General features: G+C 63.8%; 47 protein-coding genes. 19 read left to right on the plus strand and 28 right to left on the minus strand.

Annotated features, from left to right (window positions below; genetic code table 11):
- The 3 genes from holB to mltG form a co-directional block, all read right to left on the minus strand.
- On the minus strand, window positions 1-662 hold a 662-nt coding region (gene holB, locus D769_RS23515; RefSeq protein ID WP_008650187.1), incomplete at its 3' end, for a DNA polymerase III subunit delta'.
- Window positions 663-748: 86 nt separating this feature from the next.
- Window positions 749-1351, minus strand: coding sequence for a dTMP kinase (gene tmk, locus D769_RS23520; RefSeq protein WP_008650189.1), 603 nt, complete (start codon window positions 1349-1351; stop codon window positions 749-751).
- Between the two features lie 4 nt (window positions 1352-1355).
- Window positions 1356-2354 carry an endolytic transglycosylase MltG gene (gene mltG / locus D769_RS23525; RefSeq protein WP_008650190.1) on the minus strand — a complete coding sequence of 333 codons (999 nt, stop codon included), beginning with the start codon at window positions 2352-2354 and terminating at the stop codon, window positions 1356-1358.
- Window positions 2355-2540: 186 nt separating this feature from the next.
- On the opposite strand from mltG, the gene D769_RS23530 reads away from it, so the two are divergent.
- From D769_RS23530 to D769_RS23540, 3 genes are all read left to right on the plus strand, one after another.
- Window positions 2541-3551 (plus strand): folate-binding protein YgfZ, encoded by a 1011-nt coding sequence (locus D769_RS23530; RefSeq protein WP_008650192.1) that lies wholly within the window; start codon window positions 2541-2543, stop codon window positions 3549-3551.
- 19 nt (window positions 3552-3570) lie between these two features.
- On the plus strand, window positions 3571-3861 hold the full coding sequence (locus D769_RS23535; RefSeq protein WP_008650194.1) for a DUF4936 family protein: 291 nt from the start codon (window positions 3571-3573) through the stop codon (window positions 3859-3861).
- A 78-nt stretch (window positions 3862-3939) separates the two neighbouring features.
- Complete coding sequence (locus tag D769_RS23540; protein ID WP_008650197.1) at window positions 3940-4794, plus strand: NRDE family protein; 855 nt, start codon at window positions 3940-3942, stop codon at window positions 4792-4794.
- A gap of 15 nt (window positions 4795-4809) precedes the next feature.
- Here D769_RS23540 and D769_RS23545 read toward each other — a convergent pair whose 3' ends face one another.
- A complete protein-coding gene (locus D769_RS23545; RefSeq protein ID WP_008650199.1) occupies window positions 4810-5253 on the minus strand; it encodes a GNAT family N-acetyltransferase in 444 nt (147 codons plus the stop codon).
- A gap of 176 nt (window positions 5254-5429) precedes the next feature.
- Between D769_RS23545 and D769_RS23550 the strand changes: the two genes are divergently transcribed.
- The 7 genes from D769_RS23550 (at window position 5430) to denD (ending at window position 12419) form a co-directional block, all read left to right on the plus strand.
- Window positions 5430-6173, plus strand: coding sequence for a FadR/GntR family transcriptional regulator (locus D769_RS23550; protein WP_040011216.1), 744 nt, complete (start codon window positions 5430-5432; stop codon window positions 6171-6173).
- Between the two features lie 24 nt (window positions 6174-6197).
- Entirely contained in the window at window positions 6198-7109 is a 912-nt protein-coding gene (ltnD, locus tag D769_RS23555; RefSeq protein ID WP_277423012.1) for an L-threonate dehydrogenase, read from the plus strand.
- Between the two features lie 22 nt (window positions 7110-7131).
- On the plus strand, window positions 7132-8400 hold the full coding sequence (otnK, locus tag D769_RS23560; RefSeq protein ID WP_008650205.1) for a 3-oxo-tetronate kinase: 1269 nt from the start codon (window positions 7132-7134) through the stop codon (window positions 8398-8400).
- A complete protein-coding gene (locus tag D769_RS23565; protein ID WP_008650206.1) occupies window positions 8397-9035 on the plus strand; it encodes an aldolase in 639 nt (212 codons plus the stop codon). The genes otnK and D769_RS23565 overlap by 4 nt, the downstream gene beginning before the upstream one ends.
- 176 nt (window positions 9036-9211) lie before the next feature.
- Window positions 9212-10570 (plus strand): MFS transporter, encoded by a 1359-nt coding sequence (locus tag D769_RS23570; protein WP_008650207.1) that lies wholly within the window; start codon window positions 9212-9214, stop codon window positions 10568-10570.
- A 30-nt stretch (window positions 10571-10600) separates the two neighbouring features.
- Window positions 10601-11383, plus strand: a complete 783-nt coding sequence (gene otnI / locus D769_RS23575; RefSeq protein WP_008650208.1) for a 2-oxo-tetronate isomerase — start codon at window positions 10601-10603, stop codon at window positions 11381-11383.
- 64 nt (window positions 11384-11447) lie between these two features.
- Window positions 11448-12419: a D-erythronate dehydrogenase gene (gene denD / locus D769_RS23580; protein WP_008650209.1), complete on the plus strand. Its 972-nt coding sequence runs from the start codon at window positions 11448-11450 to the stop codon at window positions 12417-12419.
- Window positions 12420-12505: 86 nt separating this feature from the next.
- Here denD and D769_RS23585 read toward each other — a convergent pair whose 3' ends face one another.
- The 3 genes from D769_RS23585 to D769_RS23595 all read right to left on the minus strand — a co-directional run bounded on the left by D769_RS23585 (window position 12506) and on the right by D769_RS23595 (window position 15130).
- The gene (locus D769_RS23585; RefSeq protein WP_008650210.1) at window positions 12506-12943 is read right to left on the minus strand and encodes a YbgC/FadM family acyl-CoA thioesterase; all 438 of its coding nucleotides are present in this window, start codon (window positions 12941-12943) and stop codon (window positions 12506-12508) included.
- A gap of 61 nt (window positions 12944-13004) precedes the next feature.
- Window positions 13005-13988: a tripartite tricarboxylate transporter substrate binding protein gene (locus D769_RS23590; RefSeq protein ID WP_008650211.1), complete on the minus strand. Its 984-nt coding sequence runs from the start codon at window positions 13986-13988 to the stop codon at window positions 13005-13007.
- 131 nt (window positions 13989-14119) lie between these two features.
- Complete coding sequence (locus D769_RS23595; protein ID WP_187192364.1) at window positions 14120-15130, minus strand: alpha/beta hydrolase; 1011 nt, start codon at window positions 15128-15130, stop codon at window positions 14120-14122.
- Between the two features lie 163 nt (window positions 15131-15293).
- Here D769_RS23595 and D769_RS23600 point away from each other — a divergent pair, with 163 nt between their 5' ends.
- The gene (locus D769_RS23600; RefSeq protein ID WP_008650222.1) at window positions 15294-15815 is read left to right on the plus strand and encodes an O-acetyl-ADP-ribose deacetylase; all 522 of its coding nucleotides are present in this window, start codon (window positions 15294-15296) and stop codon (window positions 15813-15815) included.
- A 30-nt stretch (window positions 15816-15845) separates the two neighbouring features.
- Here D769_RS23600 and D769_RS23605 read toward each other — a convergent pair whose 3' ends face one another.
- The 11 genes from D769_RS23605 to D769_RS23655 all read right to left on the minus strand — a co-directional run bounded on the left by D769_RS23605 (window position 15846) and on the right by D769_RS23655 (window position 28239).
- Entirely contained in the window at window positions 15846-16766 is a 921-nt protein-coding gene (locus tag D769_RS23605; RefSeq protein ID WP_017512495.1) for an alpha/beta hydrolase, read from the minus strand.
- A gap of 81 nt (window positions 16767-16847) precedes the next feature.
- A complete protein-coding gene (locus D769_RS23610; RefSeq protein ID WP_008650224.1) occupies window positions 16848-17750 on the minus strand; it encodes an SDR family oxidoreductase in 903 nt (300 codons plus the stop codon).
- Window positions 17751-17805: 55 nt separating this feature from the next.
- On the minus strand, window positions 17806-18738 hold the full coding sequence (locus D769_RS23615; RefSeq protein ID WP_008650225.1) for a glutathione S-transferase family protein: 933 nt from the start codon (window positions 18736-18738) through the stop codon (window positions 17806-17808).
- 18 nt (window positions 18739-18756) lie between these two features.
- A complete protein-coding gene (locus tag D769_RS23620; protein WP_008650227.1) occupies window positions 18757-19590 on the minus strand; it encodes a class II aldolase/adducin family protein in 834 nt (277 codons plus the stop codon).
- Between the two features lie 66 nt (window positions 19591-19656).
- Window positions 19657-20670, minus strand: coding sequence for an NADP-dependent oxidoreductase (locus D769_RS23625; RefSeq protein ID WP_008650229.1), 1014 nt, complete (start codon window positions 20668-20670; stop codon window positions 19657-19659).
- Between the two features lie 55 nt (window positions 20671-20725).
- The gene (locus D769_RS23630; RefSeq protein WP_024569840.1) at window positions 20726-21157 is read right to left on the minus strand and encodes a PaaI family thioesterase; all 432 of its coding nucleotides are present in this window, start codon (window positions 21155-21157) and stop codon (window positions 20726-20728) included.
- Window positions 21158-21249: 92 nt separating this feature from the next.
- Complete coding sequence (locus D769_RS23635) at window positions 21250-22032, minus strand: SDR family oxidoreductase (RefSeq protein WP_008650231.1); 783 nt, start codon at window positions 22030-22032, stop codon at window positions 21250-21252.
- A 90-nt stretch (window positions 22033-22122) separates the two neighbouring features.
- The gene (locus tag D769_RS23640; protein ID WP_008650232.1) at window positions 22123-23982 is read right to left on the minus strand and encodes an acyl-CoA dehydrogenase; all 1860 of its coding nucleotides are present in this window, start codon (window positions 23980-23982) and stop codon (window positions 22123-22125) included.
- A gap of 214 nt (window positions 23983-24196) precedes the next feature.
- Window positions 24197-25375, minus strand: a complete 1179-nt coding sequence (locus D769_RS23645; protein WP_008650233.1) for an acetyl-CoA C-acyltransferase — start codon at window positions 25373-25375, stop codon at window positions 24197-24199.
- Between the two features lie 80 nt (window positions 25376-25455).
- Complete coding sequence (gene pncA, locus D769_RS23650; RefSeq protein ID WP_008650234.1) at window positions 25456-26121, minus strand: bifunctional nicotinamidase/pyrazinamidase; 666 nt, start codon at window positions 26119-26121, stop codon at window positions 25456-25458.
- Between the two features lie 36 nt (window positions 26122-26157).
- Window positions 26158-28239, minus strand: a complete 2082-nt coding sequence (locus tag D769_RS23655; protein WP_008650235.1) for a 3-hydroxyacyl-CoA dehydrogenase NAD-binding domain-containing protein — start codon at window positions 28237-28239, stop codon at window positions 26158-26160.
- A gap of 466 nt (window positions 28240-28705) precedes the next feature.
- Here D769_RS23655 and D769_RS23660 point away from each other — a divergent pair, with 466 nt between their 5' ends.
- Window positions 28706-30187 (plus strand): amino acid permease, encoded by a 1482-nt coding sequence (locus tag D769_RS23660; RefSeq protein WP_008650236.1) that lies wholly within the window; start codon window positions 28706-28708, stop codon window positions 30185-30187.
- Window positions 30188-30268: 81 nt separating this feature from the next.
- On the opposite strand, the gene D769_RS32445 is transcribed toward D769_RS23660, so the two are convergent.
- The 8 genes from D769_RS32445 to D769_RS23695 all read right to left on the minus strand — a co-directional run bounded on the left by D769_RS32445 (window position 30269) and on the right by D769_RS23695 (window position 38132).
- Window positions 30269-30409, minus strand: coding sequence for a hypothetical protein (locus D769_RS32445; protein WP_008650237.1), 141 nt, complete (start codon window positions 30407-30409; stop codon window positions 30269-30271).
- 23 nt (window positions 30410-30432) lie between these two features.
- Window positions 30433-30891 (minus strand): hypothetical protein, encoded by a 459-nt coding sequence (locus tag D769_RS23665; RefSeq protein WP_040011217.1) that lies wholly within the window; start codon window positions 30889-30891, stop codon window positions 30433-30435.
- A gap of 348 nt (window positions 30892-31239) precedes the next feature.
- Window positions 31240-31953: an ABC transporter ATP-binding protein gene (locus D769_RS23670; RefSeq protein ID WP_011516585.1), complete on the minus strand. Its 714-nt coding sequence runs from the start codon at window positions 31951-31953 to the stop codon at window positions 31240-31242.
- Window positions 31950-32726: an ABC transporter ATP-binding protein gene (locus tag D769_RS23675; protein WP_008650242.1), complete on the minus strand. Its 777-nt coding sequence runs from the start codon at window positions 32724-32726 to the stop codon at window positions 31950-31952. Before D769_RS23675 ends, D769_RS23670 begins: the two co-directional genes overlap by 4 nt.
- Window positions 32726-34039 carry a branched-chain amino acid ABC transporter permease gene (locus tag D769_RS23680; protein WP_008650243.1) on the minus strand — a complete coding sequence of 438 codons (1314 nt, stop codon included), beginning with the start codon at window positions 34037-34039 and terminating at the stop codon, window positions 32726-32728. The genes D769_RS23675 and D769_RS23680 overlap by 1 nt, the downstream gene beginning before the upstream one ends.
- 3 nt (window positions 34040-34042) lie before the next feature.
- Entirely contained in the window at window positions 34043-34990 is a 948-nt protein-coding gene (locus D769_RS23685; RefSeq protein WP_008650244.1) for a branched-chain amino acid ABC transporter permease, read from the minus strand.
- Between the two features lie 106 nt (window positions 34991-35096).
- Window positions 35097-36347 (minus strand): branched-chain amino acid ABC transporter substrate-binding protein, encoded by a 1251-nt coding sequence (locus tag D769_RS23690; protein WP_008650245.1) that lies wholly within the window; start codon window positions 36345-36347, stop codon window positions 35097-35099.
- A gap of 159 nt (window positions 36348-36506) precedes the next feature.
- Window positions 36507-38132: a 3-(methylthio)propionyl-CoA ligase gene (locus D769_RS23695; RefSeq protein ID WP_040011215.1), complete on the minus strand. Its 1626-nt coding sequence runs from the start codon at window positions 38130-38132 to the stop codon at window positions 36507-36509.
- A 401-nt stretch (window positions 38133-38533) separates the two neighbouring features.
- Here D769_RS23695 and D769_RS23700 point away from each other — a divergent pair, with 401 nt between their 5' ends.
- The 6 genes from D769_RS23700 to D769_RS23725 all read left to right on the plus strand — a co-directional run bounded on the left by D769_RS23700 (window position 38534) and on the right by D769_RS23725 (window position 42886).
- The gene (locus tag D769_RS23700; protein WP_008650247.1) at window positions 38534-40084 is read left to right on the plus strand and encodes a protein adenylyltransferase SelO; all 1551 of its coding nucleotides are present in this window, start codon (window positions 38534-38536) and stop codon (window positions 40082-40084) included.
- Window positions 40085-40132: 48 nt separating this feature from the next.
- Window positions 40133-40540, plus strand: a complete 408-nt coding sequence (gene msrB / locus D769_RS23705) for a peptide-methionine (R)-S-oxide reductase MsrB (RefSeq protein ID WP_008650248.1) — start codon at window positions 40133-40135, stop codon at window positions 40538-40540.
- Between the two features lie 95 nt (window positions 40541-40635).
- Window positions 40636-41175 (plus strand): septation protein A, encoded by a 540-nt coding sequence (locus tag D769_RS23710; RefSeq protein ID WP_008650249.1) that lies wholly within the window; start codon window positions 40636-40638, stop codon window positions 41173-41175.
- A gap of 61 nt (window positions 41176-41236) precedes the next feature.
- The gene (locus D769_RS23715) at window positions 41237-41551 is read left to right on the plus strand and encodes a BolA family transcriptional regulator (protein WP_008650250.1); all 315 of its coding nucleotides are present in this window, start codon (window positions 41237-41239) and stop codon (window positions 41549-41551) included.
- Between the two features lie 4 nt (window positions 41552-41555).
- Window positions 41556-42350 carry a peptidylprolyl isomerase gene (locus tag D769_RS23720; protein WP_008650253.1) on the plus strand — a complete coding sequence of 265 codons (795 nt, stop codon included), beginning with the start codon at window positions 41556-41558 and terminating at the stop codon, window positions 42348-42350.
- A 188-nt stretch (window positions 42351-42538) separates the two neighbouring features.
- Window positions 42539-42886: a hypothetical protein gene (locus D769_RS23725; protein ID WP_008650255.1), complete on the plus strand. Its 348-nt coding sequence runs from the start codon at window positions 42539-42541 to the stop codon at window positions 42884-42886.
- A 112-nt stretch (window positions 42887-42998) separates the two neighbouring features.
- On the opposite strand, the gene purL is transcribed toward D769_RS23725, so the two are convergent.
- The gene (gene purL, locus D769_RS23730; RefSeq protein WP_008650256.1) at window positions 42999-47045 is read right to left on the minus strand and encodes a phosphoribosylformylglycinamidine synthase; all 4047 of its coding nucleotides are present in this window, start codon (window positions 47043-47045) and stop codon (window positions 42999-43001) included.
- Between the two features lie 227 nt (window positions 47046-47272).
- On the minus strand, window positions 47273-47860 hold the full coding sequence (locus D769_RS23735; protein WP_008650259.1) for a winged helix DNA-binding protein: 588 nt from the start codon (window positions 47858-47860) through the stop codon (window positions 47273-47275).
- 83 nt (window positions 47861-47943) lie between these two features.
- On the opposite strand from D769_RS23735, the gene D769_RS23740 reads away from it, so the two are divergent.
- Complete coding sequence (locus tag D769_RS23740; protein ID WP_234819101.1) at window positions 47944-49899, plus strand: cellulose biosynthesis regulator YedQ; 1956 nt, start codon at window positions 47944-47946, stop codon at window positions 49897-49899.
- Window positions 49900-50208: the final 309 nt, after the last annotated feature.

The raw sequence follows: 50208 nt of genomic DNA on the forward strand, positions 1-50208 counted from the left end.
TCGGCCGCGTGCAGCGCGGTCAGCGGCGCCCCTCCAGCCAGCGCCAGTTGCGCCTCCACATCGGCCACCCCTTGCCCGCGCAGCCAATCAAGCGCATCCGCGCCGGTCGGCCGCGTCATCGAGAACTGGCGGCAACGGGACAGGATCGTCGGCAACACACGGTCGATACGATCCGTGACCAGCAGGAACACCGTGGACGGCGGCGGCTCCTCGAGCGTCTTGAGCAGCGCGTTGGCGCCTTCAGTCTGCAGCGCGTCGAGCGGATAGACCACCACCACGCGCAAACCCGCGCGGTGCGTGCCAACGCCCACCGCCTCGATCAGCGCCCGCACCTGCTCCATGCGGATGATCTTGCTCGGCGCCTTCTTCTTGCTGCTGCTCTCGCCATCGCCTTCGGCCTCTCCGGCACCGGCTTCCAATGCCTCGGGTCGAACCACCGTGAAATCGGGATGGTTGCCCTGACCAAACCAGTGGCAGGCGCTGCAGGTATTGCAGGGCTGGCCATCGGGCAGCGCGCTTTCGCAAAGCAGGCCCTGCGCGAAGTGCAGCGCCAGATCGCGCTTGCCGATGCCTTGCTGGCCGTGAAGCAGCAGCGCGTGCGGCAGCCGGTCGCGTAGCGCGGTCAGCCGATGCCAGTCATCTCGTTGCCAGGGATAAAGCATTCAGGTTCAATCAGTTAGCGCAGCTATCTCATGTATTGTCGGAGTCATCGGTATTGACATCACAATACGAATATAGCTACTAGAAATCAAAGCGTTGCGAGGATTTCCTCGAGCGTCACACGAATCTCGTCGATCGAACGCGTCGCGTCGATAACCCGAAAGCGCTGTGGCGCTTCCGCCGCGCGGCGCAGATATTCAGTGCGAGTCCGTTCGAAGAAAGCGCGGGACTCGGCCTCGAACTTGTCGGGCTCACGGGCCCCGGCCAGACGCGCGCTCGCGGTTTCCAGCGGAACGTCGAACAGCAGCGTCAGGTCGGGCTGAAGACCGCCCTGCACCCATTGCTCGAGCGCGGCAAGTCGATCGAGCGCCAGCCCACGCCCACCGCCCTGATAGGCAAACGTGGCATCGGTGAAACGATCCGAGATGACCCAGTCGCCGCGCGCCAGCGCGGGCTCGATGACTTCGGCGATGTGCTCGCGGCGCGCCGCGAACATCAGCAGCGCCTCGGTTTCGAGATGCATCTTCCGGTGCAGCAGCAACTGGCGCAGGTCTTCGCCCAGCGGCGTGCCTCCCGGCTCCCGGGTAGTGACGACATTTGCGCGCGCGCGCAGGCGCTCGGCCACCCACTCGATATGGGTGCTCTTGCCCGCGCCATCGATGCCCTCGAAGGTGATGAATTTTCCGCGCATGACCTTATGGTTTGCCGCGCTGGTACTTGTCGACCGCGCGATTGTGTTCGGGTAGTGAATTGGAGAAATGGCTGCTGCCGTCGCCGCGTGCCACGAAATACAAGGCGTCCGATGGCGCCGGCGTCGTGGCCGCGGCCAGCGACGCCAGACTCGGCAAGGCAATCGGCGTCGGCGGCAGACCGGTACGGGTGTACGTATTGTACGGGGTGTCCGTCAGCAGATCCCTCTTGCGCAGGTTGCCGTCGAATTGCTCACCCAGGCCGTAGATCACAGTCGGATCGGTCTGCAGCATCATGTTCTTGCGCAGACGGTTGACGAACACAGCCGCGATCATCGGGCGCTCCGCCGCCTGCCCCGTCTCCTTTTCGATGATGGATGCCATCACCAGCGCCTCGTACGGCGTCTTGTACGGCAGGTCGGGCGCGCGTGCGTTCCAGGCCTCGTTCAGGCGCCGCTGCATGGCGCGATAGGCGTGCTTGTAGAGTTCGATATCGCTGCTGCCGCGCGCGAACAGATAGGTATCGGGAAAGAACAGCCCTTCCGGCGCGGATTCGGTCGCGCCGATCGCGTGCATCAAATCGGTGTCGGACATGCCCTGCGTATCGTGCTTCAGCGCGGGGTTTGCATCCACGACCGCGCGCATCTTGCGGAATTCCCAACCCTCGATGACGGTCACAACGTAGTGCGTGACCTCGCCCCGGGCCAGTTTGCCGATCACGTCCAGCGGCGTGGCGCCAGTCTCGAACTGGTAGCCCCCGGCCTTGAGGTCCGGGCCGTGGCCGGTGATGCGGACCAGTATCTGGAACAGGCGCGGGTCCATGCCCACGCCACCGCGCTGGATCTGCCGACCCACGCTGAGAACGCCGGAATTCGGCTTGATGACGACTTCGATGGGGGATGTGGTCAGGCCGAGCGGCTGGTGAGCCCACCAGGCAAAGCCACCGGCGGCGGCCATGGCGAAGACCACCAGAACCCCGACCAGGCGCAGGAACAGACGTTTCATGTAGTAGCAAGCAAAGACCGGGCGCGATGTCCCCGCCGGCGGGTCGGGATCATGGCAGCGGCCGGCCGGAATGGCGACAGGCCCATATAATACCGGGAGCCTTGTGGCCGATGTGTCACCGCAAGTTACGAGAACGCGCCGCGCACGGCGCCGCCCCTAATTCATACGCCATTCAGGACCGTCTGCATGTCCTCCACCGAATTTCCGTCCCTCGACCAAAGCCTGAAATCCCTGCGCGCCGCTGGTATCGTCTCCGCGCCAGCCGGGCTTGGCCTGATCCGCGTGGCTGGCGACGATGCCGCCACTTTCCTGCACAGCCAGCTTACCAACGCTGTTGAAGACCTGACTGCGAGCACAGCCCGCCTGGCCGGCTACTGCTCGCCCAAGGGCCGGCTGATAGCCAGCTTCCTGATGTGGCGCGACGCCGATGGCATCGTGCTGCAACTCTCCGCCGACATCCAGCCGCCAATCCAGAAGCGCCTGACCATGTTCGTGCTGCGGGCCAAGGCGAAGCTGTCGGACCTGTCCGCCACGCACGGCATCCTTGGCATCGCCGGGGCTGGCGCGGAAGCCGCGCTACAACAGGCTGGCCTGCCTGCTCCCCAAGCACCGCTGGCCACGGTATCCGACGGCGACGTGACCGTCATTCGCCTGGCCGATGCCGACGGCGAGCCGCGCTGGCAGATCGTCGCTCCGGCCGCGCGCATCGAAGCCCTTCAGCAATCGCTCGGCGCTACGCTGGCCGTCGCCTCGCCCGCGTTCTGGGACTGGCTCGATGTCGCCTCGGGCATCCCCCGCATCGCCGCGGCCACGCAGGAGCAGTTCGTGCCGCAGATGATCAACTTCGAACTGATTGGCGGCGTGAATTTCCGCAAGGGCTGCTATCCGGGCCAGGAGGTCGTCGCGCGTAGCCAGTATCGCGGCACGCTCAAGCGCCGCATGTGGCGCGTGCGTGGCACGGGCGATGTCCCGGCTGCGGCGGCGGAGATTTTCCGCCCCGAGGATCCGGAGCAGCCATGCGGTATGCTGGTCAACGCCGCGCCGGCGCCCCAGGGTGGTTGGGAAGGACTGGCCGAGTTGAAGATCGACGCTGCCAGTGGCGCGCTGCATCTGGGCGCCGCAAGCGGACCGGCCGTATCCACGGGTGCGCTGCCGTACGAAGTGCCACTGCCAAACGAGGCGGAAGCGGCCGGATGACCGCCACGGGAGCATCGTCATGAGCGATCATCTCTACGTCTACTTCAAGGTGCCGGACGACCGGGCCGCAGAGGCCCTGCCGCACTGGCATCGCTGGATGGAAACGGTCGCCGAGGCGACCGGGGTTGGTGGTACGCTGATGCGCAGGCCGGAAACTCGCGCCGGTCTGCAGACATGGATGGAGAGTTACGCCGACGTCCCTCCCGCATTCGACGCCGCGCTCGATGGGCTCTGGCGGCAAAGCGGGCTGACGCAGTGGATCAGCGGCGAGCGGATGAGCGAGCGGTTCGTCGATCTCGACGTGCTCTGATTTCGCGCCCGCACCACCGCACGAATCACACGCCTTACGAGATTCGCGCGATGCCGAACGAGCTGTAAAGGAAGGAATATGTGTCTCATTCTGGTTGCCTGGCAATCTCACCCGGACTACCCCCTGGTGGTTGCCGCCAACCGCGACGAATTCTATGCCCGCCCCGCCGCGCCCGCGGACTGGTGGCGGGATGCCCCCGGAGTGCTGGGCGGCCGTGACCTCGCTGAGGTCATCGGTGACGCCGGCACATGGATGGGTATTGCCGGTGCCCAGCACGGGCAGGACACCCCGGTCGGCGCAAGGTTCGCCGCCCTGACCAACTATCGCGCGCCCTCGGAAAAGCGTACCGATGCCCGCTCACGCGGCGAGCTGGTGGCGCATTTCCTGCGCGGCGATCAGACGCCGGCCGACTATCTGCACGACCTGGCCGGAGCCCACGGCGCCTACAACGGCTTCAACCTGCTGGCCAGCGATCTGCATGACCTCTGGTGGTACAGCAACCGTTCGAAGTCCCGCGTGCCGCAGCGGCTCAAGCCGGGCCTGTATGGCTTGTCAAATGCGTTACTCGACACGCCCTGGCCCAAGGTGCGCAGCCGCGTGGGCGCGATGTGCGAAGTCCTGGCAGCCGATCGCGGCCAGATCGGATCGAACGTGGAGTCGTACCTGCAGTTGCTTGCGGAGGATCGGCAGGCGCCCGACTGGGAACTGCCGAGCACGGGCGTCACACCCGAATGGGAAAAGCTGCTGTCGTCGGCATTCATCCGTTCGCCGAACTACGGCACGCGTGCCAGCACCGTGCTGCGCGTGATGCATGACGGCCGCTTCGACTTCGTCGAGCGCAGCTTCGATGCCGATGGCCAGACCGGTGAGGTCTCCTATCGCGGACGACTCAATCTGGCACGCGACACGGGCACAGTACCCGCGCCGCGCTGACTGTCTTCAGGCGGATCAGCGGATCCGCTTGCGCATCTCGATGTGCGGGATGCCGGCTTCCTCGAACTCGTCACCCACCTGCTCGAAACCTACCCTCGCGTAGAACGGCGCTGCATGGGTCTGGGCGTTGAGGATCAGTTCGGGATAGCCCAGTTCGGTGGCCTTGGCCATCAGCGCGTCGAGCACCTTCGCGCCCACGCCGGTGCCACGCGCGGACTTGAGTACCGCCATGCGGCCAATGTGGCCATCCGGCAGCAGGCGGCCAGTGGCTACCGGCACGCCATCCACGGCGAATGCCAGCGCATGCCAGCTTGGCGCATCCATCTCATCCCACTCCAGTTCTACCGGCACCCCCTGCTCCTCGACGAAAACGGCGTAGCGGATTGCCCGGGCGCGCTCGCGGGCTTCTTCCCAGAGGCAGACCAGTACGGGGGCGGCGGTTGGCGTGGATGCGGACATGGTAAGGGCAGTTCGAAGAGCCTGAAATGAGGCGCAATGATACGCCCGGCGGCATCAAGGCGCCGCGCTGCGTTGTGCGATTACCGGTCATATGACGCAGCGCCATAGGGATTACCCTCCTGCCATCCTTCCGTGAAATTTGTATGATGACCTGACTACCAGATGACGTGATGACGATGTTCCAAAAGATTCCTGCCCGCGCGCTGACCGACAGCGTTGCCGAACAACTGCTCGAGAAGATCGAGGACGGCATGTTTCCGCGCGGCGCCAAGCTGCCCACCGAGGCTGTGCTGTCCGAGGAGTTCGGCGTGAGCCGTACCGTGATCCGCGAGGCCATCGCGCGACTCAAGTACGAAGGCCTCGTGGAATCGCGCCAGGGCAGCGGCGTGTTCGTGACCGAGCAGGCCGGCATCCGCCCTCTACGCATCGACTACACCGACGTGGACACGCTCGAATCGGTGCTGCAGATCGTCGAACTGCGACGCTCGATCGAGGCCGAAGTGGCCGCGCAGGCCGCCCGGCGCCGTACCGATGCGACCATGGCCAATATCGACGCCGCGCTGGCACGTATCGACGCCGAAGTGGCCGCTGGCGGCGATGGCGTCGATGCCGACGTCGGCTTTCATCGCGCCATCGCCGAAGCCACCGGCAATCCGTATTTCCTCAAGACACTGGCATTCCTGAGCCAGTACCTGGAAACCGCCACCCGCGTCACGCGAACCAACGAAGCGCGGCGCGAGGATTTTTCGCGCCAGGTACGGGAGGAGCACCAGGCCATCGTCGCCGCCATCCGCGCCGGCGACCCCGATGCCGCGCGCAACGCGGCCCAGAACCACATGTACAACGCGGCGCGCCGGCTCTCCCAGTTGGGCGAGGATGACTCCGCCGCTGGCCACCAGCCGGCTGGCCCGTCGCACTAACGCACCAATACGCACCAAACACGCATTCAGGAGTTATCCATGTCCAGGAATATTGGCGTCATCGGCTTGGGCGCGATGGGCTACGGCGTGGCGCAGTCGCTGCTGCGCGCCGGCTTCAACGTTCATGCCTTTGATTTGCGTGACGAGGTGCTGCGCCGCTTCGCGGAAGCCGGTGGCACACCCTGCGGGAGCCCGGCCGAACTCGGCGAGCGTTGCGACGTGGTGATCACGCTCGTCGTCAACGCCGCGCAGACGGAAACGGTGCTGTTCGGCGAACAAGGCGCCGTGTCGAAAATGGCCGCAGGCAAGCTCGTCATTGCCAGCGCCACCGTGCCGCCCGGATTTGCCGAAGCGCTCGGCAAGCGCCTGGGCGAGCGTGGCCTGCTGATGCTCGATGCCCCCGTGTCGGGTGGCGCAGCGCGCGCGGCCAGCGGCGAGATGACGATGATGACCTCCGGACCCGCCGCGGCCTACGCCGTGGCCGAGGACGTGCTGGCCGCGATGGCTGGCAAAGTCTATCGCCTGGGCGACGCGCATGGCGCGGGATCGAAGGTCAAGATCATCAACCAGTTGCTGGCGGGCGTGCATATCGCCGCGGCAGCCGAAGCGATGGCCCTGGGCCTGCGCGAAGGCGTGAACCCCGACGCGCTCTACGACGTGATCACGCATAGCGCCGGCAACTCGTGGATGTTTGAGAACCGCGTGCCACACATCCTGGCGGGCGACTACACCCCCCTGTCCGCTGTCGACATTTTCGTCAAGGACTTGGGCATGGTGCTCGATACCGCGCGCACCAGCAAATTCCCGCTGCCGCTCTCGGCCGCCGCGCACCAGATGTTCATGATGGCGTCCACCGCCGGGCATGGCGGTGAAGACGATTCGGCCGTGATCAAGATCTTCCCGGGCATCGACCTGCCCGGCCCGAAGGCCAGGTAACCCAAGGCAAAGGAGTCAGACGATGAATTGTCCTCTGCTCGGCTGTATTGCCGACGATTTCACCGGCGCCACGGATCTGGCCAACACGCTCGTCCGCAATGGCATGCGGACCGTGCAGACGATCGGCGTGCCGGCATCCGCCGTGGAAGCCGATGCCATCGTCGTGGCACTGAAATCGCGCACGATCCCGGCCAGCAACGCGGTGGCGCAATCGCTCGACGCACTGCGCTGGCTGCGCGAACAAGGCTGCCGGCAGTTCGTGTTCAAGTACTGCTCGACGTTCGACTCCACCGACGCCGGCAATATCGGCCCCGTGGCCGAAGCCCTGCTCGACGCGCTGGGCAGCGACTTCACGATTGCCTGCCCGGCCTTTCCGGAAAACGGCCGCACGATTTTCCGCGGCCATCTGTTCGTGGCGGACGCCCTGCTCAACGAATCGGGCATGGAGCACCATCCGCTTACGCCGATGACCGACGCCAACCTCGTGCGGGTGTTGCAGGGTCAGAGCCAGGCCAAGGTCGGTCTGTTGCGCTACGACACCGTCGCCCAGGGCGCGAACGCCGTGCGCGCGCGCATTGACGCGCTGCGTGGCGAGGGCGTGAAGCTGGTGATCGCCGATGCCATTTCCGATGCCGACCTGTTCGCGCTGGGCGAAGGCTGCGCCGCGCTGCCGCTGATCACGGGCGGCTCCGGCATCGCGCTGGGCCTGCCCGAGAACTTCCGTCGCGCCGGACTGCTGCCTGCGCGCACCGACGCCGCGGAAGTCCCGCCCGTGCATGGTCATGGTGTGGTGCTGGCGGGCAGCGCGTCGCGTGCCACGAACGGTCAGGTGGCGCACTGGATCGCGCAGAAGCGCCCCGCCCTGCGGATCGATCCGCTGCGTCTGGCGCGTGGAGACACGGTCGTGGATGACGCACTGGCCTTCGCGGGCAATCACGGCGAACCGGTGCTGATCTATGCCACCGCCCAACCCGATGAAGTCAAGGCCGTGCAGGCCGAACTCGGCGTCGCACGCGCGGGCGAGTTGGTCGAGCACGCGCTGGCGAGCATCGCCGCCAGCCTCAAGGCACGCGGCACGCGGCGCTTCGTGGTGGCCGGCGGCGAAACCTCCGGTGCGGTGGTGCAGGCGCTGGGCGTGCAGTCGCTGCGCATCGGTTCGCAGATCGCGCCAGGCGTGCCGGCTACGGTCACGCTGGACGATGCGCCGCTGGGACTGGCACTGAAATCCGGCAACTTCGGCGGCGAGAACTTCTTCGACGAAGCGTTGCAAGCACTGGGGGCACCGCAATGAGCAACGAAAGCGCACTGCGCGAAGAGATCTGCCGCGTCGGCGCCAGCCTGTATCAGCGTGGCTACACGGTGGGCACGGCAGGCAATATCAGCGCCCGGCTCGACGATGGCTGGCTGATCACGCCCACTGACGCCTGCCTGGGCACGCTCGATCCGGCCAGGGTCGCCAAGGTGTCGCCCGATGGCGGCTGGGTGTCGGGCGACAAGCCGTCGAAGACGTTGACGCTGCATCGTTGCGTCTACGACAACAACCCGAACGCGCACGGCGTGGTGCATACGCATTCCACGCATCTGGTGGCGCTGACGCTGGCCGGTGTCTGGCATCCGGACGACGTGCTGCCCCCGATCACGCCGTACTACGTGATGAAGGTTGGCCATATCCCCCTGATTCCGTATCACCGCCCTGGCGACCCTGTCGTAGCCGCGCGCGTGGCCCAACTGGCCAATGAGGTGCGCGGTGTCCTGCTGGCACGGCTGGGGCCGGTGGTGTGGGAAGACAGTGTGTCACGCGCGGCCTATGCGCTCGAAGAGCTCGAAGAAACGGCGAAGCTCTGGATGATGCTGGGCGAAAAACCTGCCCCGCTGGACGAGGCCGCGCTGACGGAACTGCGCGATGCGTTCAAGGTGAGGTGGTGACACACGACTAACCTGTTCCCCCCTCTCCCGCACAGTGGGAGAGGGGCCGGGGAGAGGGACAGCGCATCCCCAGGGCAACTCCGCAAAACAAAGCCCCTGCCCTCTCCCAACCCCTCTCCCGCCATACGGGAGTGGGAGCAAACCGGCTGCACTTTCCATACACGTGGAGACTTCCAATGACCGCTTCCAACCCCGCGGTGGGGACCCCTGTTGCCGACGCCCGCCTGGACGCCGACGGCACCATCGAAAAACGCGCCTACAACAAGGTGTTCTGGCGCATCATGCCGTTCCTGATGCTCTGCTACGTGATCGCGTATCTCGACCGCGTCAACGTCGGCTTTGCCAAGTTGCAGATGGCGCAGGACCTGCAGTTCTCGGAAACCGTGTTCGGCCTTGGCGCCGGCCTGTTCTTCATCGGCTACTTCCTGTTCGAGGTGCCCAGCAACCTGCTGATGCACCGCATCGGCGCGCGCATCTGGATCGCGCGGATCATGATCACCTGGGGCATCATCTCTGCCGCGTTCGTGTTCGTGCAGACGCCAACGCAGTTCTACGTCATGCGCTTCCTGCTGGGCTTGGCCGAAGCGGGCTTCTATCCGGGCGTGATCCTGTACCTGACGTACTGGTATCCCTCGCACCGCCGCGCCAAGATGATCGCGCTGTTCATGTCGGGCATTCCAGTGGCCGGCATGTTCGGCAACCCGCTGTCCGGCTGGATCATGGATGCGTTCCACAACACCCATGGCTGGACCGGCTGGCAATGGATGTTCTTCATCGAGGCCCTGCCAGCCTTCGCGATCGGCATCGCGACGATTTTCGTGCTGCGCGATGGCATCGACCGCGCCCCGTGGCTCAGCCCCGATGAAAAGCACGTGCTCAAGCGCAACATCGAGGACGACGAGCGCGCCGCGTCGGCCGCTGCCGCCACAGGCGGCCAGCGCAACTTGCATTCGCTGGGCGCCGTGTTCAGCGACAGCCGTGTGTGGTGGATGTGCCTGATCTACTTCTGCTTCGTGACCGGCCAGTACGCGCTGACGTTCTGGATGCCGACGCTGGTCAAGGCCAGCGGCGTGACAGGCAACTTCAACATCGGCCTGCTGTCGGCCATCCCGTTCCTCTGCGCCATCGTCGTCATGAACATCCTGGGCCACAGCGCCGACGCGCGCCGTGAGCGCCGCTGGCACCTGATCGTGCCGGTACTGATGGGCGCCACGGGCTTTGCGATTGCGGCGTCGTTCACCCACAATACGACCGTGGCCATTGCAGCGCTGTCGCTGGCCGCCGCCGGCGTGCTGACATGCGCCCCGCTGTTCTGGTCGCTGCCGACCGCGTTCCTGAGCGGCATCGCCGCCGCCTCGGGTATCGCCGTGGTGAACTCTGTGGGCAATCTGGCAGGCTTCGTATCGCCGTATATGGTCGGCGCGCTCAAGGACATGACGCAAAGCACGCAATTGCCGATGTACGTGCTGTCGGCGATCCTGGTCGTGGGCGCCCTGCTGGTCTGGCTGACCCCGGCGAAGCTCGTCAACCGCTGATATCGAATCTGAAGTTCAAGGAGACCTGACATGCCGCGCTTCGCCGCGAACCTTTCGATGATGTACACGGAGCACGACTTTCTGGACCGCTTTGCCGCTGCGGCAAAGGACGGGTTCCAGGCCGTGGAATACCTGTTCCCGTACGACCATCCGGCCGCCGAGATCCGCAAGCGGCTCGACGACCACGGCCTGATCCAGGCCCTGTTCAACGCGCCGCCCGGTGACTGGGGCGCCGGCGAGCGTGGCATCGCCGCCCTGCCCGCCCGCGAGACCGAGTTCCGCACGGCGTTCGCGAAGGCCCTCGAATACGCTGCCGTGCTCGGCAACGACCGCGTGCACGTGATGGCAGGCATCGTGCCGGCCGACGCCGACCACGCCCGCTGCCGCGCCGTCTATCTCGAGAACCTGGCCTATGCCGCTGCCTCGGCCGCGTCGCACGGCATCACGGTGCTGATCGAGCCGATCAACACCCGCGACATGCCGGGCTATTTCCTGAACCGTCAGGACGATGGCCAGACCATCTGCCACCAGGTGGGCGCGGCCAATCTCAAGGTCCAGTTCGACTGCTATCACTGCCAGATCGTCGAGGGCGATATCGCGAAGAAGCTCGAACGCGACTTCGCGGGGATTGGCCATATCCAGATCGCCGGCGTGCCCGAACGCCACGAACCCGATATCGGCGAACTGAACTACCCGTACCTCTTCGACGTCATCGACCGGCTCGGATACACGGGCTGGATCGGCTGCGAATACCGCCCGCGTGGCGGCACTTCGGAAGGTCTGGGCTGGATCAAGCCCTGGCTGAAGCGCTGATTCGGGCCTGTCACGGCCGTTTCCGCTCCGTACCGACCACGCCAATGACGAACACTCCGCAACCATGAACGTACTGATTACCGGCGGCGCCGGCTTCCTGGGCCTGCAACTGGCCCGTCTGCTGCTCAAACGCGGCACGCTGAACCTGGATGGCAAGGCCGTCACGATCGACCGGCTCACACTGCTCGACGTGGTGGCGCCGCAGATCGACGATGCCCGCGTGCGTGTGGTGACGGGCGACCTGTCCGATCCCGCCGTGCTGGCGCAAGCCATCGACCGTGATACCGGCGCAATCTTCCATCTGGCCGCGGTAGTCAGCGGTCAGGCCGAGGCCGATTTCGACCTGGGAATGCGCGTGAACCTTGACGCCTCGCGCGCGCTGCTGGAAACGTGCCGCCAGTTGGCGCATGTACCGCGCGTGGTGTTCACCAGCTCGGTCGCCGTCTATGGCGGCAAGTTGCCTCCGGTGGTGCAGGACGACACCGCGCTGAATCCGCAATCGTCGTACGGCATGCAGAAGGCTATCGGCGAATTGCTGCTGTCCGACTACAGCCGACGCGGCTTTGTCGATGGCCGCGTGCTGCGGCTGCCGACGATCAGCGTGCGGCCCGGCAAGCCGAATGCCGCGGCGTCGTCGTTCGCCAGCGGCATCATCCGCGAACCATTGTCAGGCGTGGCGGCAAATTGCCCTGTGGCACCGGAAACGCCGCTGTGGCTGCTCTCGCCACGCGGCGCGATCCAGGCGCTGGTCAACGGCATCGAACTCGATGGCGCGCGCTTCGGCAATCGCCGGGTGGTGAATCTGCCGGGGCTGTCGGTCACGGCGGCGCAGATGGTGGAAGCGCTGCAGCGCGTGGCCGGTGACGCGGTGGCCGATCGCGTGACGTGGGAACGCGAAGAGCGCATCGAGAAGATCGTCGGCACATGGCCGGCGGCGTGGGATGTGGCGCGCGCGCGCGAACTGGGATTCGAGAGCGACGCGAGCTTTGACGACGTGATTCGGGCTTATGCGGAGGATGCGGCGGTCAAGCTCTGATCCGGTGAGGTCGCGGTTGACAGGATTGACAGGCTTGCGCTCTGCCGCGCGCGGGAGAGCGCAAGCACATCAAACATCATCCCACCTCACGCAGCAGGCTTCACAATCTCCCACGCTTCGATCCGCTCCCGCACCGATGCCGGGATCGGCGCCGATTTCTGCGTCTGCGGATCGGCGCAGACGTAGACCACCTCCCCGGTGATCAGGTGCTCGTCGCCGCGATACATTTCCACGCGGAACACCATGCTCGACCGGCCCAGCCGCGCCATGCGGCCGCGAATATCGAGCATCTCGTCAAACCGTGCCGATGCGTGGTACTCCAGCGTGGACTTGACCACAAAGATGTCCACGCCGTGGGCGCGCAGCAAGTCCTCCGGATAGCGCACGCCAATCGCGCGCCAGTACTCGGTCGAACAGATATCGCAGTAAGTCAGATAGTGGGCATTGAAGACGATCGATTGCGGATCGACCTCGGCCCAGCGCACGCGCAGTGGCATGCTGAGATGAAAATCCTCTTTGGCCATGGGGGGCGAAGCTCCAGATGAAAAAACGGGCGCCCCGTGGGACGCCCGCGTTCTACGTACCTTACTGACCCTTGCCCAGGCCCAGTTTCTCGATGATCGCGCGTTCGCGCTTGACCGTATCGGCGGCAAACGCCTGATACTGGCTGCTGCTCATGTAGTTCGGCTCCATGTCGAACTTGGCCAGCGATTCGCGGTAGTTCGGCATCTCCATGGCCTTCTTGAACGCATCATGCAGCTTCTTCACGATCGCCGGGTCCGTGCCCTTGGGGACGACCAGACCAAACGGCGAAGCCTGGACGATGCCCATGCCCAGTTCCTTCAGCGTCGGCACGTTCGGGAAGCGCGGCGAGCGCTTCTCGCCCCAGGTGGACAGCAGGCGCAGCTTGCCGGATTCCACGTACTGGGCCCAGGCCGGGGTATCCGCCACCGACATCACGTGGCCGCCCAGCAGCGCCTGCATCGATTCCGAGTTGCCCTTGTACGGAATATGCGAGAACTGCACACCCTGGCGCATGGCCAGGTCTTCCATCGTCAGATGCAGCGTGGTCATCGTGCCCGGCGAGCCATAGGTCAGCTTCCCCGGATTGGCCTTGGCGTAGGCGATGTAGTCCTGCATCGTCTTGATCGGCGAATCGGCTGGCACGACCAGGCCGAACGAGTAGCCCGCCAGGTTGATCACATAGGTCAGGTCCTTGACCGGATCCCAGTTGATCTTGGTGGTGTACGGCAGACGGAACACCGGCATGGACACCTGGGCCAGCGTGTAGCCATCAGGCTGGGTCGACTGCATCATCTGCGCGGGCAGCACGCCACCGGCACCGGGCTTGTTCTCGACGATCACGGGCTGGCCCAGGATCTTCGATGCATTCTCGGCCAGCACACGGAACGGGATGTCCGTCGAGCCGCCAGCGGTATAGCCAACGACCAGGCGGATCGGACGTTGCGGGAACTTGTCCGCCTGGGCGTGTGCCGGCATGGCGGCAAAACTGGCCGCGACCGTGGCGGCGAGCAGGCTGGCGCGAGCGATAAATTGGCGGCGTTGCATGTGTTGAGTCTCCTTCTGCTACAAGAATGCGCGATTGCGACTTGGTTTGAATCGTGAATCGGGGCTTCCCGCCCGTTTTTCTATGAACGGGTCAGATACTCGAAAGAGCCCAATGGCGCGAGGCCGGGGCCCTATATCCCGAACGCCCTTCGCAGGGCGGCCGTGGCATCCGCATGGGCGCCTGCCACCGCGCCGATAAAACGTCCGAGCTTGAAAAAATCGTGAATCATGGTTGGGTAGTCGGTCAGGCTGGCCACCACCCCCGCTGCTTCCAGCTTCGCGGCATAGGCCACGCCCTCGTCATGGAGCGGATCGTAGCCGGCCACCGCAATCCAGGCCGGGCAGCAGTCCCTCACGTCGGCACCTTCGCCGCCCCCGTCCAGCGGAGCAAACCGCCAGTCGTCACGGCTGGCGTCGACGTCCAGATACTGCGAAAAGAACCACTGGATCATCTCTGCGGTCAGCAGATAACCCTCGGCCAGCGCTCGGTGCGATGGCGTATCCTGCCGCGCGCAGGTGCCCGGGTAGATCAGCATCTGCAGCACCGGCGCCAATCCGTGGTCCCTGGCTTCCACTGCGCAAGCCGCCGCCAGCGTTCCGCCAGCACTGTCGCCACCCAGCGCGATGCGCGTGGCGTCAGCGCCAATGCGCGCGGCTTCCTCGAACACCCAGTGCAGAACATCGAAGGCATCGTTGGCCGCCACCGGAAATTTCCACTCCGGGCCCAGCCGGTAATCGACCGACAGCACCAGGCACTCCGCACCATTGCAGAACATCCGGCACAGCGAATCATGGGAGTTGACGCTGCCCACCGTGAAGCCACCGCCATGGAAATACACCAGAAGCGGCAGCGGATCGGCCCAGCTTGCCTCGCGCGGTGCGTAAAGCCGCACCGGAATGGCATGGCCGTCGCGCGCGGTCACCTGAAGATCCTCCACGCCGTGCACTGGCGCGGGCGACAGGTCCAGAATCGGCGCGCTCTTCTCGTACGCGATCTTGGCGTCAACCGGGTCCATCGTATGGATGGCCGGCCGCTTTGCTCGCGCGATCAGGTCGAGCAACTGGGCGACCTGAGGATCCAACGGCTGCGCGGGCATGTACTGGTGTTCTATTTCTGAACGGTCGTTCGATTTCCATATCATGCCAGTGATTCCGTAGAGCAGCATTACGATTCCATGCGTTTATCCTCGCACAGACACACCTTTTGCGCGATGATCGGCCACACAGCGAAACGCCATTTCGCGGCGTATGCTTGAGAATGGGCGCCATGTCATGGCCGCCCCAACCCGGAGACCAGGAGACACCATGACAGGGGAACACTTGCAGGTCGTGCACGGCGATATTACCCGGATGGAAGTGGATGCCATCGTCAACGCGGCCAATAGCGGCCTGCTGGGCGGTGGTGGCGTCGATGGCGCGATTCATGGCGCGGGCGGCCCGGCCATCATGGACGCGTGCCGCGCGATCCGGGATGCGCAAGGCGGCTGCCCGACCGGGGAAGCCGTGATCACTACCGGAGGCCTGCTGCCTGCACCCTATGTCATCCACGCCGTGGGGCCGGTCTGGCATGGTGGCAGCAAGGAAGAGGAGACGCAGCTGGCGAGCGCCTACCGCAACAGCATCCGTCTGGCGGGCGAGCACAATCTGCGCACGGTGGCATTTCCGAACATCAGCACCGGCATTTATGGCTTCCCGCGTGAGCGGGCCGTGGACATCGCCATTGCCGCAGTGCGCGAGGCACTGCCGAAGTCCCCGTCCATCGAGCAGGTCACCTTCGTCTGCTTCGATGACGAGAACTATCGGCTCTATCGGGAGCGCTTGAGCTAAGCCCGGCGACAAGACCGGGAGGCTACGGGACTAGGGCAACGCACTGCGAATCAGCAGATTCACGCGCTCCGGCTGTTCGTGGATGATCCAGTGCGTGCCCTCCGGAATGCGCTCGAGCCGCATATCCGGCACGAATTCCTCCAGCCCGTCGACCAGCGATTTCGGCAGCGCCCGGTCGCTCTCGCCCCAGATAACCAGCGTGGGCACCCGCACGATGTACGCGGATGGATCGAGGCGCGAGATGTCGGGCGCCGGTTCTCCCGGCAAGGGCGGGTGCATCGGCGATGCCCGGTAGTAATTGACACCGCCCGTCAGCGAATGCGAGCCGCCATCGCCCGGTTGCGACCATGCCGCGTGATATTTCGCGCGAGTCTCGCCCACGAACCAGGCCGGCACAGTGGAAGCATCGCCAGTCAGCATCTTTTCCAGCAATGCGAAGTCATTGGCGGCCATGGCCTGTTCCGATCCTGGCTTGCGCAGCCAGTTCATATAGGCCGAGGCCTGCTGCTGTGCCGGGTCACTCGCCAACGCCCGCGCGAACACGTAGGGATGCGGCGAGTTGATGATCACGAGCCGCTCGACCACTTCCGGGAACTGCGCCGCCAGGTTCCAGCAGAGCGCGCCGCCCCAGTCATGCGCGACGATGACGCATCGCTCATAGCCCAGCACGCGGATGAACTGCACCAGATCCTCGACCAGATGCTTGGGCTTGTACGCTGCCACATCGGCCGGCTTGCTGGACAGATTGAACCCGCGCAGGTCCGGCGCCACCGCAAAATGCGTCTGGCCGAACTCTGCGAGCTGGTTTTCCCACTCGTACCAGAACTCCGGAAAACCGTGCACGAACAGGATCAGCGGCCTGCCCTGCTCGCCCGCACTCGCGTAATGCAAGCGCGTGCCGTTGGGCAGGTTCGCAAACTGCCGGTGGTGGATCACGGCGGGTGCAGTCATCATGGTCTCCCTGGCGGTCTCGGCCATATCGTTTGTCCGGTTCGTCCTGTTCGTGTTCGCGTTCGCAAGTTCCTGGCCAGCTCAGCCGCGCAGCGCGGCGATCAGGCCCGCCCGCACTTCGCTCTTGTCACCGAACGGATCGCCCGGATTGCGCTGGTTGACGATCTCCTCCATGCGCCGCTGGACGGAATCCAGCGATTGCGGGTGGGAGTAGATATAGAAGCCGTCCTCGCGGATCGCATCGAACGTCATCTGCGCCACGTCGGCCGCGCTGACCTTGCCCGAGCTGACCGCCTTGTCGGACAGCGCCTGCGACACCAGCTGCGAGCGCGTGGGTGGCTGATCGTTGGCCATATTGGCTGGCCGGTTACGCTGCGACTGGCTGATGCCGGTGGGCACGTAGAACGGGCACAGCACCGAGCAATGCACCTGGTCAGTGACCAGGCTCAGATCCTGGTAGAGCGTTTCGGACAACGCGACCACCGCATGCTTGGAGACGTTGTACACGCCCATGGCCGGCGGATTCAGCAGACCCGCCATCGACGCGGTATTGACGATATGCCCCTGATACCCCGGGTCCTTGCGGGCCGCCTCCAGCATCAGCGGCGTGAAGATCCGCACGCCATTGACCACACCGTAGAGGTTCACGCCGAGCACCCAGTCCCAGTCTTTCTGCGTGTTTTCCCAGATCAGGCCGCCCGCGCCCACACCGGCGTTGTTGAACAGCAGGTTGACCTCGCCGAACGCCGTCATCGCGGCATCGGCCAGCGCCTGGACTTCCTCGGCCTTCGACACGTCCGTGCGCAACCCGATCACCTGGGCGCCCTGTGACTTGAATTCGGCCACTGTGCTGTCCAGCGAGTCCTCCTGGACGTCCGCCAGTACCAGCTTCATGCCCAGCGACGCACCGATTCGCGCGAATTCCTTGCCGAATCCTGAAGCACCGCCGGTAATCACTGCCACCTTGCTCTCGAACTGCTTCATGAAACGTCTCCCTCTACTTGTCGTTCGTAGTGTTCGTAGTTCTAGTCTGGATGGGCTATGCCGCTTGTACCTGGTAATGCTGCCGCGGGAAGTGCACGTTGACAGCGCCCGCGCGCGGGTCTTGCCTACGGAGCGTGACCACATCGGCGGTAAGCGTCATGAGCACCCCGGCCACCGGGTCCTTCGCGTAGTCGGTTGGCGTGACGGTCACCGCATCACCGGCGGCGAATCCGCTGTCTGGCTGGATCGTCGTGTCATGCGCCAACGGATCATGGTGAAGTGCATCGGCCAGCGCATCCTCGGCCGGTATCACGCGCACCTTGCCGTGTCCGTGGGCCTGCATGCGCGCATACCACTCCTTGACCAGCGGATAGGCATCGAGGATCGCGGCCAGCGCCGTGGCGCGGCGGATGAACCAGATGTTGTGGTACAGCGAGAAATCTGCCACTGACAGCGTCGGGCCAGCCACATGGAGCACGCCGGCCGCGAACTGTTCCTGCAGGCGTCCGAAGGTCTCGTGCAGCATCGCGCCGGCTTCAGGCAGGGGCATCCGTAGCGCATTGGTATCGCCACGCATGGCCTTGCGATCAGCAACGAACGCCTGGATCTGGTCCTGCGTCAGATGCGCGAGCATGGCCTGCACGCCAGCAGGCTGCATGGTGTAGGTGACCGATGCCGTGAACAACGCGCTGTCGAACCAGGCAGCCATGACGCGGGACGCCGCCGCCTGGTCGGACGGATACAGCGGCGGCATCGGCGCCATCCGGTCCAGTACCTCACAGATCAGCGCCGTATCGCAATAGATGTCGGCGCCGATCTGCATGACCGGCGTGCGCCGGTACCCGCCGGTCAGCGCGACCAGATCTGGCTTTGGCAGGATCGGCGGAATCTCCACTGCGCACCAGGACAGATCCTTCGCGCCGAGCAGCAGGCGGATCTTTTCCGAGAAAGGCGACGTGGCGAACTGATGAAGAATGATGTCGGGCATCCGCGCCTCCCGTTGGAATCAGTCGAGCAGGTCCGGCTGCTCCTTCACGATGCGCGCGTAGAGCGGCTGGAACTGGAACCACCCAGCCTGCGACGTACCCACGATCGAGTACGCCTGACGGGCGGCGGCGTCGCTGATCGCCTTCGGCACGTCACCGGTACGCGCAGCCGCGGCCTCCGCCAGCAACTGCACCTGGCACGACCGCTCCATCGTGATGAACCACCACGCGGCTTCGTCGACGGTCTTGCCAACGGTCAAAAGGCCGTGGTTTTGGAGGATCGCTGCCTTGTTGTCGCCCAGCGCGTTGGCAATACGCTGACCTTCGTCGAGTTCCACCACCACACCACCGAAATCGTCATACAGCGCATGGTCGTTGTAGAAGGCGCAGACGTCCTGAGTCAGCGGATCGAGCTTGCGCCCGAGCGTCGACCACGCACGGCCAAAGGTACTGTGCGAGTGCGCGGCGGCCACGGCATCCGAGCGGGTCTGGTGCACGCGCGAGTGGATCGCGAATGCGGCGGCGTTGACCGGATAGTCGCCCTCCACCACGTTACCGTGGTGGTCGCAGCGGATCAGGTTCGACACCTTGACCTGGCTGAAATGCACGCCGAACGGATTGACCCAAAAGGTATCGCCAAACTCAGGATCGCGCGCGGTGATATGGCCGGCCACGCCTTCGTCGAAACCGAACTTGGAGAACAACCGGAATGCTGCCGCCAGCCGCTGCTTGCGATGCAGGCGCTCCTCGGCCGGCGTGGCGAACTGGGGCGGGCGCGGCAGGTTGCGATAACGGGCCTTGACCTCTTCCGAGAGACCGGCGCCGATCTCATCCTTGGCTTGCGGGGCATTCATGGTTGTCTCCTGTGCTTTCTTTGTCTATTTGTCTATTTGCGGGGGTGTACTGCGTCGAAGGCGGCCTTATGCCAGCTTCACGAGCTGCTTGCCGAAGTTCTTGCCCTTGAGCAGCCCGATGAATGCCTCGGGTGCGCTGGCCAGACCTTCCGCAATGCTCTCGCGGAACTTGATCTTGCCCTGCGCGACGTGGGTACCCAGTTCCCGCAGTGCCTGCGGCCAGAGTTCCATATGCTCGGACACGATAAAGCCCTCGATCTTCGCGCGCGCCACCAGAATCGCGCGCGGATTGCGAATCGGCATGTCCTGGCCGTCGTAGCCAGCGATCAGACCGCAAACCGCGATGCGCGCGAACGGGTTCAGGCGGGCCAGCACGACGTCGAGGATGTCTCCACCGACGTTCTCGAAGTAGCCGTCGATACCCTTCGGCGTGACCGCCTTGACCATCGCGTACAGTTCCTTCGCGTCCTTGGCAGCCTTGTAGTCCACGCAGGCATCGAAGCCAAGCTCATTGACCACGTAGTCGCACTTTTCCTTGCCGCCGGCCACGCCTACCACGTAGCAGCCGGCCAGCTTGGCAAGCTGCCCCACCACGCTACCCACCGCGCCAGACGCGGCGCTGACGACAACCGTCTCGCCGGCCTTCGGCGCGATGATCTTGTTCAGGCCATACCAGGCCGTCACGCCCGGCATCCCCACCGAACCCAGATAGGCGGACAGCGGAATGTGCGTGGTGTCGACCTTCTGCATCATGCTGCCGTCGCTCACGCCAAGCTCCTGCCAGCCGAACATGCCGATGACCTTGTCACCGACGTTCCACTTGGGATTCTTGCTGGCGATGACTTCGCCGACGGTACCGCCAATCATCACTTCATTGAGCGGCTGCGGATCGGCATACGACTTGCTATCGCTCATGCGCCCGCGCATGTACGGATCGAGCGACAGGAAATGATTGCGCACCAGCACCTGGCCGTCGGCCAGTTCGGGGACCGGCAATTCCTCGATGCGGAAATTGTCGGGGGTGACCGCTGCTTCCGGGCGCGAAGCCAGGACGATGCGCTTGTACGTTTGCTTCGACATGATCGGTTCCTTCGCTCGTTTGAGGTTAGAGAGGTATTGCGCTGGCGCGACGGGATCAGCCGTCCGCGCCCGAATCGGCCGCGCCGGATTCCCGCTTGGGTGGCACGCGCTTGATGTACTTGAACGTCCCGGATGCCTTGGCGACGATCTTGCCTTCCGCGTCGACAATCTCGCCCTCGCAGAACACCATGGTCGAGGTGCGATGCACGGCCAGGCCGCGCGCGAACACCTTGCCGCGCCCGGGGGCCATGAAGCTCGTCTTCATTTCGATCGTGACCACGCCACGGCCTTCGGCATCCAACGAACGTCCGGCGATGGCCATGGCCACGTCGAGCAGGGTCATGGTCACACCACCGTGGGCCATGTCCCAGCTGTTCTGGTGGCGCTTCTGCAGGTCGAGTTCGATCTCGCTGCGGCCGTTCTCCATGAAATTGCAGAGCACGCCGAGATCAGCGAGGAATGGGATGGTGAGTTGGCGTTGCGTCATATCCTTGGGGGCAGTGAAAAACAGATTGCGCAATTATGCTCTTTGTCTGCTTCCCTTTCCCGCGTGCTAGAAAGGGAAGCTGCCGCGCGTGATCAGACTGCGCTGACGCCCCCATCTACCGCCAGGATCTGGCCGGTGATGTGCTTGCCGGCATCCGAGGCAAACAGCAGTGCCGCGCCCTTCAGATCGTCGTCATCGCCCAGACGATGCAGCGGAACGCCTTCGCACATTTTGTCCACGCCCATGCGGTCCAGCGACCCCTGCGTCATCTTCGACGGGAAGAAGCCCGGAGCCAGCGCGTTGACGGTGATGTTGTGCTCGCCCCACTCGCCCGCCAGCGTGCGCGTGAAGTTGACCACGGCGCCCTTCGACGTGTTGTAGGCAATGGTCTCCATCGAACCCGGCGGGTTCCCGGCCAGGCCCGCGATCGACGCGACGTTGATGATCCGGCCACTGCGACGCGGAATCATTGACAGCTTGCCAATCCGCTGCGTCAGCAGGAACAGGCCACGGATGTTCAGGTTCATCACCTTGTCCCAGGCCTCGACCGGATGATCCTCGGCCGGCGCGCCCCAGGTGGCCCCCGCGTTGTTGACGAGGATATCGACGTGTCCGAGCTTCGCCAGCGCCTCGTCGGCCAGCCGGGCAATTTCGGCATCGCGCGAGCCATCTGCGGCGATCCATTCCGCCGCAATACCACGCGACTTCAGGTGTTCCTGCGCGGCCTGCAGTTCATCGGCCTTGCGGGCCGACAGCACCACGCGGGCGCCCTGTTCACCAAGTGCTTCGGCAATCTGCAGCCCCAGGCCGCGCGATCCGCCAGTAATCAGCGCTGTACGGCCCTTGAGGTCGAACAATTGCTGGATGGTCCTCATGTTGTCTCCCGTTTATCCTTCTTCGCCGCTACACAAATGAAGCGAAGCGGCACTGGCTAGACGCCAGAATCGTCTTTTAGTGGCTTGCGTTCAGAACCAGGCGTCCTGCATGTCGAGCGTCGTACGATCGAGCGATGCAAGCAGGTCGAGTTGCGGGTACACCTTCGGCAACTCGAAGTTGAAGAAGAACGCCGCCGCTGCCAGCTTGCCACGATAGAAATCGGCATCCTCGCCCTTGGCGTTCGACAGCGCGGCCTGCACTACCAGCACCTGCTCAAGCCAGATCCACGCCATGACTACATGGCCGAATGCCTCCAGATATACCGACGCGTTGGCCAGCGTGACATTCGAATCTCCGGCCGCCCACAGCGTGCGCGTGACCTCGGCCAGGCGCGCGGTGGCAGCGCCAAGCGCGCGGGCCTGCTCGCCCAGCGTCTTGTCACCCGTGGCCTGCGCCCGCTGGCAAGTGTCCTGCACGCGCTTGCCGAGCAACTGGAACGCGGCGCCGTCCTGCATCACCACCTTGCGGCCCAGCAGGTCCAGACCCTGGATACCGTGCGTGCCTTCGTGAATCGGATTGAGGCGGTTGTCGCGATAGAACTGCTCGACGTTGTACTCACGTGTGTAGCCGTAGCCACCATGCACCTGGATGGCCAGGCTATTGGCTTCCAGGCACCACTGCGACGGCCAGCTCTTGGCGATCGGCGTGAGGATATCCAGCAGCAGCGACAGCTCGCGTTGCCGCTCGGCCTCGCCGGCCGCCTTGGCCGCGTGCTCGTCGTCGACCAGCCGCGCGCAGTACAGGTTCAGCGCCAGACCGCCTTCGACGTAGCTCTTTTGCGCCAGCAACATCCGACGGACGTCGGCATGTTCGATCAGCTTGACCTGCGGGCTCGCCGGATCCTTGCCCTGCGGGCCCACCGGGCGGCCCTGCGGACGATTGCGCGCGTAGTCCAGCGCGTGGAGGTAACCGGTATAGCCAAGTGCCACCGCGCCGAGGCCGACGCCAATGCGCGCCTCGTTCATCATGTGGAACATGCAGGCCAGGCCCTTGTGCGCTTCGCCGACCAGATAACCGATCGCACCCGCCTTGCCATTCGGGCGGTACTTCATGCCCTCGCCGAAGTTCAGCAGACAGTTGGTGGTGCCACGGTAGCCCATCTTGTGGTTCAGGCCAGCCAGCACGACGTCGTTGTGCTCGCCCAGCGAGCCATCCTCGTTGACGAGGTACTTCGGCACGATGAACAGCGAGATGCCCTTCACACCGGGGATCAGCTTGCCATCCGGGCCGGGGATCTTGGCCAGCACGAGGTGGACGATATTGTCCGAGAGCTCATGCTCGCCCGCCGAGATCCACATCTTGTTGCCGCGCAGCCGATACTGCTGGCCCAACGGCGACTCGCCTTCGTAGTCGGCGCGGGTGGTGATGTCCGAGAGCGACGAGCCCGCCTGCGGTTCCGACAGGCACATCGTGCCAAAGAAGCGACCTTCCAGTTCGGGACGCACGAACGTATCGATCTGTGCCGGCGTGCCGTGCGTGAGCAGCAGGTTCGAGTTACCGATCGTCAGGAACGGGTACGAACTCGTGCCAACGTTGGCGGCCTTGAAGTAGGCGAACGCGGCTTTCTCCAGCGTGACGGGCAACTGCATGCCGCCGTACTCATAGTCCTGGCCGGCGGCCATCAGGCCCGCTTCGCAGAAGGCCTTCAGCGCGGTCTTGACTTCGGGGATGATCGTGACCGTCTCGCCATCGAAATGCGGCTCCTGGGCATCGCTTTTCTTGTTGTGCGGGGCGAACAGATCGGTGGCGATTTTCTCGCACGTATCCAGCGCGGCGTCGAACGTCTCACGCGAGTGATCGGAAAATCGGGGAATCTGTGTCAGTTCCTCGGCCTTGAGCCATTCGTACAGAACGAAGTTGAGGTCACGACGGGAAAGAATCAGCGACATGGAATAGGAAGCTCCGGGCTGAAACGAAAGGCGGCTTGGCCTTCAGTATGCGGTGAGGGAAAAGCGCCCCTCTCCCGCCAAGCGGCAGAGGGGTTGGGGGAGCAGGCGCTGCGGCGCGGCTTGCGACAGATTGCCGCCTGAACCGGAAAGCTCGCTCCCCCGCCCCTCTCCCATTGCATGAGAGAGGGGGAACACAGTGTGTGCCCGAGATGCCTTACAGCACTTCGAACAGGCCGGCGGCACCCTGACCGCCGCCGATGCACATCGTCACCACGACGTACTTGACGCCACGGCGCTTGCCTTCGATCAGCGCATGGCCGACCAGACGCGCGCCCGACACACCGTACGGGTGACCCACGGCGATCGCGCCGCCGTTGACGTTCAGGCGATCCATCGGGATGCCCAGCTTGTCGGCGCAGTACAGCACCTGCACGGCGAACGCTTCGTTCAGTTCCCACAGACCGATGTCGTCAACCTTCAGGCCAGCCTTCTTCAGCAGCTTCGGCACCGCGAACACCGGGCCGATACCCATCTCGTCAGGCTCGCAACCCGCCACGGCAAAACCGCGGAAGACGCCCAGCGGCTGCAGACCCTTGGCGGCGGCCACGCGTGCGTTCATCACGACGGCTGCCGAGGCGCCATCCGAGAACTGCGAGGCATTGCCGGCGGTGATCACGCCACCCGGCATGGCCGTGCGGATCTTCGACACGGCTTCCAGCGTGGTGTCGGCACGGATACCTTCGTCGGCGTCGATCGTGACTTCCTTCGTCATCAGCTGGCCGGTGGCCTTGTCGGCCACGCCTGCCAGCACCGTCATCGGCACGATTTCGTCCTTGAACTTGCCGGCTTCCAGGGCAGCGGCGGCACGCAGTTGGCTCTGCACGCCGTACTCGTCCTGGCGATCCTTGCCGATGTTGTAGCGCTTGGCCACGTTCTCGGCGGTCTGCAGCATGCTCCAGTAGATTTCCGGCTTGTTCTTGTTCAGCCAGCTTTCCTGAATCATGTGGCGGTTCATGTCCTGCTGAACGCACGAGATCGACTCCACGCCGCCAGCGACGAAGATGTCGCCCTCATCGGCGATCACACGCTGCGCGGCCATGGCGATGGTCTGCAGGCCGGACGAGCAGAAACGGTTCACGGTGGCACCCGGCACGGTCACCGGGCAACCAGCGCGCAGGGCGATCTGGCGCGCGATGTTGGCGCCGGTGGCGCCTTCGGGGTTGGCACAACCCATCAGCACGTCTTCCACTTCACCGGCTTCGATCTTCGCGCGGGCGATGGCGTGCTGAACGGCATGACCGCCCAGGGTCGCGCCGTGGGTCATGTTGAAAGCGCCCTTCCAGCTCTTGGCCAGCCCGGTGCGGGCGGTGGATACGATGACTGCCTCGTTCATGTGTTGCTCCTCGGTATCTTGGTGTCTCTTGCAAACTTGCGAGAAATATTCGGTGTATTCGGCTTTCGTTGCGTGACGCTTCAGGACTCAGGGAGCCAGGGATTGTGCATACCGGCACCAGACCGCAGTGCGTCGGTAGTCGTGCGACGAACACCGGCCGCAGCCAGTTCTCGCCATGCCTGGTCGAGCGATCCGTTCAGATCGATCGCGCGGCAGGCATCTTCCACGACCACCGCCTCGAAGCCCGCTGCACGCGCGTCGAGCGCGGTCCAGGCCACGCAGTAATCCGTTGCCAACCCGACGCAGACCACCCGGCGAACGCCCTGCTCGCGCAGATAGCCAGCCAGTCCGGTCTTCGTCGTGCGGTCCGCCTCCATGAGCGCGCTGTAGCTGTCCACGTTGGCGTGGTGACCCTTGCGGATCACCATCCGCGCGTGCGGGATGCGCAGGTCCGCATGTAGCGCGGCGCCAGGCGTGCCCTGCACGCAGTGATCGGGCCACAGCACTTGCTCGCCATACGGCAACATCATGGTCTGGAACGGCGCGGTACCGACATGGCTCGTGGCGAAGGACACATGACCGGCGGGATGCCAGTCCTGCGTCAGCACCACGTGCTCGAATGCCGGCGCCAACCCGGTGATGACCGGCACGACTTCATCGCCGCGCGGCACGGCCAGCGCGCCCCCCGGCATGAAGTCGTTCTGCACGTCGATCACCAGCAGGCAATCCTGCGCGCCGTAGGCCATGATTCGCGTTATCCCTTTGCGTTCACGCGGTCGCGATCAGCCGTTGAAGCCCTTGCCCTCGTCTGCCAGCTTCTGCAGCAGCGGTGCCACCACCCACGCTTCGCCGTGGTAACCCTTGGCATAGCGCTTCATGGACTGGGCCACGTTGTACAGGCCGACCTGGTCCGCGTACAGCATCGGGCCACCACGGAACAGCGGGAAGCCGTAGCCGGTCAGGTAGACCATGTCGATGTCCGACGCCTTCGAGGCAATGCCTTCCTCCAGGATCTTGGCGCCTTCGTTCACCAGTGCAAACACCAGACGTTCAACGATTTCCTCGTCCGAGATCTTGCGGCGCGTGATGCCGAGCTCCTTCGAGTGCTCGACGATCATGTCGTTGACCTGCTTGTTCGGGTACGGCTTGCGATCACCAGCCTTGTAGTCGTACCAGCCTGCGCCGGTCTTCTGACCGAAGCGGCCCATCTCGCAGAGCTTGTCGGCGGTCTTCGAGTACTGGATGTCCGGCTTGTCCACGGCGCGGCGCTTGCGGATCGCCCAGCCGATGTCGTTGCCAGCCAGATCGCCCATGCGGAACGGGCCCATCGCGAAACCGAACTTCTCGATGGCCTTGTCCACTTGCTCGGGCAGCGCGCCTTCGTCCAGCAGGTAGCCGGCCTGGCGGCTGTACTGCTCGATCATGCGATTGCCGATGAAGCCGTCGCAGACGCCCGATACCACGGCCGTCTTCTTGATCTTCTTGCCGATCTGCATGACGGTGGCCAGCACGTCCTTGCCGGTCTTCTCGCCGCGCACCACTTCCAGCAGCTTCATCACGTTGGCCGGGCTGAAGAAGTGCATGCCGACCACGTCCTGCGGACGACGCGTGAACGAGGCAATCTTGTTGACGTCCAGCGTGGAGGTATTGGAGGCCAGGATCGCGCCGTCCTTCATCACTTCGTCCAGCTTCTTGAAGACGGTTTCCTTGACGCCCATTTCTTCGAACACGGCCTCGATCACGAGGTCGGCGTTCTTGATGTCGTCATAGGACATCGTGGTGGTCAGCAGGCCCATGCGCTGCTCAACCTTCTCCTGCGTCAGCTTGCCCTTCTTGGCGCTGTTCTCGTAGTTGCGGCGGATCGTGGCCACGCCGCGCTCCAGCGCTTCCTGCTTCATTTCCAGCATCGTCACGGGGATGCCGGCGTTCAGGAAGTTCATCGTGATGCCGCCACCCATCGTGCCGGCGCCGATCACGGCAACGCGCTCGATCTTGCGTACCGGGGTACCTTCGGGCACATCGGGGATCTTGCTGGCGGCGCGCTCGCCAAAGAACGCGTGACGCAGCGCGCGCGATTCCGGCGTGCCGACGAGGTACATGAAGCCATCACGCTCGTCCTTCAGGCCAGCCTCGAACGGCTTCAGCGAAGCCGCCACGGCATCCACGCACTTCAGCGGGGCCGGGAAATTCTTGGCCACGGCAGCCACGGTATTGCGGGCGAAGGCCAGGAAGCCTTCGGCGTTCTCGTGGCGCACCTTCAGGTCGCGCACCTTCGGGTACGGTCCCGGCGCGGCAGCCACGCTCTGGGCGAACTTGACCGCGGCAGGCAGCACGTCGCCATCGACGATCTCGTCGAACAGCTTCGAACCGGCGAACTTCTCCGACGGAATCGCGGTGCCGGACACGATCATGTTCAGCGCGTGCTCCAGGCCGATCAGGCGCGGCAGGCGTTGCGTGCCACCAGCGCCCGGCAGCAGGCCGAGCTTGACTTCCGGCAGCGCGATCTGGGCGCCCTTGGCGGCCACGCGATAGTTGCAGCCCAGCGCCAGTTCCAGGCCGCCACCCATGGCGACCGAGTGAATTGCCGCCACGATCGGCTTGGTCGAGGCTTCCAGCGCGCGGATCACCGAGTGCAGCGTCGGCTCCTGCGTGGCCTTGGGCGTGTTGAACTCGCGGATGTCGGCGCCGCCCGAGAAAGCCTTGCCGGCGCCGGTAATGACCACTGCCTTGACGGCCGCGTCATCCAGCGCACGGGTCAAGCCTTCGACGATGCCAAGGCGGGTGCTATGACCGAGGCCGTTGACGGGGGGATTGTCGAGTGTGATGACGGCTACGCCGTCCTGAACCTGATACTGCGCTGTCATACGCGTTCCTTTGGTGTCTGGATATTGTCTCGGGATTCGAATTCTCGAATGAAGGGGTACTGCCAGGACCGCGGGTTGATCGTGTTATGCCCCGCAATCCCTTGCCACACAAGCCATCTGGCTCGAAAGCGGATCAAGCATACACAAAATAGCACGGTCGTTCAATTTCATTTTTCGACCGCGCAAACCGCGTTATGCGCGGCCTTCATGCCGGCTTTATCCGGCGTTCATGGTGATCCTGCGCGCGGCCCAAATCCCTCAGGGGGAACCCGTAGAGACGCCCCATTCCTATGCCTGCCACGCCACTTCCGAGACGATTTCGACACCCTGCACTACTTTATTTGATACACGCCTCGAATCCATCGAAAAAGGCACGGTAGACTCGCGCCTTTCGTTTTTCCGGGGTGATGCGGCCGGTCCACAAGACCTAGTCCAACCAGGCCCCTCCGACGATCCAGCGACCCTGATGTCCCATCCACACCCTCATCAACACCCGGTCGTCGAGCACGACGACCTGCACCGCAAGCTCAAGGCGCGCCACCTGACGATGATCGCCCTGGGTGGCGCCATCGGCACCGGATTGTTTGTCGCCTCGGGCGCGTCCATCGCACAGTCCGGCCCCGGCGGCGCACTGCTGGCGTACTGCCTGATCGGCCTGATGGTGTACTGCCTGATGACCAGCCTTGGCGAGCTCGCGGTGCACATGCCCGTGGCAGGATCATTCGTGACCTACAGCGCCCTCTACGTCGACGAGGGCTTTGGCTTCGCTCTTGGCTGGAACTACTGGTTCAGCCTGGCCGTGACAATTGCCGTCGAACTGACCGCCGCCCAGTTGGTCATGCAGTATTGGTTCCCGGAGGTACCGGGCATCTACTGGAGCGCGGGCTTTCTGGCGCTGATGTTCGCCCTCAATGCGTTCTCGGTGAAGGGCTTCGGTGAGGCCGAGTACTGGTTCGCCATGATCAAGGTTGTAACCGTCGTGGTTTTCCTATGCGTGGGCGTGCTGATGATCCTCGGCATCCTCAAGGGTGGACCACAATCGGGCTGGCACAACTTCACGACCGGCGAAGCGCCATTCGTCGGTGGCCTCCCCGGGCTCTTCGCGGTGGCGATGATCGCCGGCTTCTCATTTCAGGGAACCGAGACGGTCGGCGTGGCGGCCGGCGAAGCCGCTGACCCCGGACGCACGATTCCGCGCGCGATCCGACAGACGTTCTGGCGCATCCTGCTGTTCTACGTCGTCGCCATCCTGATCATTGGCGTGCTGATTCCGTACACCGACCCGAACTTGCTCCGCAATGACGTGACCGACGTTGGCGTCAGCCCGTTTGCACTTGTCTTCCAGCACGCCGGCCTGGCTTTCGCCGCGGCGCTGATGAACGCCGTGGTGCTGACCGCACTGCTCTCGGCGGGGACATCGAGCATGTATGTTTCGACTCGGATTCTCTATGGCCTGGCGGTCAGCCAGCGCGCCCCGAGGGCACTGGCCAAGCTCACCCGGAACGGCGTGCCATTCAACGCGCTACTGGTGACCACGGGCATCGGCGCGCTGTGCTTCTTCAGTTCGCTGTTCGGCGACAAGGCCGTGTACCTGTGGCTGCTCAACACCTCGGCAATGACCGGCTTCTTCGCGTGGCTCGGTATCGCCGTCAGCCACTATCGTTTCCGCAAGGGTCTGCTGTATCAGGGCTACAAGGTCAGCGATCTCGCCTACCGCTCTCCGCTCTATCCGTTCGGCCCGATCTTCGCTGGCGTCCTGTGTCTCGTCATCGTGGGCGGCCAGAACTATCAGGCATTCACTGACATCCCCGGCCGTTGGCAAGAGATCGTCTCGACCTACATTGGTGTGCCAGTCTTCCTGGCGCTCTGGCTCGGCTACCGAATCGTACGCGGCACGCGCATGATCGACTACGAAGACATGCCGTTTGAACTGGTAAAGAAGGACTGATCGCCGACGCTTGCTGGCGTCACGGCACCGAAAGCGCTAGCGCCCGCATTGCGGGCGCTTTTGCCTGGGGAACGAGATCACTCACTGGCTTCGCTTCAGCAGCTCATACATCGCTCCACCCATGGTTCCTACGGATACCAGTGTCAGGACGGTGAGAAAGCGATCCATGACCTTCGTGAAGAACACCTTGTCTTCATGCATCCTGCTGAGAAATCTAATCATAGTTACTCCTGTCGAGTTGGAAACTACAAGGGCAAGTGCGGCCTGACTAGGGCCACGTAGCCCACAAAATGGACACCCCCGCTCATGCATGTGAGCCAGATCCAGGAACGTGGGATCCTTTGTGCTTGCGAATGCGCGAGAACGTCACGCTGATGCGCATCCATGGTGGCAAACAGCACAAGCACGGATGCCGCGACGATCACCACCACGTGGATCACCATAACGAACCAGATGTACGGCCGAAGAGCATCCGATACACCGGGTACCTCGAGCGCGGTGGCCAGCAGGTGACAGGCGCTGGCGCTCATCGGAATCACGGCCCAAAGCAATTGACCCCCTTTGATGGCGTGCCAGACGATGCCCCGGCGGTGCGCGCGAAAGAAACTCGGGACGCGAGCCAAAGGCAGCAGTGCTAACGGTGCGCCCAACGGCAGCGCGACGTTGAACACAAACCAGCCAAATAGCTCGATGACCCCGTCCATATGAACCTTGAAGTGTGAGAATGGCGTGCCAGGCACGCAACCCGTACGCCGACGCGCGTCGACGACACGGGCAATCCTAGGCATCGTGGCAACGAGGGCCAAGTGCCAGAGTCTCAAAATGATGGCGGGGTGGATTGCGGTTGCGCAGGGTCAATCGCGCGGCGTCAGATCAGCTCGGGGGGACGAGAACGCCAGCGCAGTCTGACGCGCATGGCAAAGCGCCTTGCTCACCCGTGTGAGAAAGGCGCTTTGAATCTACAGCAGAGGATTGAACAACAGCCGGGGGCCGGCCATCGAGATGCGGCGCCGATATGTCTCTGGCCTGGGATCTGAATCCCGGCCCAGCACCTACACCTCCAGCCACTCCTTCCGTATCTGCGCATTCGCCTTCAGTTCAACGGGGGTCCCCTCGAAGACGATATGGCCGTGGCCCATCACATAGACGCGCTGTGAAATGTCGAGCGCGATCGCCAGCTTCTGCTCGATCAGCAGCACCGAGATACCGCGCTCCTTGAGCGTCTTCAGGAAATCTCCCACCAGCGTGACGATCATTGGCGCCAGACCCTCGGTGGGCTCGTCGATCAGGACCAGGTCCGGGTCGCCCATCAGCGTGCGGCATAGCGTCAGCATCTGCTGTTCGCCGCCCGACAGCACGCCGGCCGGCGTATTCTCCCGCTCCTTGAGCCTTGGGAACATCTGATACATGTCCGCGACGGACCAGCGTGGCTTGGCCTGGCGGGGATTACGCTTCTCGCCGAGGGTCAGGTTCTGCCGCACGGTCAGCGTCGGGAAGATGTCGCGATTCTCCGGCACGTAGCCGATCCCCGCATGCGCGATCTCGAACGTGCGGCGCCCGAGCATTTCCTCGCCCCGGAACTTGACCGAGCCCTCCGCCTTCACCATGCCGAGTATCGCCTTGGCCATGGTCGATCGCCCCACACCGTTGCGGCCGAGCAGTGCGACGATTTCGCCCTGGTCCACATGCGCATCCACGCCGTGGAGGATATGGCTCTTGCCGTAGTAGGCGTGCAACCCGGTGACTTCCAGCATCCGCGTGCTCATCCGTGCGCTCCCTCGGTGGCCGGTTCATCCAGCGTGGTACCCAGATAAGCCTCCTTGACCTTGCGATTGCTCCGAATCGCCTCGGGTGTATCGGTGGCGATGACCTCGCCATAGACCAGCACGGAGATCCTGTCGGCCAGGCCAAACACGACGCTCATGTCGTGCTCCACCATCACCAGCGTCTTGCCGACGGTAACCTTCCGGATCAGTTCCACGGCATGGTCAGACTCGGAGCGGCTCATGCCAGCCGTCGGCTCGTCGAGCAGGATGACCTCGGCCCCGCCGGCGATCGTGATGCCGATTTCCAGCGCGCGCTGCTCCGCATAGGTCAACAAGCCGGCCTGCGTATTGCGCCGATGCTCCATGCCGATCAGTTCGAGCACTTCCTCGGCCCGCTCGCGCGCGTCGCGCAGTTCGGACAGGCGGTGCCAGAACGAATACTTATAGCCGAGCGACCAGAGCACCGCGCAACGCAGGTTCTCGAACACGGACAGCCGATGAAAGATGTTCGTGATCTGGAAGCTGCGCGAGAGCCCCATCCGGTTGATCTCGAACGGCCGCAGTCCGGCGATGCTTTGCCCGTTCAGCTTCACGCTGCCCGACGTCGGCGCGAATCGACCGGAGATCAGGTTGAACGTGGTGGACTTGCCCGCCCCGTTCGGCCCGATCAGCGCGTGGCGCTCACCTTTGCCAATGGAAAGGGTGACGCCCCGGATAATCTCGGTCTGGCCGAATCGCTTGCGGACGTCGGAAAGCTCAAGTGCGGGCGTCATCATGCGTGTCCCCCGGTTTGCGTCTGAATCGCATCGAGCTGCGCGCGAACCTGCCCCGCCGCCCAGCGCCACGCCGCATACCCCAGCGCCCACAGCGCCGCAGCAACAATCCATGGCGCGAACGTGCCGGCATCGAAGTTGATGCCCACCAGCGACATTTCCGTGCCATTGGCGCTATCGACCTGCACCTTGTACACCATCTCGACCGTCAGGATCAGCGCTGCCAGCAGCACCGCACCGGCCACTGCAGCCCGCCCGTAGTACGGCAGCATCCGGCCGAACTGCTTCTTTGCCACCAGCGGCATCTGCATCATTAGCAGGCTGGCGATGCCGCCTGGCACGAACATCACCATCATCACGAAGAACAGGCCAAGGTAGAGCAGCCATGCCTTGGTCAGATCGGACAGAGCCACGGCGAACAGCGTGAACACGATGGCGCCAATCACCGGGCCAAAGAACACTCCCGCCCCGCCGATAAACGCCGCAAGCAGCACGCCGCCCGAGCGCACGGCGCTGACGTTCTCCGCCGAGACAATCTCGAAGTTGATCGCTGACAGCGCGCCTGCGATGCCGGCGAAGAACGCGGACAGGATCAGCACCAGATAGCGCACCCGTTGCGTGTTGTAGCCGATGAACTCCACACGCTCGGGGTTATCGCGCACGGCGTTGGCGATACGTCCCAGCGGCGTATGGGTCCACGCATACATCGCCACCATCGACAGCAGGCACCATGCGGCGATCAGGTAATAGACCTGACGGCCGTGGCCATACGTGATGCCGAGGAACGGCTCGCCGACCACCCGGTTGGTCGAGATGCCGCCCTCGCCACCGAAGAAGTCCGGGAACATCAGCGAACTGGCAAAGACCATCTCGCCAATCCCCATCGTGATCATGGCAAACGTGGTACCCGACTTCTTCGTCGTCACGTAGCCGAAGATCACGCCGAAGAACGCCCCGGCCAGCCCACCCACCAGCGGCAGCATCGACACCGGCAGCCAGACCTTGCCCGCGCCGATCATGTTCAGCACGTGCACCGCGATAAACGCGCCAAGCCCGGAATACACGGCGTGCCCGAACGACAACATGCCCGTCTGCCCAAGCAGCATGTTGTACGAGAGCGCGAAGATGATCATGATGCCCATCTGCGACAGCAGTGTCACCGCGAAGCCGCCGCTGAAGATCAATGGCATCACCAGCATCAGCACCACGGTCACGCCCCAGATCAGCCAGCGCAACAGGTTCATCGGGCGGTAGCGCATGGTCCGCCCCGTGACCACCGGATCGGAGGATTGTTGCATCGTCGTCGACTCCATCGCTCAGCTCTCCCGGGTACCCATTAGCCCGCGCGGGCGGAAGATCAGCATCACCACCATCAGCACGTAAGGCAGCACCGGCGCCACCTGGGCGACCGTGAGTCTCCAGAGCGAACTGAGCGGCGTGGCATCGGTGACTGTCATGCCAAGGCTGCCGAGCAGCCCCGCCATCGAGGCGTCGATCGTCACGGCGAAGGTCTGCAGCACCCCGATCAGGAGCGAAGCGATGAAAGCCCCCACGAGTGACCCCATGCCGCCAACCACGGCCACGACAAACACGATCGACCCGACCGCGGCTGCCATCGACGGCTCGGTCACGAACGCATTGCCGCCGATGACCCCAGCCAGGCCGGCCAGCGCGGCACCGCCGCCGAAGACCATCATGAAGACACGCGGCACGTTGTGACCAAGGGCCTCGACCATCTCGGGATGGGTCAGCGCCGCCTGGATCACCAGGCCGATGCGGGTACGTGTGAGCACCAGGTAGATCGCCACCAGCATCCCCAGTGACACGAGCATCATGAACGCACGGTACTTCGGGAACGACGAAGTGAAGACGGTGAAGAGCGGGCCATCCAGTACCTCGGGAATCCGGTACGGCACGGCGGCCAGGCCCCAGACAAGCTTGACCCCTTCCTCAATCAGATAGGCCAGCCCGAAGGTGAACAGCAGTTCGGCGACGTGGCCGAACTTATGAACGGTACGCAGGCCGAAGCGCTCCACCAGTGCCCCAGCACCAGCCACCAGCAACGGCGCAAAGATCAGCGCGGGCCAGAAGCCAACCTTGGTGGCAATGGTGTAGGCAAAGTACGCGCCCAGCATGTAGAAACTTGCATGCGCGAAGTTCAGCACACCCATCATGCTGAAGATCAGCGTCAGCCCCGATGACAGCATGAACAGCAACAGCCCATAGCTGACACCGTTCAACAGCGAGATGACAAAAAATTCCACGGCAACTCCTCGGCACCGGAGCATGGCCCGACAAAATCCGCATTGTCCAGGGTTCCCGCGCGAACGGGAACCCTGATCTGCCCTTCCTTCTCTTTGTCTTCCCGACTTAGTTCGGCCGCTTCATCTGGCAGGAAGTCGGCTGCGCGGCCACGAACTGGTCAAGCTGCGCGTTGGTCTTCCAGCCATAGCCGGTGTTTTCCTGGTCAAACTTGATGTCCTTGCCGTTGACCTTGGTCCAGGTGGCCACCACCAGCGGCTGCTGGGCCTGATGGTCGGTGTTACGCATTTCCACCGTCCCATTCATGCTCTCGACCTTCGCGCCCTCCATCGCCTTGGCCACCTTGACCGGGTCCGTGGAACCAGTGTCCTTCATGGCCTTGGCAAGGAAGGCAATGCCCGAGTAAGCCGCCATCACATAGAAGTCGTCGTTGTACTTCTTCTTGAAGCCTTCGACGATGTCGCCACCCTTGAAGGTGGGATTGTTCGGGTTGTAGTAGCCGACGTACTTGACGTGCTCGGCGCCGGAGGCACCCATCGCCGTCGGCACCCCGGTGGTGGCCGCGTAGTACGTGTAGTAATTGACCGGCAGGCCGGCATCCTTGCCCGCCTTGATCAGCAGCGCGAGGTCGCTACCCCAGTTGCCGGTGATCACTGTATCGGCACCAGACGCCTTGATCTTGGCCGCATACGGCGCGAAGTCCTTGACCTGCGCCAGCGGGTGCAGATCCTCGCCGACGATCTGGATGTCAGGACGCTTGCGCTTCAGGTATTCCTTTGCCGCGCGCGCCACCTGGTGGCCGAACGAGTAGTTCTGGTTGATCAGGTAGACCTTCTTGACGTTCGGGTCCTTGGCCAGGTACGTCGTCAGCGCCTCCATCTTCATGTCGGAGTTCGCGTCGAGCCGGAAATGCCAGTAATTGCACTTGCTGTTGGTCATGTCCGGGTCCACCGCGGCGTAGTTCAGGTAGACGATTTCCTTGCCCGGATTGCGCTCGTTGTGCTTGGCCACCGCATCTTCCAGCGCCAGACCCACGGCCGAGCCGTTGCCCTGGACGATATAGCGGATGTTCTGGTCCACGGCCTGCTTGAGGATGGTCAGGCTTTCCTGCGGCGACAGCTTGTTGTCAAACCCCACCACCTCGAACTTGTGCGCGCCCGCCCAGTTCTTCTGGTTGGCCACGTCGGCCACGTACTGCCAGCTCTTGAGCTGGTTCTGGCCCACGGGGGCCATCAAACCCGAAAGCGGATCGATAAACGCGATCTTCACCGTATCGGCTGCAGCCACTCCCGATACCAGCGCGGAACCCAGTGCCACAACTGCCGCCACCCCGGTTACCAGCGGACGCAACTTGGTCATACCTGTCTCCTTCACTTGTTGTCATTGGCGATGAGTGGCCGGCCACACCCTCCTCGCGTGGCCGGTCACCGGCGCGCGGACCCCTTTCCCTGAGCCCGCGCAAATGCCTGCTGCTACCTGATCAGATGAATATCCCGCTGCGGTCGACCTCGATCGGCCTCAGGCGGTGGGCAGCTTGTAGTCTTTGAGCTGCTCCCGCAGCTTGAGCTTCTGCATCTTGCCGGTAGCCGTGAGCGGAATCTCGCTGACGAACAGCACATCGTCGGGAATCCACCATTTGGCGACCTTGCCCTCGAAGAACCCGAGCAGTTCCTCGCGCGTGATCTCCATGTTCGGGCGCTTGACCACCACCAGCAGCGGTCGCTCGTCCCATTTCGGGTGATACGCGGAGATGCAGGCGGCCATGTGCACGGCCGGGTGCGCGGCAGCGACGTTCTCGACATCGATCGACGAGATCCATTCGCCGCCAGACTTGATCACGTCCTTGCTGCGGTCCGTGATCTGCATGTAGCCCTCTTCGTCGATCGTGGCCACGTCCCCGGTGGGGAACCAGCCATCCACGAGCGGGCTGTTGTCGTTGCGGAAGTAATGGTCGATGACCCACGGGCCGCGCACGTAGAGGTCGCCGAAGGCCTTGCCGTCCCACGGCAGTTCCTTGCCGTCACCGTCGACGATCTTCATGTCGACGCCATAGATCACGCGGCCCTGCTTCTCCACGATCTTGTGACGCGCCTCCTCAGGCAGGTCCAAATGGCGCGCCAGCAGCTTGCAAGACGTGCCCAGCGGCGACATCTCGGTCATGCCCCATGCGTGGATGACTTCCACGTCCAGCGCCTCGAGCGCGCGGATCATTGCGGGCGGCGCAGCCGATCCGCCAATCACGGTGCGGCGGAACGTCGAGAACTGCAGCTTGTTCGCCTGGACGTATTGCAGCAGGCCCAGCCAGACCGTCGGCACGCCGGCGGAGAAGGTCACGCCCTCCTGCTCGAACAGTTCGAACAGCGAAGCACCGTCAAGCTTCGGCCCGGGCAACACCAGCTTCGCGCCGACCAGCGGCACCGAGTACGGCAGGCCCCAGGCGTTGACGTGGAACATCGGCACGACCGGCAAAATCACGTCGCGCGCCGAGCATCCGAGCGCATCGGGCAGTGCCGAGGCGTACGAGTGCAACACCGTCGAGCGATGCGAGTACAGCGCGCCCTTCGGGTTGCCCGTGGTACCGGACGTGTAGCAAAGGCTGGACGCCTGGTTCTCGTCGAACTGCGGCCACTCGTAGTTGCCGTCCTGGGCGTCGATCAGGTCTTCGTAGCAGATCAGGTCGACCTTCGACTCGGCCGGCATGTGGGCGCGGTCGGACATCATCACCCAGCCCTTCACGTTCGGGCAATGCGGCGCCACGCCCTCTACCAGCGGCAGGAACGTGCTGTCGAAGAACACGTACTGGTCGTCGGCATGATTGACGATGTAGGCGATCTGTTCCGGGAACAGGCGCGGGTTGATCGTATGACAGACAGCGCCCATGCCGGACACGCCGTAGTAAATCTCGAGGTGGCGATAGCCGTTCCAGGCCAGCGTGCCAACGCGTTCGCCCTGCTGCACGCCCAGCGCGCCGAGCGCCTGTGCCAGCTTGCGCGCGCGCAGTTCGCAATCGCGGTAGGTGTAGCGATGCAGGTCGCCTTCGGTTCGTCGCGAGACGATTTCGGTGCTGCCGTAGTAGCGCGCAGCGTGCCGGATGATGGAGGAAATGAGCAACGGTGCGCTCATCATTTGTCCCATCAAAGCCATGAAACTGTCTCCAGTCTTGAATGATCTGTCTGAAAAACGAACAATCGTGCTAATTTTTGGCCGATTGCTCCCATACTCCGCGAAAACAGAAACCGGTGACACTTATGTGTGAAGGATCGCGCGAGCGCCGCGCTCGATGGCAGCGCTCCGGCCCCTGTCATGCATAGGATTGATGTCCGCTATTTGCATCGCTATTTGCGTGGTCTGCGATACAGCGGAGACCCTTGGGCTACAGGGGGAAACCGGTGCAAGTACAATACTGCGAGGCCAGATGTGTCTCAATATGTCGTTTTCCCCTAGCACCATGCATTCGATGCATGTGCACTCATACTGGGCATTCGGCAGCGCCATCATTGAGCGGTCTGACCGATGCGGAGCCATGCCATTTTTGGCTGCCCCTGATGCCCAACGAACCCACTGACGTCTTGCCCCCGACCTCCTTCAACGTACCCTTTGGCACGCGCCCCGGCATTGCCGCGCTCGGCGAGCGCTTCTTCACGCGACTCACCCCGACGCCACTGCCTTCGCCCTACCTTGTCAGTGTCGCGCCAGCCGCTGCGGCGCTGCTGGGCTGGAACGAGACGGACCTGCAGGATGCGGTCAAGGACCCGGCCTTCATCGACAGCTTTGTCGGCAACGCGGTACCGGACTGGGCGGACCCGCTGGCCACCGTTTACTCCGGCCACCAGTTCGGCGTCTGGGCCGGGCAGCTTGGCGATGGCCGCGCGATCCGGCTGGCCGAAGCGCAAACGCCGGGCGGCCCGTGGGAGATCCAACTGAAGGGGGGGGGACTCACCCCCTACTCTCGTATGGCAGACGGCCGCGCGGTCCTGCGTTCCTCGATTCGCGAATACCTGTGCTCCGAGGCCATGTATGCGCTGGGCGTGCCGACCACTCGGGCGTTGTCGATCATCGGCTCCGACGCGCCGGTACGTCGCGAAACCATCGAGACCTCTGCTGTGGTGACGCGGCTGGCACCAAGCTTTATCCGTTTCGGGCATTTCGAGCACTTTGCCGCGCGTGAAGACCATGCATCGCTCCGTCAACTGGCCGATTTCGTCATCGACAACTTCTACCCAGCCTGCCGGGACGCCGCGAATCCGTACCAGGCCCTGCTGCGCGAAGTGTCCCTGCTAACGGCCGACATGGTCGCCCACTGGCAAGCAGTGGGCTTCTGCCACGGGGTGATGAACACCGACAACATGTCGATCCTGGGCCTGACGATCGACTACGGCCCATTTGGATTCCTCGACGCATTCGACGCCAATCACATCTGCAACCACTCAGACCAGCAGGGCCGCTACGCCTACAGCCAGCAACCACAGATCGCCTTCTGGAACCTGCACTGCCTGGCACAGGCGCTGCTGCCGCTCTGGCGCGACACCAACGCGGCAGACCCCGAGGTCGAGAAGGCAGCCGCGGTGGAAGCCGCGCGTGAGGCGCTCGACCCGTTCCGTGACCGCTACGCGGAGGCATTCTTCCGTCACTATCGCGCCAAGCTTGGCCTGCGCAGCGAACAGGAGCAAGACGAGACGCTGATGACCAATCTGTTCCGTGTACTTCACGAAAATCGCGTGGACTACACATTGTTCTGGCGCAATCTTTCGCGCGTTTCTTCGCTGGATAACTCGCACGACGCACCGGTACGCGACCTGTTCCTCGATCGCGCGGCCTGGGATGCGTGGGCAGCTGAGTACCGCGCGAGGCTCCAGAGCGAGCAGTCGGACGATGCGGCACGCACGACCGGCATGCTGGCCACGAATCCGAAGTACGTCCTGCGCAACCATATGGCCGAGACGGCAATCCGCGCCGCGCGCGACAAGGATTTCTCCGAAGTGGATCGCCTGCTGGCCGTCTTGTCGAAGCCATTTGACGAACAGCCCGAAGCCGAGCCCTATGCAAAGCTGCCGCCCGACTGGGCCTCCGGCCTTGAAGTCAGTTGCTCGTCGTAACCCAGACCAAACGCCCCCAAGAATGCCGCACTACCAGGAAGCACGATCATGACCACGACCAAGACCGACGCCGAATGGCGCTCCCAGCTGTCGGACATCGAGTACCGCGTCACGCGCGAGGCCGCCACCGAACGCCCGTTCACCGGCCAGTACTGGGACCACTGGAATCAGGGCATCTACCATTGTGTGGGCTGCGGCACGCCGCTGTTCGAGTCGGCCACCAAATTCGACGCCGGCTGCGGCTGGCCGAGCTATTTCCGTCCGATCAACGGCGAAGTGATCGCCGAGCACACCGACCACAGCCACGGCATGACGCGGGTGGAAGTCCGCTGCAAGGAATGCGGCAGCCATCTGGGCCACGTCTTCGAAGACGGCCCCGCTCCCACCGGACTTCGGTATTGCATCAACTCGGCTGCGCTAAAATTCGATGATCGCGATCCGGAAGATCGTGGGTGACGACACCCGCACTCCGGTCGCATGACCGATCTGCCCGGCGGCGGATCGCCCGCGGGCCAGCCTGATCGCCGACCCGCCAACCTTATCGCATCCGCATGAAATTTCTTTTCGACCTGTTCCCGGTCATCCTTTTCTTCGTCGCCTTCAAGCTGTTCGGCATCTATCCCGCGACGGCCGTGGCGATCGGCGCGACGGTGGTCCAGATTGCCTGGGTTCACTTCCGTCACGGCAAGGCCGAGCCCATGCAATGGGTCAGCCTGGCGATCATCGCCGTATTCGGTGGCGCCACGATCCTGCTGCACAACGAAACCTTCATCAAGTGGAAGCCGACGGTGCTCTATTGGCTGTTCGCGGTCACCCTGATCGGCTCGGTCATCGGATGGCGCAAGAACCTGATCCGCGCCATGATGGAAAAGCAGGTGACGCTGCCCGAACCGATGTGGGGCCGCCTCAACGTCGCCTGGGCGGGCTTTTTCGCGGTAATGGGCGTGCTCAACCTGTATGTGGCGTACCAGTTTTCGACCGACACCTGGGTCAACTTCAAGCTGTTCGGCAGCATGGGCCTGATGCTGGTGTTCATCGTGGCGCAGAGCATCTGGCTGTCGCGCCATATCCAGGAAACCCCGTCCGAATAAGCCACCGCGCCGCGGACTCATCGATACAGAACAGAACAGAACAGAACAGAAGGAAATCCGCATGGCAGCTGATCCCGCCACCATCGAAGCACTGCTCCAGGCAGCGCTTGATCCCACCCGCCTGACCGTGCGCGACGACAGCGCCGCCCATGCCGGCCATGCAGGCGCTGCCTCTGGCGGCGGGCACTATGACGTGCTCATCGTCAGCGAGCGGTTCGGGGGTCACTCTCGCGTAGCCCGGCACCGTATGGTGTATGATGCGCTGCGCGAACTGTTCCCCTCGCAAATCCACGCGTTGGCTGTCAACGCGTACACCGACCAAGAATATCAATCACGCGAAGCAACCCGCGACGCTACTCGCAACTCTCAGACCTGACCCCATGAAGACCTCCGTCCTCTCGTTCAGCCTGGCGGCTGTGCTTGCTGCTGGCAGCCTGCCCGCATTCGCCCAGAACGCTGCCGTTGTGAATGGCAAGCCGATTTCGTCGGCCAAGGTGGACAAGCTGATCGCCAGCACTGGCCAGCCGGAAACTCCCGAGCTGCGCGACCGTGCGCGCAACATGCTGATCGACCGCGAACTGCTGCTCCAGGAAGCCAACAAGCGCGGCATCACCCAGCGTGACGACGTGCAGGAGCAACTGGAACAAGCCCGCCTGAACGTGCTGGCCGGCGCGGTGTTCGAGGACTACGTGCGCACCCACGGCGCCAGCGATGAAGAGCTGCGCAAGCAATACGAGAAGATCAAGGCCCAGTTCGGCAACGGCAAGGAATACCACGTCCGTCACATCCTCGTGGAGAAGGAAGCCGACGCCAAAGCACTGATCGCCAAGATCAAGGCCGGCGCCAAGTTCGAAGATGTAGCCAAGGCCCAATCGAAGGACACCGGTTCCGCCGCGAACGGTGGCGACCTGGATTGGGCCAACAGCAGCAGCTACGTGCCCGAGTTCTCGGCCGCGATGACCAACCTGAAGAAGGGCCAGATGACCGATACGCCGGTCAAGACCCAGTTTGGCTGGCACATCATCGAACTGGTGGACACGCGCGACGCCAAGATCCCGTCGTTCGAAGAAGTGAAGCCGCAGCTTCAGCAGATGATGATGGGCGATCAGGGCTGGCAGCGCGAGCAGTTCCAGGCGATGATGAAGTCCCTCAAGGACAAGGCGAAGATTCAGTAATCTGTTGCCAATCCGCTAAAAAACCGGCGCTAATGCGCCGGTTTTTTCATTTGGAGCACTCTGGGCAGCCTTGCACGGCACGTGTTTGATCTTGATACAGGTGGCGGGTTTCCACTTGGCACCGGCCCCGGTAAGATCAGAGCCACGCGTTTCGGCGCAGGCTTCATGACTTCCATGGATATCAAGCAATGGGCGTGACCAGCGGCTATTGGCAAATGTGGCACATCTTCTCCAGTGGCATGGTCTATTGCGCGCTGGGAATGCCCAATATCGAATGCACCGGCGGTCGATGGCGCAGCCTGCTTGCTCACCTCCCCGTGCGTGATCGCTATGCGCAAGCGAAACTGCTTCAGGCCACGGTCGCCTTCATGGAAATCCGTGGAGAAGTCAAAATCCCCCCCGGGTCCGATCGCTTGCGCCTCCTCTATTCCCGGTATCTGCCCTGGAGCGCCCGCCTGCAGACGCGGGAGTCCGCGCCTACGCCATCCGCCTCACCGCCATCGCCTGCGGACCAGCCCAATACGGCTGTAGCTTGAACTCGAATTTCACCACCTGAGCGTCTGAGCGTCTGCCCGTAATGCAGACGGCGGCACCAAAAGAAAAAGGCGCCCGACAATCGGGCGCCTTTGGCATGAGTGGGATAACGCCTTAGCCCACCCACTTCCGTGCGTTACGGAACATGCGCATCCACGGGCTGCCACCATCGGCGATCTGCTTCCAAGCGTCCGGCGCCCAGCTCATCGTCGCGGTACGGAACACCCGCTCCGGGTGCGGCATCAGCACGGTAAAGCGGCCATCGACCGTCGTAACCGACGTGATGCCCTCCGGCGAACCATTCGGGTTCAGCGGATACGTCTGCGTCGCTGCGCCACGGTTATCGACGAAACGCAGGGCCACGTTTGCCTTGGCGATGTCGCCTTGCTGCGAGAAGTCGGCAAAACCTTCACCGTGCGCCACGACGATCGGAATGCGGCTGCCTTCCATGCCGGCGAAGAAGATCGACGACGACTGCTGCACTTCGACGGTCACGAAGCGAGCTTCGTACTGTTCCGACTGGTTACGCGTGAACTTCGGCCAGGCGCCCGCACCCGGAATGATCGGGGCCAGGTTGCTCATCATCTGGCAGCCGTTGCACACGCCCAGCGCGAAGGTGTCCTGGCGATTGAAGAACGCCGCGAACTGTTCGGCCATCTGGCCATTGAACAGGATTGTCTTGGCCCAGCCTTCGCCCGCACCCAGCACGTCACCGTAGCTGAAGCCACCGCAGGCCACGAAGCCCTTGAAATCAGCCAGGCTGGCGCGGCCGGCAATCAGGTCGCTCATATGGACATCGTGCGTGTCGAAGCCCGCCAGATCCATGCTGTACGCCATCTCGATCTGCGAATTCACACCCTGCTCGCGCAGGATGGCCACGCGCGGACGCGCGCCCGAAGCGATGAACGGCGCGGCGATATTCTCGGCCGGGTCGAACGTCAGCACGGGGCTGATGCCGGGGTCGCCGGCATCGAGCACGCGCTCGTACTCGCTATCGGCACAGGCGGGGTTGTCGCGCAGACGCGCGATACGCCAGCTCACCTCGGTCCACGTACGCTGCAGATCGGCACGCGCGGCGCCGAACACCTTCTTGGCATCGCGATAGATCTCGACCTGGTCGTTCGTGTTCGGCTTGCCGATCACATGGCTGCATGCCGACAGGCCCGCCTCGCGCAGCACCGCGAACACGGCGTCGCGCTCTTCCAGGCGCACCTGGACCACGGCACCGAGTTCCTCGGAGAACAGTGCGCGCAGCGTCTGGTCATTGCGACGTTCCGCGACCTGCTGCGCCCAGTTCTTGGCGTCGCCGTAATCCTGCTCGCCATTCGGATCGAGCGTCAGCATGTCGACGTTCAGCGACACACCGCAGTGGCCCGCGAACGCCATCTCCGCCACGGCAGCCATGAAACCGCCGTCCGAACGATCGTGATAGGCCAGCAGCTTGCCTTCACGGTTCAGGCGCTGGATCACGTTGAAGAAGTTCTTGAGGTCTTCCGCGTTGTCGACATCAGGGGCGCTATCGCCCACCTGCTGCGTCACCTGGGCCAGAATGCTGCCGCCCATGCGGTTCCTGGCGCGCCCGAGATCGATCGCGATCAGCACGCTCTCCCCCAGGTCCGTGCGAAGCTGCGGCGTCAGCGTGCGGTTCACGTCGTCCACCGCCGCGAATGCGGAGATGATCAGCGATACCGGCGCTACGACTTCCTTGTCGCCATCGGCATCGGACCATTTGGTGCGCATCGACAGCGAATCCTTGCCGACCGGGATGCTGATGCCCAGTGCCGGGCACAGTTCCATGCCGACGGCGTGCACCGTGTCGTAAAGCTTGGCGTCTTCGCCAGCCACGCCACAGGCAGCCATCCAGTTGGCCGAGAGCTTCACCTTGCCCAGGTCCTTGACCGGTGCCGCTGCCAGGTTGGTCAGCGCTTCGCCGATCGCCATGCGGCCCGAGGCCGGCGCGTCGATCACGGCCAGCGGCGTGCGCTCGCCCATCGTCATCGCCTCGCCAGCCGTGCCCTTGTAGTCGAGCGTGGTCACGGCCACGTCGGCCACCGGCACCTGCCACGGGCCCACCATCTGGTCGCGGGCGTTCATCCCGCCCACGGTACGGTCACCGATCGAGATCAGGAACGACTTGTTGGCCACGGTCGGGTGGCGCAGCACGTCACGCACGGCTTGTTCCAGCGAGATGCCGGTCACGTCGACGGGCGGGAACTCACGCTCCACGCGCGTCACGTCGCGATGCATGCGCGGCGGCTTGCCCAGCAGCACGTCCATCGGCATATTGACCGGGAAGTGTTCCTTCAGCGCGGCGTCCACATGCGAGTCGACAAGCTGGAGCTGTTTCTCCTCAGTCGCGACCCCCACCACGGCAAACGGCGAACGCTCACGCTCGCACATCGCCTGGAACAGCGGCAGGCTGTTCGGCGCGATCGCCAGCACATAGCGCTCTTGGGACTCATTGCACCAGATCTCGGCAGGCGACAGGCCCGACTCTTCCAGATGCACCTGACGCAGGTCGAAACGCGCGCCACGGTCAGCGCCGTCGACGAGCTCGGGGAACGCGTTCGAAATGCCACCCGCGCCAACGTCGTGGATCGACAGGATCGGGTTCTCATCGCCAAGCTGCCAGCAGGCGTTGATGACTTCCTGCGCGCGGCGTTCCATTTCCGGGTTGCCACGCTGCACCGAATCGAAATCGAGATCGGCGGTGTTCGTGCCGGTCGCCATCGAACTGGCCGCGCCGCCACCCATGCCGATACGCATACCCGGGCCGCCCAGCTGGATCAGCAACGTGCCGGCCGGCAGCGGGTCCTTGTGCGTGTGCGAGCCGTCGATGTTGCCAATGCCGCCGGCGATCATGATCGGCTTGTGATAGCCGCGCACGGTGCCGCCAACGTTCTGCTCGTAGACGCGGAAGTAGCCACCCAGGTTGGCGCGGCCAAATTCGTTGTTGAACGCCGCGCCGCCGAGCGGCCCGTCGATCATGATCTGCAGCGGGGATGCGATGCGGTCCGGCTTGCCGGTCACAACCGGCTTGTCGTCCGGATTGCGGTGGGACACCGGCTGGGCCGCGTCGCGCGCGTTTTCCCATGACTCGACGGCATCGGGCAGCATCAGGTTCGACACCGTGAAGCCGGTCAGGCCGGCCTTGGGCTTGGCGCCACGTCCAGTTGCGCCTTCGTCGCGGATTTCACCGCCCGCACCGGTCGACGCGCCAGGGAACGGCGAGATCGCGGTCGGGTGGTTGTGCGTTTCCACCTTCATCAGCGTGTGGGTCAGCGCCTCGTGGCGGCCGTACTTCTGATTCGCGCCACGCGGGAACCAGCGCTCGGCCACGTCGCCTTCCATGACCGCCGAGTTGTCCGAGTACGCCACGATCGACCCCTGCGGGTTCAACTGGTGCGTATTGCGGATCATCGCGAACAGCGACTTGTCCTGGGACACGCCATCGATGGTCCACGTGGCGTTGAAGATCTTGTGGCGGCAGTGCTCGCTGTTGGCCTGCGCGAACATCATCAACTCGACGTCGGTCGGATTGCGTTCGAGCTTGCCGTAGGCGTCCAGCAGGTAATCGATCTCGTCCTCGGACAGCGCCAGGCCCATTGCCGTGTTGGCGTCCACCAGCGCGCTGCGACCCGCCGAGATGTCGATGAACTGCAGCGGCTTGGCCGGCAGTTCCTGGAACAGCGCGGCGGCCTCTTCACGGCTGCCGATCACCGTTTCGGTCATGCGGTCGAACAGATGTGCGGCGACAGCGGCGCGCGTGCCGGCATCCAGCGTCTTGCGGCCGCGCAGCAGCCCCTTCTTGCAGATGACCGTGATTTCGATGCCGCGCTCGATACGGTGAACGTGGGTCAGGCCGCAGTTGTGGGCGATATCGGTGGCCTTGCTGGCCCACGGCGAGATCGTGCCGAAGCGCGGGATCACCACGAAGCGGTCGCCCTCGGTCTGAGCGGTGAACGGCGCGCCGTAGGTCAGCATCGCGCCGATGCGGGTCTGATCCTCGGCGGACAGCGGCGTGTCCGAATCGACGAAGTGCACGAACTGGCCGTGCACCGATTCAATATCGGCGTCGATCTGTTGGAGAGCGGCAAGCAGGCGTTGCTGACGGAAGGCGGAAAGCGCCAAAGCGCCGGGGAAGCACGAGAAATGCGCCATGATCGTTGCGGTCGGGAGGCGTAGGAGGGTCGGGGCAGGCGGCCGCCGACACTGCTGAATGGAATGCCGGCTGGCGGGAAACCGCTATTGTACCTTGTCGGCGACCGCTTTTTGCATTGCGCAATCGGGGGCCGACAGACATTCCGCGAGAAAGCTGGCAAGGACAGCCTGACCGACGTCATTATCGGCAGGCCAAGCTGTGCTATAGAGCATAATACGTCACATTATCAAAGGGAAGTGGCGGAGCGCGCCGCCTGCTCGTAGAGACCGGTCAACACACGCAGCAGGCGTGCCAGTTCGCCGATCTCCAGGTTTTCCTCGCTACCCTCCGTGAAATTGCTCGTCAGGCACTGCTCGCGGATCTCGCGGTACCGGGCGCAGGCGTCGGTACCAGCCTGCGTGGTGGCGTAAGTGGCCTCCTTGCCAACCCGCTCCCCGGCCACCAGTCCCAGCCCCACGAGCTTCTTGAGCGCGTATGTGACCAGATGGGTATCTTCGACGTTCAGCACAAAGCAGATGTCCGCCAGCCGCTTGGCGCGTCCGCGATGATTGACGTGGTGCAGTACCAGCACGTCCAGGAACGTCAGGTCGCGCACGCCAGCGGCACCCATGCAGCGCACCACCCATCGGCTATAGGCGTTGTAAGCGGTATTCAGCCCGAACTCGAACTCCGACAATTCCGGGCTACGCACCGAAACCAGATGCGACGACGACACAATGTTGACGCCGGCAGCGCGCGCCAGTGGCGCGGCCGGTGAGGGGCTCGCCACTGGCGCAGCGGTGGCGGGGCTGTCCGAAACGGGCTTGCGTGCCATGAAAAGCAGTCTCCTGGGATGCGATTTTGAATCATTGGGCGCCCGGATTTAGGCGATTTACGCGACAGTTTATCGGCAAATCGATGAGAAATCCGCCGCCATCGTGTGCTGCCGGGCTGTCACCCCCTCGACGCGAAGATTTGCAGAACCGATCTAAAATTTTTCGACGGACAGTCTCTGACGGATCTGAATCCGGCACGATACGACTTCCCGTCGCGCAAGAGCCATCACGTTCCAGATCGGGTACTGGCCATGGTCACGTATTGAAGAACAATCACATGCACTCCGCCTCCGATACCGGACGACTGCTCCCGTCCGACAGGTTCCTGAGCCGGTTATGGCTCGCGCTCATCAAGCGCCCTCGCCGCTTCATTCTGATTGCGTTCAGCGCCGCCATTCTCCTGATATTGCTGCTCATCCTCCGGGGCATGATGTTGTCGCGCGACACGGAGATCGAGTCGGTCAGACAGATGCAGGCGGTTCGTGCCGTGAGCATCAACGCGCTGCTTCAACTGGAGGCGGAGCGCCTGGCGAACATCCGGAACTACGCCGAGCACCTGATGCAGATCCAGGATGAACTGCCAGCCCTCTTCGCCCACGACATCCAGACTGCCTTTGAGCACCGCAATGACGATGTCTGGGCGCTGCGGACACGTGAGGCGGCGCCCGTCTATGGCGTCAGCGCGGCGCGGCTCACTGGGCTGGATGGCTTCTCGCGCGACGATGCCAAGCTGATCCCGGGCATGGCGGTTGCAATCGCGCTCAGCCATATGTTCAGTGCGGGACACAACGAACCCGGGCTCCGGGAACGCATTGCCTATGTGTCCGCCAGCGGCATCATCGTGGCTTACCCGGCCATTAGCGAGCAGGACGTTGATCCGACCCTGCGGACCTTCGCCTCCGCCGGGTACTTTCGTAATAGCCTCCCCTTGGCCAATCCGACGCGAAAGCAGCAATGGAGCATCGCGCGGTCCATGGACGACGCTGGCGAATCGTCGCTATTCCTGAGTGCTCCTGTCTACGCCGGCAACGCATTCAAGGCCGTTCTGATTCTGGAGATTCCGCGGCCCAGTCTTGACGAGTCTCTCAACCTTGCCCCCCATCACGACGTCAACAACTACCTGGTGGACCACAACGGCATACTCGTGGGCGCCGGTATGCGAAACGTGCATCGGGGCGAAACGCTCGCGTCCGTGCTCATCGACAAATGGCCGGCGGACAAGCTCGCGGTGGCGTTCAGGGGCGATGCCGGCATTCTGAACAACGAGCATGGCAGCCGCCTCATCTATCGCAAGCTCGGAAACAGCGGCCTGATAATGGTCGACGAGGTCTCCACGCGGGAACTGCTACAGGCGAGCGTCGCCCGCCTGAGCGGCACCATTGGCGCCGGCGCTGTCGCCCTGGGCCTTCTGCTTTGCTTCACGCTGGCAGTTGTCCATACATTGTTCGGGCACTACATTGACCGGGGCGAAGCCCTCCGGACCCTCGCCGAGACCGATGCCCTGACCGGGTTGGCGAACCGTCGCGTGTTCGCATCCCGATTCGCAGACGCCTACGCATGGTGCAAGCGGGACGCCGTTCCGGTCTCGCTGATCATGCTCGACATCGATCGATTCAAGAAGATCAACGACCGCTGGGGACATGCCAGCGGAGACGTGGTGCTGCGCACCCTGGCGGACGCGCTGCGCGCGAATGTCCGGAATGTCGATCTGCCGGCGCGACTGGGCGGCGAGGAGTTTGCCGTCCTGTTGCCACGCACGGGTATCGCGGATGCAGCCAACCTGGCCGAAAAGCTTCGCCTGGCCCTGCAAGCATTGGTCTGCGAACCGGTCGACAGCGCTGACACGGCATCCATCCGTTTCACCGCGTCCTTCGGCGTGGCGCAGATCGCGCCAGGCGAACCGGGCAACCTCGACTCGCTGCTGATGGCGGCGGACCAACGCCTCTATGCCGCGAAGGCCAGCGGCCGAAACAAGGTCGTCTGGGATGATCCGCAGCCGGAGGAGATGGAGAACGAGAAGCCCGTCAAGGGGGCCTGATCTCGTCTGCCTGATCGCCCGGGCGATGCGATCCTGGCATCGAACGGTATTTCTTGCCGCGCCTCGGGATATAGCGTCCTTCCCTATGTCCCGCCGATGCGCTTCTTGCTACCCTTGTCGGATTCTTGAGCCTCTTGATTCACACAGGCAATGCGTGAATGTGATTTTGCTCCGCGGCGCCTGTCACCTTCGTCTCGCCCACGCAAACCGTCATGCTGCCTGACATCGCCTCCCTGAACGCCGCCGTCCGCGCCGGCACCACCAGCCGCGCCGACCTGCTTGCCGAAGCCGCCACCAGGGCCGCCAGCG

It is taken from the genome of Cupriavidus sp. HMR-1 (genome assembly GCF_000319775.1).
Classification (GTDB): Bacteria; Pseudomonadota; Gammaproteobacteria; order Burkholderiales; family Burkholderiaceae; genus Cupriavidus; species Cupriavidus metallidurans.

Excerpts from the sequence above, each read along its gene's own strand:
- tmk (WP_008650189.1), bottom strand. The coding sequence starts at position 1,351 with ATGCGCGGAAAATTCATCACCTTCGAGGGCATCGATGGCGCGGGCAAG.
- mltG (WP_008650190.1), bottom strand. The coding sequence starts at position 2,354 with ATGAAACGTCTGTTCCTGCGCCTGGTCGGGGTTCTGGTGGTCTTCGCC.
- D769_RS23530 (WP_008650192.1), top strand. The coding sequence starts at position 2,541 with ATGTCCTCCACCGAATTTCCGTCCCTCGACCAAAGCCTGAAATCCCTG.
- D769_RS23535 (WP_008650194.1), top strand. The coding sequence starts at position 3,571 with ATGAGCGATCATCTCTACGTCTACTTCAAGGTGCCGGACGACCGGGCC.
- D769_RS23540 (WP_008650197.1), top strand. The coding sequence starts at position 3,940 with ATGTGTCTCATTCTGGTTGCCTGGCAATCTCACCCGGACTACCCCCTG.
- D769_RS23545 (WP_008650199.1), bottom strand. The coding sequence starts at position 5,253 with ATGTCCGCATCCACGCCAACCGCCGCCCCCGTACTGGTCTGCCTCTGG.
- D769_RS23550 (WP_040011216.1), top strand. The coding sequence starts at position 5,430 with ATGTTCCAAAAGATTCCTGCCCGCGCGCTGACCGACAGCGTTGCCGAA.
- otnK (WP_008650205.1), top strand. The coding sequence starts at position 7,132 with ATGAATTGTCCTCTGCTCGGCTGTATTGCCGACGATTTCACCGGCGCC.
- D769_RS23565 (WP_008650206.1), top strand. The coding sequence starts at position 8,397 with ATGAGCAACGAAAGCGCACTGCGCGAAGAGATCTGCCGCGTCGGCGCC.
- D769_RS23570 (WP_008650207.1), top strand. The coding sequence starts at position 9,212 with ATGACCGCTTCCAACCCCGCGGTGGGGACCCCTGTTGCCGACGCCCGC.
- otnI (WP_008650208.1), top strand. The coding sequence starts at position 10,601 with ATGCCGCGCTTCGCCGCGAACCTTTCGATGATGTACACGGAGCACGAC.
- denD (WP_008650209.1), top strand. The coding sequence starts at position 11,448 with ATGAACGTACTGATTACCGGCGGCGCCGGCTTCCTGGGCCTGCAACTG.
- D769_RS23585 (WP_008650210.1), bottom strand. The coding sequence starts at position 12,943 with ATGGCCAAAGAGGATTTTCATCTCAGCATGCCACTGCGCGTGCGCTGG.
- D769_RS23590 (WP_008650211.1), bottom strand. The coding sequence starts at position 13,988 with ATGCAACGCCGCCAATTTATCGCTCGCGCCAGCCTGCTCGCCGCCACG.
- D769_RS23595 (WP_187192364.1), bottom strand. The coding sequence starts at position 15,130 with ATGATATGGAAATCGAACGACCGTTCAGAAATAGAACACCAGTACATG.
- D769_RS23600 (WP_008650222.1), top strand. The coding sequence starts at position 15,294 with ATGACAGGGGAACACTTGCAGGTCGTGCACGGCGATATTACCCGGATG.
- D769_RS23605 (WP_017512495.1), bottom strand. The coding sequence starts at position 16,766 with ATGACTGCACCCGCCGTGATCCACCACCGGCAGTTTGCGAACCTGCCC.
- D769_RS23610 (WP_008650224.1), bottom strand. The coding sequence starts at position 17,750 with ATGAAGCAGTTCGAGAGCAAGGTGGCAGTGATTACCGGCGGTGCTTCA.
- D769_RS23615 (WP_008650225.1), bottom strand. The coding sequence starts at position 18,738 with ATGCCCGACATCATTCTTCATCAGTTCGCCACGTCGCCTTTCTCGGAA.
- D769_RS23620 (WP_008650227.1), bottom strand. The coding sequence starts at position 19,590 with ATGAATGCCCCGCAAGCCAAGGATGAGATCGGCGCCGGTCTCTCGGAA.
- D769_RS23625 (WP_008650229.1), bottom strand. The coding sequence starts at position 20,670 with ATGTCGAAGCAAACGTACAAGCGCATCGTCCTGGCTTCGCGCCCGGAA.
- D769_RS23630 (WP_024569840.1), bottom strand. The coding sequence starts at position 21,157 with ATGACGCAACGCCAACTCACCATCCCATTCCTCGCTGATCTCGGCGTG.
- D769_RS23635 (WP_008650231.1), bottom strand. The coding sequence starts at position 22,032 with ATGAGGACCATCCAGCAATTGTTCGACCTCAAGGGCCGTACAGCGCTG.
- D769_RS23640 (WP_008650232.1), bottom strand. The coding sequence starts at position 23,982 with ATGTCGCTGATTCTTTCCCGTCGTGACCTCAACTTCGTTCTGTACGAA.
- D769_RS23645 (WP_008650233.1), bottom strand. The coding sequence starts at position 25,375 with ATGAACGAGGCAGTCATCGTATCCACCGCCCGCACCGGGCTGGCCAAG.
- pncA (WP_008650234.1), bottom strand. The coding sequence starts at position 26,121 with ATGGCCTACGGCGCGCAGGATTGCCTGCTGGTGATCGACGTGCAGAAC.
- D769_RS23655 (WP_008650235.1), bottom strand. The coding sequence starts at position 28,239 with ATGACAGCGCAGTATCAGGTTCAGGACGGCGTAGCCGTCATCACACTC.
- D769_RS23660 (WP_008650236.1), top strand. The coding sequence starts at position 28,706 with ATGTCCCATCCACACCCTCATCAACACCCGGTCGTCGAGCACGACGAC.
- D769_RS32445 (WP_008650237.1), bottom strand. The coding sequence starts at position 30,409 with ATGATTAGATTTCTCAGCAGGATGCATGAAGACAAGGTGTTCTTCACG.
- D769_RS23665 (WP_040011217.1), bottom strand. The coding sequence starts at position 30,891 with ATGGACGGGGTCATCGAGCTATTTGGCTGGTTTGTGTTCAACGTCGCG.
- D769_RS23670 (WP_011516585.1), bottom strand. The coding sequence starts at position 31,953 with ATGAGCACGCGGATGCTGGAAGTCACCGGGTTGCACGCCTACTACGGC.
- D769_RS23675 (WP_008650242.1), bottom strand. The coding sequence starts at position 32,726 with ATGACGCCCGCACTTGAGCTTTCCGACGTCCGCAAGCGATTCGGCCAG.
- D769_RS23680 (WP_008650243.1), bottom strand. The coding sequence starts at position 34,039 with ATGGAGTCGACGACGATGCAACAATCCTCCGATCCGGTGGTCACGGGG.
- D769_RS23690 (WP_008650245.1), bottom strand. The coding sequence starts at position 36,347 with ATGACCAAGTTGCGTCCGCTGGTAACCGGGGTGGCGGCAGTTGTGGCA.
- D769_RS23695 (WP_040011215.1), bottom strand. The coding sequence starts at position 38,132 with ATGGCTTTGATGGGACAAATGATGAGCGCACCGTTGCTCATTTCCTCC.
- D769_RS23700 (WP_008650247.1), top strand. The coding sequence starts at position 38,534 with ATGCCCAACGAACCCACTGACGTCTTGCCCCCGACCTCCTTCAACGTA.
- msrB (WP_008650248.1), top strand. The coding sequence starts at position 40,133 with ATGACCACGACCAAGACCGACGCCGAATGGCGCTCCCAGCTGTCGGAC.
- D769_RS23710 (WP_008650249.1), top strand. The coding sequence starts at position 40,636 with ATGAAATTTCTTTTCGACCTGTTCCCGGTCATCCTTTTCTTCGTCGCC.
- D769_RS23715 (WP_008650250.1), top strand. The coding sequence starts at position 41,237 with ATGGCAGCTGATCCCGCCACCATCGAAGCACTGCTCCAGGCAGCGCTT.
- D769_RS23720 (WP_008650253.1), top strand. The coding sequence starts at position 41,556 with ATGAAGACCTCCGTCCTCTCGTTCAGCCTGGCGGCTGTGCTTGCTGCT.
- D769_RS23725 (WP_008650255.1), top strand. The coding sequence starts at position 42,539 with ATGGGCGTGACCAGCGGCTATTGGCAAATGTGGCACATCTTCTCCAGT.
- purL (WP_008650256.1), bottom strand. The coding sequence starts at position 47,045 with ATGGCGCATTTCTCGTGCTTCCCCGGCGCTTTGGCGCTTTCCGCCTTC.
- D769_RS23735 (WP_008650259.1), bottom strand. The coding sequence starts at position 47,860 with ATGGCACGCAAGCCCGTTTCGGACAGCCCCGCCACCGCTGCGCCAGTG.
- D769_RS23740 (WP_234819101.1), top strand. The coding sequence starts at position 47,944 with ATGAGAAATCCGCCGCCATCGTGTGCTGCCGGGCTGTCACCCCCTCGA.